Here is a 57,671-nt window from a genome sequence, read left to right as displayed (position 1 = left end):
AACTCAATTTTTAAAAGAAATTCATTACCGAATGAATGATAAAAACTATTTCGGAATTGGTTTTAAAAATGATTCAAGCGGTTATGAAATTCGCAACAAATATTCAAAAATCTGCCTTGGTAAAAAGGATATATCAACCATCAAAAACGGTTCTGATTCGCTTCGGATTTTCGAGGGTTTTTTCGATTTTCTTTCCTTTAAAAATGTAGAAAGCTTTTTAGAAAAAAGACCTACCGATTATATCATTATGAATTCGGTTGCGATGATTTCCAGCATAAAAAGTACACTCGAAAACTATAAAAATATTGAGCTGTATTTTGACAATGACGATGCTGGAAACCGTACCGTTGAAATGATTAGAAATGAAAATAAAAACGCAGAAGATTGCAGGATTTTGTATTCAGATTTCAAAGACTTAAATGATTGGATGATTCACAAAAGTCCATCCAATGAAAGACAAGTTAGATACAGGCGAAGGCGAGTAAAATATACACAGGTAAAGTATGGTGGGTAGTTAGTGCAAAAAGTACCCAAAGTTTACAATAAGCGTGTCCGCTGATTATAAAATTGGGATTTTTGATTTCTTCCTATCGTCAGAAATGTTTTGAAATACACTAAAATAAACACAATGGAAAAAGACTTTTTACAAGAATTCATACACCAAGCCACTAAAGAAAATGAAGCAAAGATTGCTCAGGAAAAGAGAAAAAAATATTTTCAGGAATTAGGTCGGAAAGGTGGCTTGAAGACCAAGGAAAATAAAAAACTAGATAAAGTGATTTCAATAAGAATGACCAATTCTGAATATGAAATTCTGATTCAAAAACAGGAAAAACACCCGTTAAAACTATCAACTTATATTCGGAATATTCTGTTTGAAAAAGAACTCAAAATCAATGAATTCCAAACCGATGAAATCTTACTTCAATATGGAACTCACTTCAAAAAAATAACCAATCTTTTGCGAAATCGGGAATGGAATGTTTTTGAAAATAAGAAAGAAATTTTAATGAGAATTGAAAATCTAATCGAATTAATTCATCAATATTTATATTCAAAAACTCGGAAAGATGAATAATTCTGCCACCACAAGAACCATTACAAAAATCGCTTTGGAATATAATGGAAATGATAAAGGAACAGCAGAAATGGTGTCTTCAAATTATCTTTTGAGTTACACTGCGGAAGGTCAATTTCAGGAAATGAAAATCGTAGCCGACCGAAATCCTAAAGTGAAAAAATGGGCTTTAACAGGCTACATTTCTCAACCGGACGAAATCGGCATAAATTTAAAGGATGAAGAATTTACAGAAATTGCAATCAAAGCTTTAGATAAAATTGGCGTAACAGCAAACAACCAATTTCGATTGGATATTCATAATAGCACCAAACAAAAACACATTCATTTTATCGTGAACAGGATTGATATTTCGGGGAAATGTACAGTAAAATCACACGACATCGGAAGAAGATTTGGAGAAGCCGTTCGAGAAGTCTGTAAAGAAAAAGGCTTATTAACCGATGTTGAAATAGGAATTCGAAAAAAGGAAGAAATGCTGAAAAACCTTACAGAAGCCCTGAAAGCCGTAGATAATTTTGATTCTCTTATTTTAAAAATGAAAGAAAGAGGTTTTGAAGTTCAATTGTCTTCAAATGTCAGGGAGGGTATTTCGGGGATGCGAATTGTGATGGAAAAGGACAAAAATCATCAAACAGAAAGGATTTATAAAGCAGGTTACAAATTATCTGAAATCTCCAATCAATTAAAAACTTCTGAAATAAAATCTCTGTTTGAAGTAAAAAATGCAGTTCGTGAAGCCAAAAGAACCTCCGCAAATTTGAAAGGATTTCGGGATTATATTGAACAGAAAGGATATTCTGTAAAGATTCAATATGATGGAGAATTTAAAGCCAATCAAAAAAATGAAATTCAAGATGTTTGGATTAATAAAGTTGATAGAACACCATTAAATCAACAAAAAAACGGCTTCTTTTTCCAGAAAAATGTTGGTTTTTCTCTTTCGGCAATCGATTCTGATTTTGAAGATCTAGTAAAATTAATGATAGGAAATGAAGTAACGAAAAATATTAACAACAACGCTATTCCTTCAAAATCTGCAAAAAATGAAAGCGTAATAGAAATAGCAGGTGAACTATTAGAAGGCTTATTAAAGCCAAGCTATGTGGCTCAAAACGATGATGAAATCTGGAAAAAGAAAAGAAAATCAAGATAAATAGTAACAATTTAAAAATCAAAGAAAATGGAAAATCAAAAACAAAACGATGAATCTAAAATTAGCGGAATGGAACTTTTAGAAAATGTAATAAAATCAAATGAAAGAAATATTACTTCAAATGAGAAGAATATGAAATCTAATGCTGAAATTAAAGGCGTTGTTGAATATTTATATACAATCATTGATAGAGTACAATTTTACATCAAAAACGAAAACAAAATTTATGACGAAATAAAAGAATTTTCTAAGACAGAACAATTAAAAAGAGAGGAGTTTGCAATGATGATTCCAACTAAATTTGAGACCTTTTTTTCACAAGAAACGCTAGGTCATTTAGAGGATTTTAAAAGACAATTAAAAACAACAGTAAAGTTCATTAAGGCAGGAATTGCGATATTTATTTTGGCCACTTTAATTCTGATTATTTCCATCAACTTTGCAACCAAATGGTACAAAGAAAGTATCAAAGCCAAAAGTGAACTGCGCCAAGATATTTTAAATGAAATTGCTGATGAAGGAAAAAAAATCTACGATGAAGATGAGATAAAAATACTGCAAGAAAATACCAAAGTAATGCAAATTTGGATTAAAAATAATCCTAAAAAAGCAGAGGATTTTTTGAGGTTTAAGGATGGGTTTGAAGCAAAAAAGAACGAATAATAATCAGTTCTATTTTTCAACGAATTAAATAACATGCCCTTTTCATAGACCGCTCTATTGAAATGTGGAAAAATCAGCCACACCAAAACATCTGATTTTCCCACATTCCAACAGAGGACAACAACAAAAACAACCAGATTTTGAAGAATAAAGCAGAACTGGAAGCAAAAACAAAGCAGATTACAGAACTGTAAAATAAAACTGATAATCTGAAAAAAGAAGTGAAGACTTCCCACACTAAATAAGCCACTTAACATAATAAAAAACATCTCTTTGAGATGAATTAATTGTATTGTAATCAGCAACTTTGTATCAACAAATTTTAGCAAAAGTAAATCATCACAGAATTAGCTAGAATAAAAAAAAGGCCGGATCTTTTGGTGTGAAACAAAATCAAATACGACCTAATAATAAAAACAGAGTTTTTTATGTGGTACAAAGTTAAAGAATTAAAAGGATCAGGCCTAAACATTAGTCAGATTCATGTTGAAACGGGTTTAGATCGTGCTACAGTGCGTAAGTACCTTTCGCTTTCAGAAAAAGGTTTCATGACTGGATCTCACGGCCTAGAAATCAACCCGAGAAACTTTCCGTTTATTACAATTACGTAAAAGAGAGTCTAGAACATCAACCTTATCTATCTGCCACCCAGATCGAAGATCGTCTTATGGAGCGTTATCCGGATCTTCCCGCAGTCCATAGCAAGACCATCTATAATTTTGTCAAGCACCTGTTTCTTTATAAAAAGGAAAAGATTTTTAGTTCATTAAAAGTTAAAATATACTTTTTACTAATTTATTTATTATAACAAATGTCTCTTTTATAGAATTAGGGTCTTTAATTACATTTATTATACCACTTGGTAATGCCCCTATTATTTCCAAAATAATTGCTGATATAGGTAACAAAAGGTACCACCACACAGAAAATTTATATCTTGTATTCACTTTATCCATCATTGCCTGGCAGATAATCAATATTTTCTCCTTATAGTGGTACAGAATTAATAAATCCAAAATAATATAAAAAGAAAACCTGAATGCAAAGATCCTTGACATAGGAGAAGGCATAATAGTAAGATCAATAACAAGAATATTTATAGCTATAGGTAAGAATATAAAAGCTCCTAAAATTAAAGTTCTATTATATATAATCAATAAACCACAGACCATTTGAGAAATGCCTATAAAGCCCTTGAATGGCTGTTGATCAAATAAATACCAAGACAGTCTAAAGAGGCTCGTTTCTTTAAGGGGTTTTGACATTTCTATTGCACTTAGACCGAATTGATTATTTATTAATTTACTATATCCGTAACTAATAAATATAAAACCTATTAAAAATCGTGCGCTAAGAATAAAATAATCCCAAAATACATGTTTTTTTGAAATCATCAATTTATGCTTTTTTTATCTGTTTCTTGTTATTCTTTCTTGCTATAATGCTACTGTAGTATCTTTTTACAAAATCGTATAATATCAACTCATGCAGTCTATTCTCGGCAGGAATCAATCTATTGATCATCATGTGAATAAGATCAATTACAATATCCTGAGATAGTTGTTTTTTTAATTGTATCTCCTTAATTGATGATGTAGTCAATGTTAAATCTCTATACCTTTTTTTGCAAATATTATACAAACTCTCATAACTATATTCTTCAATAATATCTACACCAGATACTATGGCTTCTATTTTGGCTTTATTTGTTCGGTATTTTTCATTAAATTGTTTAGAATTATACATATTAAACCCAAACTCATCTTTAAAAGAATCGCTCATGGCACTGATTATAGTTAGCTTATTTTCCTCCTCCGAGCAAAATAAATCTAAAGTGCTGTCTATGAGCTTTAAACAAATAACCCATTTTACATCCTCGTCATTATTATATTTAGTATGTACAGTTTTTAAAATTTTTATAATATATTCACTATCTATATGGAAAAAATTCTCAATGTGATCAATTAAATGAATATTATATCTTTCAATTTCCTGATTATATGTATCAATTTGAATTTTCCATATAATGTTGTTATTTAGCAAATTAGAGAATGTTTTATTAAATAATACCATTATTTCTCCCAAAAATTTTTGATCAGCAATGTGTAATCTAACTCTTAAATGATAGTGAGGATCTGAATATCTTATAAAAAAGAATTGCTTGATATATTCTCTTCGTTTTAAATCTGTAATTAAAGGATAAATTTTGTTCAATAATAGTTTGTCTGCTGTTTTAAAACCCGTATAAATTTTAAAATAAAGCCATTCTGATCCAGGTGCATATTTTCTATTCTTCATCATTTTTAAACAAAGGTATAATTATTTGATTTCGGTAGGAATTTCCAAAACTATCTTTTATAATAGCTGTTTTTTCATTAAATAAAAATTCGACTAATTTAAGTTTGTTTTTCTTCTTTAATAGAGATAAAAATACATTAACACTATTTATATTGTTAAAGTCAATAAACATTTCATTATCATCTTCTGAAATCAAAACATATTGTGGTATTTTTCTATTTCCAATCCATGTTGAAATGTTTTCCATTTTTGAAATATCATCTAACTCATTTTCAAATATGTTTGTAAGCTCATTTTTTGCAGCTTCCCAACTTGCTAATCGCAAGATTGTATTTTTATATCTTATTCTCGGTATATAATTCAGATTAAAGTTAAGGTTTAACATTAATCCATTAAAAAGAAGGTTTTGATACTGTATATCACATAAAAATCTATATACAGGAAAAGGAGAATCTCTAAAATTATGAGCTGTAGTAAGAATTGGAAAAATTTCTTTTTTTAATTTCTTAGATTTTAGAATGATTTTATTTCTTTTAATTGATACCATAATATCAGATAAAGGAATAACAAATTTTTGATCTAAATTAGACCTAGACAGGCATGTGATCTCATATTCAGTAAGCTTTGGTCTTATCGAAATGTTTCCAACTCTCGGGGATTCCGATAAATGTGATAATTCTACAAGTTCAAAATTGCTTTTACTTTGTTCTATTTTGATTAATTTTTTTACAAACTCTTCAATGTTTTTATCAAGCCTTGAAAATCGGCTCATTAATTTTGCACCTGATCCATTGCCTACAAATTTTACATAAATTGATGCGTTCTTTTGTTGGTCATTTATCACTTCAAATATAGAGTAAATGACGGAAGGCATATTTGTTGTAATCATGTCAAAGAATGGGAAGTCCTTTTCGGAAATTACGACTTCATCATTTTTATTTTCCTTTGACTCAATAATTTTTTCCAATAAAATATCTTGTACCTGATCCCATTTTTTTTGCCCTTTTTTAATACTGTTATTAACAAGGCGGAAATTCTTTATTAATGAATTGCTATATTCCTTTCCTACATTCTTACTAACAGGATAACCAATTCCAATTTCTGGATCAAGTGCTTGTAGTAAAGATATTTCTTCACTTTCATACTTTTCCTGATAAGTAGATTTAAAGCTTTCCAAATCTTCATTTTCATTCTTTATTAATCCTATTTTTGATAAAAAAGATATAGCATTTATTAGCTCATCCGTATATTCTTTATTTATATATGAGGATTGTAGCTGCTTTGTAGAATCGATTTGAATGAGATATTTACTGTCAAAAGGAATATCGATATTTTTAACAATCTCATTTATTTGTAAAAGATCCTCAATTTCTATAACAGTATTTCGTTTATTCAAGTGATCTAATTTATTTTTTAAATTTTGTAGCTTAATAAAAATATCATGATCTATATTTCTTTTTTCAAAAGTTTTAATAATTTTTTCCAAATAATCTTCCCCAATTAATGCAGGTTCAAGCTCACTAATTAAGACTTGAGAATCAATTATATTATGAATATATTCATATAAATCTTCATCCTCATCATATCCTTCTGACACAAGAAGATCAATAATTTCCTTGAAGTTTACACCATTTTTAGCTACTGATAAAATCTTTTTTAAAGATGAGGTTTTATCAGTAGCAGATATTTCATATTTAATAGAATCTTTAAAATATTTTTTTTCTACAAAACGATATTTACCATCAAATGAATAAATACTGTCATTAGGATAAAAAAGTGTTTTTCTTTTTATTTCAGGAATTTCTTTAAGATGTGTAAAAGCATCAAATAAATATTTCATATCCATTCTAATTTTTGAGATAGAATTTTCACTGAAAATAAGATCATTATGGTCATTAATTTCACCTAAAGAAACCCCCGAAAATAAACCAAAAGGAGTAGGTCTGGACTTTATTCTGCTCCAGTATTTATATAAGGAAATGTTTATTTTATCTATTGATTTTACATCTTTGATCTTTCCGCCTTTAAGCTTTTTAAATTCATCTAAAAGTACAGGAGAGGCTATATATAAAGGAGAATGAAATTCATTACAATTATAAATATCATCAAGCTCCCACCCATTGTTGTATGTGAAAGAAAAAAAAGGGTATCTTATTATAAAATTATCCGATACAGAATATTTTTTTTTCATGTTTAAATAGTTAAAAATTTTGACCAATCAAGCTGGTTCGTTATAAATGATAACAAAACTAATCCCACTCCAGAAGTACCGTCAAGAATACTTGGATTAGCCATATAATTTCCTGTGATGGTATCGTAACAAACTTTTGAAAAATGCTCAGGATCTTCTTTGTAATATTCTAGCGTTCTATCAAGCCAAAATTGAGCAGTTTTTGCATAATGCTCGTTATTGGTTTTTAAATACTCGTTGTAAAAAATTAATGCCACTCCAGAACTGCCATGACATATTCCTGCATCTACAATTGTAGTTTCTTTGCTATTCTTTCTTGTTGTTGAAAATTCTAATATTTCTCTGGATTTTTCTTCCCATGCAGTTTGATTAAAAATTTCTGAAGATTTTCTGAGCATTATTGCAATACCAAGATCACCATAGCACCAAGATAGTCTACTTCCGTGTATTTTATCTTTTTGCTGTTCAATAGATGTAAAAGGATAAAAGGAATTATATGTTTTTAGATCAATTTCTTGTGCTAAAATAAAACTTATTGCCCCTTTGACAAGTTGCTCAATATCATAATCAAATTTAATATTTAGCTTAGATAGCTCTAATAAAAAAAGTACTATGCTTGTCATGCCATGAGATAAAGATATATTCACAATATTATTATGATTTTTCCACTTTATAATACCATTTTCTTTTATTGCAGAATCGTATAGGAATTTTAGTAAAATATTTAAGATTTTTTTCGATTTGATATCTCCTTTTTTAAATTTTTGTAAAAAATAAATTCCTATTCCAATTGCTCCGTGTAGGAAGTCGTAATTACCGTCTTCAATACAAACATTGAATTGTTCAATAAGCCATTCATCAATCTGATCATCTACAAAATCAAAATTTTTATAATCCTTATCTCTTTTTGATTCAATATAATCAATCCCTAAACAAATGCCTGGTAATCCATTACAATATGTGTGATGAACATTCCCGTTTTCAATAGATTCAAATATGTAATCAATATTTTTAGAAACATATTTTTTATAGTGAATGTTTATTTGTGAGTATTCATATAAAAATAATGTCTCTCCCATTGCTCCTGATAGTAAGCCCAGATTTGGATTGTTATTTTTACTTACTATTCCTTCGGCTATGAATGATAATAAATTTTCTATTTCTTTCTGCTTATTATTCGAAATAATTAATGACATGCTCTAAAAAATTTATTCAATTAAAAAGAGGCTGATAAAAGCAGCCTCCTAATAATTTTTTGTTTAGTAATAACTTGTTATTTTAAATAACTTATTTTATCCATAATAAGTACAAGTAAGCCCATCTAATGATTTAGATGTAGGAGCACAATTAATTGCAGAATCGCAATCATCAGTACAAGTAGCTTCTGTACAATTCCAATGAGTTTTTGTAAGTGGACCACATCCATCTGTACATCCGCCAGTCATAATTAACTTACCCCCATTAATAAGTTTTTGAGAATTTTTGTCTAATTTTGTTACTGTTTCTTTTGAAAACTTTAAAACTTTCTTCTTTTTCATAAATTATAAAATTTTGTCTTATATATAACAAAAATATAACTTTTTCTTTATTGACCAAATATATTTTGTTATTTTGTAAAGATAATGACTAAAAGGTATGTTAAATAAGATCAATTGCTATTTAGTTTTTTATTGTAAAATTCTAATCCCAACTTTTTGCATTTCCATTGCAGTAAGTTTTATATTTGGATTTTCCTTTAAAAACATTGCTCTTTCTTACTCCCTATTTTCAATATTAATTCACTATATTATTTATGAATTGATCTATCCCAATGAATATTATTTTTATTATAATTTAGGATTTAACAAAATATTTCTTTGGACAATTACTTTAGGAATTAACAGTCTACTGGCTATTCTATTTTTGACTTAATATTCATTCTTATGAAAATAGATAGTATAATAAAAACTTTCGGTAACAAAACCATATTGCATGATATTTTTCTATCATGTAGCAAGGGTGAAATTATAGGGTTGTTAGGTTCTAATGGTATGGGAAAATCTACATTATTAAAAATCATTTTTGGCTCAGTTTCTGCTGATCAAAAATATATTAAGGTTAATGAAAAACTTATCAAAAATACCTTTGACAATAATGGTGTTATAAAATATCTTCCTCAATTTAATTTTCTTCCTTCTCATATTAAAATCAAATCTATTATTCACAGCTTTTGTAATAAAGAAAATTTAGCTTTCTTGATAAATCACCCCTTGTTAAAGCCATTTCTAAATAGTAAACCAAATCAATTATCTGGTGGACAAAAAAGAATTATAGAAATATTACTGATTATATATTCTAGTGCAGAATATATATTGCTTGATGAGCCATTTAAAAATATTGATCCCATCCATATAAATGAGCTTAAAGACTGTATCGTAAAAGAATCCAAAAATAAAGGGATAATAATAACCGATCATAATTATACAGAAATTTTAGATATTGCTACACGCACGGTTTTATTATATAATGGCTCAATTAAAGAAGTGAAAAATCAGGAAGATTTGAAGTTTTTTAAATATTTAAAAAAATAGATAGTCGAAAGAACAACAAATGTATATTATTGTGTGGGCAAAAAGACAACGGTAAACCCCGTCTACAAAAATACCCCACCAAAATATCTCAGAAAAATCAAATCTCCTTATAGAAGACTTTGTGACAATTTTATACCAAAATTTATTATGAGTGTAAAGGCAGAAGGTACTGAGGTTAAGTGGAGTGGTGTCAGATGAACTTTTTTGTATGCCCCCTGTCAACTGTCAAACATTTTCTAGTACAGTTGTTTTGTTATTATTAGTTTTTGCTGATGTAGTTTTATTTTCCACCTACACTTTTTTACCAGTGACAGACTTCAAACTGTATGTTTTATTATTAGCTTTTATAACAGTTTTTGTTTGTTGCGGTTTGTGCTTAAAAATATTTTAAAAACTTTAATTTTAAAGTTAAAATCTCTGTCAATTAGCATGAATATTGAGTTTGTTAATGTGTCAAAGAACTGTTTCATGTTCTTTTTTTTCTATATAAATTTTTACAGTACAACATAAAAATGCCTAAAGTGCTACGAACACGATAGGCAATATCAATAAATTTTAAAACCATCTTAAAACTTATCAACATGGCAAATTTAACAAATTGTCTTGATACTGCTTGTATCTATGTAGGAACTTATCACAAGTACAATAACGGAAGCCTCTATGGTAAATGGCTCAATCTATCGGATTATTCAGATTATGATGAACTATTAGAAGCAATGCATAACCTTCATAATGATGAAGATGATCCAGAGTTGATGTTTCAAGATTATGAGCATTGCGAATTATTTGAAAAGCTTGGATTAATTAGTGAATGTTATCTATCTAAAGAGATATTCGAAATAATGGATCAAATAAGCTCTTCTGGCTATGATTTAGAAGTTTTTGAGGCTTATGTTGATTGTGTTGGGAAAATGGATTTTCAAAGTGTTTATGGCGATGTTATTTAACCGATTATATAAATGAACAGTTAGAAAAATCGAATGAAAATCCCGTAATCAGGAAAATACTCAAAGTACTGAAATGACTGAACAGGTTGCAGAGAACAACAACAATCAGAAGACAGTTGTAGAAAATACAGAAAATAATAATCATATGATGCTATTTTTTCTTCATGTAACTGAATCAATTTGTCGATAGGATTATTGTTGAAAGTTGACTATAATTTATCAATCCTTGAGTATCATGAAAAGTATTAGAAATAATATTAATCGCCTGTTCTTTATCAAAATTCTGAAAAGCTTCTACAGGAATTCTTAATCTTAATACTCATAAATTCTTTGTAGCAAGGGATTTTCAATCACTTCCTTTTGTTCCAGTAAAGAAATTTTCTTCAGATTCCAATCCTCTCCTAGATCAAAAGCTAAAGCTTCCTGCTTTATCCCCAACATTTCTCTAAAACGTTTTATGTTTCTTCCCTGATTTATTTTCTGTTCCATATAATAGTCAAAAAAAAGGAACCCACGCCGTTGTATATACTACTAGAGTATTTAGTGAGTGCTGATGACCTCACCCTACGGGTGTACAAGCACCCTCGTAATTTTTTTTCAGCTATCCAATGATCAATTCGATACCAGCTTTTTCTGCCTTGTATTTTATTTTGGTCTGCAATTCATAATAACTCCAGTTACGAAGCACAAATTCCTGTTCTTTTGCAATTCCTATCTTGTCTTCCTGATTTTTAAGAATAAGTGTACCTGCCTGTTGCTGGATGCAGAAATCGATAAGCTTCCTACTGTACACATGAAGCCGATGGCTTACATACCGGCTCTCCAAATTTTCTGTTTTATAAAGTGCCTTTTGTTTGCGTTTGGCTCCTTTTCCGGAACGGGCATAGGCGATGCCGGTTTGAATCCTTTTTTGACTTGCCTGGATCGCAAGCCTTCGGTATAAAAACTCCTCCTTCGAGCCAATATTGATTCGCACATTGTTGGCTTTTACTACTATAGGATGTTCCAGAGACAGGGAAGCTTCGGCGATTATTTCGGGTTTTAAAAGGTGCTCTTCCTTTTCAAATTCAAATACTGCAAGCCAATAGATTTTCCCGGCTTTTAGTTGTATTTGCGATGTGCAAAGTTTTATCTCTTCTCTTAAGAGGCGTTCCATTATTAGCCGCTTATCAGAGAAGTCTTTACCTAAATACGTTTTAACAGGAATAGCAAACATGTTGAAGCAAAACGCTTTTTTTTGAGAATCATACTTCATTTTGCTGATGCATTTGACCGGAAGTGGAATTGGGATGTCTTTTTTAAAGTTTCGTAGTGATTTTGATCCCTGCCAGTAGTCGGCTTTATTTTTAGAAAAGGTTGATTGAATCGTATTGTTCAAGCTTCCCAGAATATCGGTGGGGATCTCTCCTTTGAAACGGTCAAATACCATTCGAGCAGTTGTGTTTGTTTTCGAACGTGTGAACATTCCCATTTCATCTTTGCTTGCATCGGCCAGCTTGTATTGGATTTCTTCTGTGAGGTAAAAGAAATCCTTGATCATTTCCTGGACATACAGATGGGAAGCAATTAAATTAGCCGCCCGGAAACAGCGATTCTGATACCGGTAGAGTTTTTCCCACATCTCGTTTTTTTCATTTGCAGGGAGATCGATCAGCAGCTGAATTTTTCGGGTAAGTGTAATGGTGGATTTTTCCATTTCAAAGAGGTATTTCAGAAGTGTTTTGATTTTGTAGATATTGATAGGCATACAGAAATTCCCGATGTACTTCCTTTTCAGGTAATTTGAGTTCTCGGGCAATTACCGAAAAAGAAGATTTCTGTTCAAACCTTCTTTTCATAATCTCGAGTTGTTGACTGCTGAGTTTTTCTGCCAGCTCTTCCTTATCTGAAGTTCTCTCCTTTAGCTTTTCAAAAGAACTTCTATTAAGAATTTTCCGAAGATCATCTATGGCTCTGCTCACCTCATTGCTTATTCCTGTCACGCTGCTTCCCATTGCCTCTGCGATTGCTTTGTACTGAAAGCCATATTCAAGGCAAAGTTCAATCAGGTGTTTTCTTTTGGGGTTCAGTACGCTTAAAACCTTTTTAACTTCGTCAAAATCTTTTTGATCGGATTCCTGGCTAAGTAGATGCTCTTTATCATGCAGAGGATCGTAACCTGCAAGATAATCCTGATAATTCTCAAAACGTTCAAGGGAAGCAATTAATCGAGTGAATTTATTTTTTGGAGCATTGAAATACGATATACAATCCCTCTTCAAAACAAACCGTAAAAAGCCAAGAATATGATTGGGAGTTTCAATGGAATCACGGTGTAGCCAAAGTTTGAGGAAGGTATCCTGAACAAGCGTTTCCACTACAAAATCATCCTCAAGCATTTGCTTTCCGAGCCAGAAAAGAAGTCTTTTGTAGCGTAAATGAATATGTTCTAAAGATGTCGGATTGCCTTTTTTCAGCAGTTCATAAAGCTGATGATCGTTCAATATTCGGGGCAAAGAGTCTGTTCTTTTCATAAGCAGTGTATTAGCTAAATTATTGCTGAAAGAAATTGCTGAGGTTGATGATCATAAGGTGCTCCTGAGCAGCTTGCAATTAGCTCAGGAAGACACGCATTACAATGTACCTACGGCAAAAGAGTTCATCATATCCGTCAGTTTCTGGTGATGTGGTGGTGAAATTTTTCAGCAAGTTGACTATAGAAATCTGGGTAGCGAACCACTGACAGGTGTATATTACAAAACGGAAAATGTGAAAAACCGGACTGGCAGAATATCTTATAATTTTATATCTTTGTTTTAAATCATTAACACATGGCAGCTACAGTACAGAAACATATCGGGAGAAATATTGCAAGAATCAGGGAAATGCGCGGCATGAAACAGGAAACTCTGGCCGACCTTCTAGGTGTCAGCCAGCAGAAAGTATCCCTGCTGGAAAATGCCGAAGAACTCGAAGACCACAAACTGGAGTCCATCGCCAAAGCTCTGGAAATTCCATTGGAAGCATTGAAGAACTTTTCGGAGGATGCTCTCTTTAATATCATCGCTAATACTTATAACAATACCAGTAACGATAATTCAACGTTGATCGCCAGTTCATTGAATTATCAGCCTACGTTCAATCCACTGGACAAACTGTTGGAATCCTATGAGGAGAACAGAAAGCTGTATGAGCGATTGTTGGAAACGGAGCGGGAGAAGAGTAGGGTGATTGAGGAGCTGGTGAGGAAGGTGATGAGGGATTGATTTTTTTATAATAGGAGGCTACCCTCTTGGACAGCCTCTATTTTTTAAGAAATAAGTATTTCTAAAAAATGATGTTTATTTGATAAAGTAATGAGCATTTTAATCGTTAGCCAAAATGGCGCCTAAATTAGTACCCGAAATTAAAAACCCCTGTAAATCAATAATTTACAGGGGTTTGTGTGGAGTTGGAGGAATTAGAACCGGAGTACGGTGGCGATTTTTCCAAAATGCAGATTGAATTATTCGCCAATTTTACTACATTTTCCAATTGCGAATACATTGTAATCGCAATTTAGTTATAGTTAGTATAAAATTTTTTAAGGCTTATCAGTGTGTTATCAATGAAGCACAAAAATCACATAGCGAAATATTATGTTGATATTTTTATATTTACACATAATTAAAATCCGCTAACATCTTGTATTTAATTGATTAGTATTAAGATATGTCTAATAAGGTGTACTTACGTCGTACAAAAGTTTAGAAATTATCAATGTTAAATTTAATAAAAAATTAAAAATCCTTTATTCATGCTGCTTTACGAAGACGAAAATTGAGAGGGGATCTTTTTGAAAAAGATGTTACAGCACCTTAATCTTGTACCACTTTTGTACACCTTGCGCTACGTAAACTACCATCAATAAAGACTTCTATAGATACTGTATCGGTAAATAAATACGCAAACTAAAACAAAGAAATCATGTATAAAACCTTAATAATTAAGTGTTTATTATGTGGTGTGTTTTGACATGTTTGGATTTAATATTCTTTTTTATGTTTATTTTTGTTCCCTATTTGTTCCTCAAATAAGATAAATTGGCCTGTCCAAAATTCAAGGGGAATTTATTGCGCTTAACGACACCTATTTACACTTAATTACACTTAACGACATCAAATGACATCTAACGACACTTATAGTCGCCAGATTCAAGAAAATGTGATTTGTAATTAACTTTAAATATAAGATCAATGAGTTCTAATATGATTATTAAAAGAATTTGTCAACACTGTGGAGAGGAGTTTGTTGCAAAAACTACCGTTACAAAATATTGTAGTCATCCTTGTAATAGGTTGGCTTACAAGCAAAAATTAAAGAGTGACCAAATTCAATTCAACAATTTAATGGTTCAAAAAGTAAAAGGTGAACCTAAAGTTGATGTTGACAAAAAAAATTATTTGACTGTCAAAGAAGCTGCGGAATTATTGGAGAGTTCACCAAGAACAGTCTATTCAATGATTGATACAGGTAGGTTATATGCTGTAAATCTTTCAGAAAGAAAGATCAGAATACATAGGAAAGAAATAGAAAATATTTTCAGAGATCCTGTTTTTATGGTTCCTCCAAAAAATAACGATCTTACAAAAACAAAGAAATTTAAATTAGAAGATTATTATAATATGGGTGATATCAGTTCTATTTACAGAATTTCTATTACAACACTATATAACTTATTGAAAAAAAATAATATACATAAAATCAGTAAAGGGAAATTTGTATATGTTTCAAAAAAAGAAGTGGATAGATTATTAGAAAGTTTTAATATATTAAAATATTAAGATGGGTAAAGTTACATTGAGGAAAAAAACGATCAGTAAAGGTAGACAGACGTTGTATCTAGATATTTACCCACCTATTATAGCTATTGATACTGGTAAGTTGAAAAGAAGATTTTATTTGAAAATTTATATTTATTCTAAGGCTAAGAATGAACTTGAAAAAGAACACAATAGAGAAACCTTGGCATTAGCGGAGCATATTAGGGCAAAAAGACAGTTGGATATTCAAAACAGAAAATATGAATTTTTATCTGACTCAATCTATGAAAGTAATTTTGTGGATTTTTATGATGAAATGGTTAAAAAAAAAGATGGCACGAACTATCATAATTGGCGAATGTCTTTAGTATATTTTAAAGAGTTTGCTGGGGTAATATTTCCTTTTTCATCTTTAAATGAACGATTTTGTGAAAAATTTTCTGAGTATCTTTTATCCTCTCCTGCAGTGGGTCGAGCTAAAAGAAAAATCAAACATAATACAGCGGTAAGTTATTTTGCTAAATTTAAAGCAACGTTGAAAAGAGCTTATAAATTAGGATATCTTACTAAGGATCTGGGTCACATAGTTGATGGTATAACACCGAAAGATACCCGTAGAGAATTTTTATCTATGGATGAACTGCAAAATTTGGCAGATAGCCCATGTAAATCACTTTTAGTAAAGCGTGCCGGCTTATTTTCAGCGCTAACGGGTTTTAGATTTTGTGATGTCAAAAAACTAAGATGGAATGAAATACGTGGTAAGAAAGGAGATTATTATATATTTTATGATCAGAAAAAAACAGAAACAGTAGAATATTATCCTGCTTCAGATCAGGCTATAGAGTTATTAGGAGAATTTGGGAATGAAGAGGATTTAGTGTTTGAAGGTCTTAAGTATACGGACGTTGATAATCTTCTTTCTGATTGGTTATTAAATGCCAGTATTAAAAGGCATTTTACCTTTCATTGCTTTCGACATACTTTTGCTACCTTACAAATTGCTTCAGGAACATCAATTTACACCGTTTCGAAAATGCTTGGTCATAAAAGTGTAAAAACAACAGAGATCTATGCTAAGATCGTAGATAATCTTAAGAAAGATGCTTCTGGTAGAATTCTCTTACGAACTACTCGATTAATAATTTGAGTGATTTGAAACCGATTTAGCTTTAAAAATAACTTATAAAACTCTGTCGTTGTCGTGCTTTGCCGTTTTATAGATCGAATCAGGAAGATTTTATATAGATTGCTTAAAGTTCCATGAAGTGCCTATTTATACCATCACTGGCCATTTTTTTAGGGTCTGTCAAAGAACTACTTACTATTATAAAAAAGATATGAATAAGTACACCTTTGAACAAATTCCTTTTGTACTGGAAAGGATAGAAGATCAGCTAGAGTCTCTTAGAATTTTTTTTTTGGAAAGTGAACATCAATTAAAGGATAGCAAAGATTTTTTGAATATCCGAGAGGCATCACAATTAATTAATTTAACAGTTTCTACCATATACAGTAAAGTGAGTAGACGGGAAATTCCCGTTTGTAAAAAAGGAAAACAACTATATTTTTCAAAAAAGGAATTACTTGACTGGATAATGGATGGTCGTCGGAAAACTAGGACGGACTATGATCAATTATTGAAGGGTCAATAATATCACAGGACAATTATTTTCGCTGTCTTAATCTCTTAAAAGTTTCTTTCCTAAAATCAGTTAAATGATAAATTAAATAACGTTTAGTCAAACATTGTTTGTATTCGATATATAGACAATGAAGATTTTACTTCTGTATAGTAGATTTACTAATCTTTAAAAATTGTAGTAATAATTACACAGGTGTTGCCATATAAAACTACATGTGTTTTATTTTCTGTATTAATGCTATAATTTAAATTTGCAAATACTAAAGATCGTTTTGAGACAATATGTATTCTATAATAATGGAGATACTTTAACCTTTCCTGCTGGCTGAAAACGTTTTTATTTCATAGGATGGCTAGGGGACCGTGCTAATAAATGGAGCTATTGAGTGGTATTGAGAATGGGACTTATTACTGGTGTCTATTTTCTTCCTTTTTAAAGATATAGCTTCTGTAAAGTGTTTTCTCATTTGTCTTTACGGATTTTCAATACGTTGTATTTTTGAATAAATGATGTCGGGAGAATGGATTAATGAAATGACATAATAAATAAAATTACGTTAAATAAGTATAAACCAAATATGAAAAAAGCAAATGAATACGAAAACTATGTTGGTAAAACTAGAGAACAAATGATAGTAGAAATGAATGATTATTCAAATTACTACTTATCAAATATGTGGAGATGGCATATCAACACAAATTGGTTAGGAAAAAAGACAATCTTGTATATTTTTTTTAAAAATGATGTTGTTTTTAAAATTAGAGTAAAAAAGACATATGGAAAAGTGATGCATACGAAAATGTATTTTATCTAGCTATCTTGAAGCTGTTCTGATATCTAAAATCCATAATATGAAGCACAGCAGTGCATAAGAATTGAAAATAATTATTTTTAAGATATAGATTTTAAAGTGAATAATAATGTGATTTGAACATTAAGTGGTGTTGATGATGTGATCAACCTGGGGCTGGCCTTGATGGTCAGCCTCTTTAATTTATCTTATCTTATCTATAACAAATTTAGCTTATTTTCGATCATTTGTTGTTTATTTTAAATAGAAAGTAGTTTAAAAACTACTATAAGTTAGTGATATTATGACCGTTAGATTGGTGGTGTATTGTGAAATGTCTATTTAGATTTGTGATATCAATGCATGCTTCTGCACAGTATAATAGATTATTTTATGTCACAAGAAATAGTGTAGAAAAGAAGAATAGTAAGGTATTAATAGTTGGTATTGTAATTCGTCATCAGTACAATATTATATTGTACAGAAATATCGTCATTGTCAAATATGATTTCCTCATATATCATTTACCATTTTATAAAACTTCCGAAAACCATGAGAAATTATCTACTTAAAATAAGTGATCAAATTTTGTCTGAAAAAAAAGCAGGAATTGAAATAGACAAAATTGAACAAAAAAGTCACCAGCAAGTACAAGAGTACCGGGAAATAATTGTTTTTAAAAACCTTTTTTTCGTTCTGTGTTTATTTTTATTCAGTTTATCCTTTGCACAAAACATAGAGCAGACAAAAGTTTCTAAAAGTATTCTTTTACCAAAAAAGACATTAGCATTAGAGAACATCATATATAAAACTGAGATTAATGGGAAATCTATTGCGTTGGATCTTTACAGGCCCCATAATAGTTTAAGTGAGAAATTACCGGTAGTTGTTTACATTCACGGTGGAGGCTGGGTTGAAGGAGATAAAGCGATACAAGCAAATTCTTACATTGAAAATGCAATTTTGAAGCTTGTTGAGAAAAAATATGCTGTTATCAGCATTGATTATAGACTTGTGAGTGAAACGGTACATTTTCCAAAACCGATCGAAGACTGTAAGGATGTAATTCGCTGGGTAAGAAAAAATGCCGTTAAATATCATTTTGATATTAATAATATTGGCCTTTTTGGAACCTCAGCAGGAGCACACCTTGCACTTTTGTCAGCTTATACCAATGACAATGATTTTGTAGGGAGCCTTGAGCTTGCACGATATTCGGCAAAAGTTAATTATGTAGTTGATCAATTTGGCCCAACAGATATCAATAAATTATTACTGACACGAATTGGGGAATTTCCAATAGGGATAATGGATGTATTTTCAAAACAAACAGTTAATTTAAGAGAAAAGCTTATTAATGGGATTTCAGGATTTAATATCAATAAAGATAAAAGAAAAATTGTATCATATTTTAAAACAATATCTCCTATCAATTATATAGATAATGCTGTTCCTACCTTAATTCAACAGGGAAACAGTGATAAAATTGTTCCTTTTAAACAATCCAAGAAACTTCATAGAAAACTCAATAAACTTAAGATTCAAAATTATTTTACAATAGTTGAAAACGGAGTTCATGGATTCAAAACTACAGATCAGAATCGTCTTGATGAAATAGTAGAAGAACTGGTTAACTTTATCGTTTCTCAAAAGAAATAATAACTTTTCTTAAATTACGTGCGAACTATTTCCACAACGGGATTAAAGAAATCACATTGTAATTATTAATCATTCTATTTTTTTTATTTAACTGATTATAATGATAAAATAATAACGAAGGGTGTGGTATAGAATTCTATATCATGGTTAAGAAACCAACTTTATTTCGGAAAATAAGTTTTTGTTCTGGAAATAGTATTTTGAAATATAAATTGGTCAATATTGTGAAGATTAAAACCTCTCACAGTTATTTGATTAATAATACTATTATAATAATTAAATGCCTCATTTTCCTTAAATTAATATCTCAAGTGAAATGCATATGAGTGAAAATTTGCTTTTACATACGAGATATAATATCGAGTTGAATTTAGTTTTATTACTACAATCTAATCTATATAAAACTACGGGTGTTTTATTTTTTGGTTAAGTTTAACTATTTACATTTATAATATTAATTAAATACATAAAACCATGAAAACATTTTTAATTTCTTTTGCAATAGTAGCTTCTAACATAGTATTGTGTCAAACTGGAAATGTGGGTATTAACACTCAAACGCCAACAAAAAACCTTGATGTCAATGGGGATGCAAGAATACGAACAATTCCGGCTTCTACTTCTACTAATGACACCTTTCTTGTAGCAGACGTTGATGGAAATATTTTTTCTAGGACAAGTAATATATTAAGAGTAGCTTCTCTTTCACAAAATGGTACAACAAATATGTCTGGATATTCTCCTACGCAGTTACTAGATTTTTATTTTGTAGATAGAGTACATACAGTAACCCTTCCTCCTCCAGCAGCAGTATTCAGAGGTAGATTGATACGATTTTATTTATATGGGGGGACAGGTAGTAATTTTGTTGTAAATGGTGTTGCTGCCGCTAATAGTGGAACGACTGTGCCTTTAAACTGGGTTTACAGTGGTTCTACTCTTACAATTTCTGGAAACAATAACAATAGATTCAAATTTATAGATCTGATTTGCGATGGAGCATCTTGGTATGTTGATAATAGATAAAAAATGTAATTGACCTATTTATATTTATAGTTGATCAATATAATCATCAGCAGAAGATTTTTAGCATATTTTCAACTTCACAGAATACATTTTACTGTGATTATTTCATTTTTTTTATGAAGTTTCAGTATATGCTTCTAGTAAGCTTTCGCAACCTGTAAATATTTAAGTGAGACTAAGAATTTCTTACGTAATGCAGCAAATGTGCGTGCTGCATTCTCATTTATTGAATCATTCTGAAAAGTGTGAATGCTTATATAAATAAGGTATTCATGGGCGCATTAATCCTATGCACAATTATGGACTTTTTTGCCCAAGCGACGCTCAATATTTTCAAGGGCAGATCATAACAACAATTGCCGGGCAGGGTCTTATTTTTGGAAGCTCATTCAAACTTATATGTTGTACTATAAAGAACATTAAACAACACAATGATTATGATTTTCACCTGAATTAATAAGATCAGAGTGGGAGGACCGGTTTTTGAAAAAATCTTCATAGAAAATAACTAATTAGATAAGCGGTTATTAAACAATTGGGAAGCTTATCACATAATTGAAGAATCTTAATAAAGTTATTATTAGGGAGATCAATGGATCTTTGCTGTATTATTGATAGAAGTCAGAATGATTGATTGTTCTTTAGAATTTCCGATTCGCCTAAAAGTACTTACTTCCATAATCATTTCCAATATTGTCAGAAACAACTTCAAATTTGCATAGAGAAATAGTAGTTCTTATTCTAAAATTTCCTATTTTATAAACAAATCATGTGTTCTTTGACCAGTATGGCCCAACAGATATCAACAAACTTTTACTAACAGGAATTGGGAAATTTCCAATAGGGGTAATGGGTGTATTTTCAAAACAAATGGTTAATTTGAGAGAAAAACTTATTAATGGGTTTTCAGGATCTAATATCAATAAAGATAAAAAAAAATTGTATTATATTTCAAAACAATATCACCTCTCAATTATATAGACAATGCTGTTCCAACCTTAATTTAACAGGGGAGCCGTGATAAAATTGTTCCTCTTAAACAATCAAAAAATCTTCATAAAAATCTTGATAAACTCAATATTCAAAATTACTTTATAGTGGTTGAAAACGGTGTTCATGGATTCATAACGACTGATTAGAATCGTCTTGATGAAATAGTAGAAGAACTCTGGTTAGCTTTATCGTTTCTCAAAAGAAATAATAACTTTTCTTAAATTACGTGCGAACTATTTCTATAACGGGATTAAAGAAATCACATTGTAATTATTAATCATTCTATTTTTTTATTTAACTGATTATAATAATAAAAGTAAATAATAAACCGTGGTATAAAATTCTATATCACGGTTTAGCGATTTATTAATGGAATGCTTGTAATTAAATAGAGTGGCAACATTAGCGAATCAAATACCACCTAGTATTTCAAAGAAATAACTATAAACAAGAGTGTTTGTGTTTGTTACTCGTAATTCCCCAGTTGTTTGATCAAGAAGTATTGTCGTTGTCCCAAGATTAGCATTTGTCCAGCTTATACTTGTATTTGTACTTGTAAATGCTCTTGGCTTTCCATCATAACCCTTCACAACAACATCAATAAAAGTTATAGGATTACTAAAGTCAGTGCCTATTATGGTGAAATCACCGTAACTATATGCTGCTTTAGTACCATTGTTATTATTATCGCTTTTGCTCACATAGTTAACAAATCGAACTCTTGCAAGAGTATTTGAGTTAGGAAAAGTGGCAATGAGAGTATTCCCTCCTGGTCGAAATCCACCAGAAACTCTGGTATAACCATCTGGAGCATATCGCACTGTACCATCTGTATTGTTAACATAAAGAGGTTTGCTAGTACCACTCACTAAATTTTTAGGAGTATTGTCTGTTTGAGTCTGACTAATTCTTACAGATCCTTCAATATCCAGTTTTTTTAAGGGTGTTAAGGTACCTATACCTACATTTCCGGCTGAATTTAGTACCATACCGGGTGCCTTAGTTGGAGTAGAGCCTGCATGAAACTGAAGGATACCATTACTACTTCCTAATCCGTAAAAATTAGTTCCCGCTACGTTATTATAAACTGCCAATTTTTTCCCAAGTGCATCATTGGGATCAATTCCAACGTTAGGACCAAGGTCTAATACATTAGTTGGTGTAGTTGTTCCAATACCAACTTTTCCGGAAGAATTTAACACCATTCCTGGGGCTTCTGTAGGAGTAGAAGCAGCATGAAACTGTAAAATGTCTTTGCTAGTTCCCAATCCATAAAAATCATTTCCAGATGCATCATTATATACTGCCAGTTTTTTTCCAAGTAAATGAGTAGGATTACTTCCAATAGTTGATCCTAAGTCTAATACCGTGTTTGGAGTATTAGTACCAATACCTAAATTTCCTGCAGTATTTAGTACCATACCCGGTGCCTTAGTTGAAGTAGAGCCTGCGTGAAACTGAAGAATACCGTTACTACTTCCTAGTCCGTAAAAATTAGTTCCCGTTGCGTCATTGTAAACAGCAAATTTCTTTCCTGATACATCATTCGGATCATTTCCAATGGTGGTTCCTAAATCTAATATACTACTTGGTGTAGTTGTTCCAATTCCCACTTTTCCGGCAGCACTTAATACCATTCCAGGAGCTTCTGCAGGAGTGGAGGCCGCATGAAACTGTAAAATGTCTTTGCTGGTTCCCAGTCCATAAAAATCATTTCCAGATGCATCATTATATACTGCCAGTTTTTTTCCAAGTAAATGAGTAGGGTTACTTCCGATAGTTGATCCTAAGTCTAATATGGTGCTTGGGGCAGTAGTACCAATACCTACATATCCTATAGAACTTAGTACCATTTCAGGTGCTTTTGCTGGAGTTGAAGCCGCATGAAACTGAAGTATTCCCGTACTACTGCCTAATCCATAAAAACTAGTTCCAGATTCATTATTATAAACGGTTAATTTTTTTCCAAGGACATCAGTGGGGCTAGTACCGTGACTTGGACCCAAGTCTAATATACTGTTTGGTGTAGATGTTCCTATACCAATGTTTCCATTAGGATCAATACGCATTTGTTCCCCATTTGAAGTTCTGAAGATTAAATCACTAAATAACGTGGTGCCGTCTCCGCGATAATAAGAATTTATTGATGAACCACCGGGAATATTTACAGCTCCTGCTACCATCGGACTAAAATAAATGGAACCTATAAAGTCATTATTAGCAAGATTCAATGGGTCTGTTGCTGTACCATTGGCAGAAGTCAGGATGATTGAAGGTTCTTTAGAAGTTCCAAAGCCTCTAAAAAAGTATTTATTTCCATAATCATTTCCAATATTATCAGATACAACTTCAAACTTGCCTACAGGAATAATTGTTCCTATTCCAAAATTTCCTGTTTTAAAAATGACATCATCTGTTTTTTGAGTAACCTTACGAATGGTTATTCCAGATTTGTCTTTAGCTTTATCAATCGATTGTGTTTTACTAGAATTTGATGTAGTAATTCTACTCTGTGAATAACATGTTGAGCAAATTAAGATAAGCCAACATAAGACTGTTTTTTTCATTTTTTTGAATATTTCATGGTTGTTTTTATTATAAAAGAATACGAGATGACTGATTTTTTCAATCTTTTTTCTTCTCAGACAAAGATTAATAAACTACTATAAAAGTATAAACAAAATGAATGTATTTTGGAATACTGATATGTAGTATTATTTTTATTCTAATGTAGTTTGTTGTTTACATTAAAGAATGGCTTAAACAATAACTTGAGGTATGGATTTAGTGATTTTTTAGATTTGTGAATAAAATAAAAACACAGAAATTTGGTGGCAGTTTTCAAGCAGGTGTAAATAATTTTAAATATATATGTAGTTATTGTTTTATATATAAATAGTTATAAAACTACAATAAGTTTGTGTTGATAAGGGAATATATACTTTAAATTTGTAATAGTTAAAAACATAAGCATTGATACAGTGTGTGTTGACAACAGTAATTGATATTAAATAATAAACTAATACCAAAAATGATAATGAAAACTCAAATTTTACATGTTATGAAAAAAAAATCTATTTTAATCATTATTCTCGGGTCATTAATGGCGTGTAATTCGCCGTCAAAGTCGCAAGAAGAAACGAATTCGTCAAAAGGTTCAAGTTCTTCTTTTAGTAAAGATAAGCTTGTCGGAAAATGGCTACAACCTATTCCTGGTATGGAAGCTGAGAAACAGGGCTTTGAGCTACATAAAGACGGGTCGGCAAGTTCTTTGAATATTCATACCTTATTGTATGATAAATGGGAAAAGTCTGGTGATACCTTATTGTTATGGTATCATACTGAAGGTGTGAAAGTACTCTCAAATAGTGTCGATACGCTTCTTATTAAAAAGCTTGATGATACAAACTTAATAGTTTCTCAAGGCAGAAGTAATGGGGAAAATGATGAAACCTATACTAAAGATAAATAGTTTTCATTTAAATAATTTTCATGTGATTAGTTAGCCAAGGATTATTTCTTGGCTTTTTCTATAAGAATGTAGTTTGGGATGTTGAGTAATCTATTATTTCTTTAATCATTTTTCTTTCTTGTCTTTACTACAATGGCGGATTAGTTAAAAAACTACAATTTATTAGTGGTAATATGACTGCGGATATGAGGGATATTGTTACTTAACTTTTTAAATTTGTTGTATTAAGGTCTGGATAGAAATAAATATATTATTATTGCGATTATTCATATCAGATTTAAGCAATTATCCAGAAGATCTAATTATATTGTTATATTAAGTTTAATTATCCGGCATTGCTATAATGTCTTTGCTGGATTTTTATTCTTACTTAATAAAAGGGCGCATTTACTGTTAGAAAGTTAGAACAAATGTGAAGTGAAAGTGCCTATGATATAAAGAATTGAATCAATAATTTATGGATCAGTGGTTACATCCTATTAAACAAAGATATTTTTTACGACAACATTGAAATAGAAAACATCTAATTATAATTTTTCATTATACTTTGTGTTTTAGGTTCTTTGAACCTTGTGCGGCAAAGATATTTGTCGCACTTTAACACAAATTTAAGTATTATTATGATAAGTAAAAAGATAAGAATTGTAGATAAGAGTATTGATAGCTAATAAAGGATATTATTATAATTATTGTTAGTTCCTTTAGAAAAATAACAGAAATACGAGTGCATGAAACGTGTTTGCAATTAAGATTAATTGATAAATAAACTATTTGGAGACAGTATATATTGTTGGTTTTTCTTATTAATTGCAACACAACGCACTCGTTAATAAACATAAGAATTGCTTTTTTAATTTGAATATTTTAAATATTATGTGTTGTTTGTTTAAACCATTAATGAATAGTACAGATTTAAAAATAAGACTAATTTTTCATCCTTAGTTTTTGGTTATTTGAACCTTGTGCGGCAATGGTGTTTTGCCGCACTTTTAAGAATTGTATTCCATAGTGATGGTGAGAGAATAGTTCGCAAATTTTGTAATTATAATGACACCAGAAACATTCATAAGTGTTTTAGTATAGTATAGAGGAAATAATTGTAAAAACAAAGATCACACTTTTAAAATATATTACTTTTCCTTTGTGAAAATCATAACAACGATACGGGACGTTAATAGCTGTGTCTGCAACTGAAATCTATACAAAGCTAATTTTTATTTCAGTAGCGGCACGGCGACCCGTCAAAGGACTCTATCAGATTTTCGATATATCAAAATGTTATATCTCATAGGTGACATAGATTGATAGAATCAAATTTGTTTAGTGAAAAAAACTACAGCGCATTAGCGATAATACGACTTGTCGCCAATTGTATTTTTAATAGTAGAATTTTACATTTGTATTACAAAATTTCATTATCAAAATTATTGTACAGAATAAGGTAATATTAATAAAACTGAAGGGAAAGTAGGGATGTAAAAAATTACATTACATTATAAAGAATACTATATTTTATGTGTCTTTTCTTGTAATAATTCTCTCATGCATCATAATGATCACATTAATAAAATAACAAATAATTTAAAATATTTATTACGATGAGAAAAATGTACTTATTACCAATAGTTTTCATAGGGCTTTGTCCTATGGACAGGTGGGTATCAATAATGTTACTCCCAAATCCACTATGGATATACAAAGTAAAACAATAGACGGAAGTACTTCGGAAGGACTTATTATTCCGCGTGTAACTGGAAATGCTCTACACACAGCAGAGACTGCTGGGGTATATGGTGCAGATCAGGATGCTACACTGGCCTTTGTGACTGCTCCGCCAGATCCTGCTAACCGTACCGGTCAGGTGGAGGGAATGGACAGCCGAGGGTTTTATTACTTTGATTCTGGTACTAACCGTTGGGTAAAGATAAGCTCAGGTGGTACCGTTACAGCTGGTGTTACCCAGCTGAGTTGTTCTGGTGCTAGCAATATCGGGGTACTTGAATCTGGAGAGGCTGCTGCAGGGATTAATACCATAATCCCCTATACTGGAGGTAATGGTGGTGTTTATTCCGGCATTAGTGTCCCTTCTAGTGGGGTAACTGGACTTACTGCTACGCTTTCCTCCGGTACGCTAAACAACGGTAACGGTAATCTGGACTTTGCGATTACTGGTACTCCTTCGGCTGCTGGTACTGCGGTCTTCACTATTACTTTAGCAGGAGAGACTTGCGGATTTACTCGTACAGTGGCTGCGAGTAGTTCTTTTCCAGACATACTTCCTGTAGTTATTAATGGTCAGACCCGTCAAATGAGAACTTATAACCTGGGTGCCGATACCTCGCTAGATCCTAATGTTCCTGTCCAGGCGATCATGGGGAACTATTATCAATGGGGGAGATCTACCCCTGCAGCTACTGCTTATGTCTCCAGTGGTAATATTTCTGGATGGAATACAAGTGCAGCTGCAGATAAAGCTTGGAACAGTGGTACGGAAGCGGTTCCGGTAAAAACGGCTAATGATCCCTGTCCTGCTGGTTTTAGAGTCCCTACCAGAAATGAATGGACTGCGTTTAATGCTTCAAGTACTTCGAGCAATATAGGAACGTGGGCTGTAAATATTTCAGGCGGTAGTAGCAATTTTGGTGCTGCAAAGGTATTTGTGAATAATGGAAGTACCTTAACATTCCCTACCGCAGGATTCCGTGAGAAGGATTTCGGAGGATTAAACTATCGTGCCTATAACAGTTACTATTGGAGCAACACGGAGAAAGATGCAGATGCTTACAGCATGTACATTCTTTTTGGTAGCATTAATACTGCGACCTCTATGATCCGCAAATATGGTTTTTCAGTGCGTTGTATTAATCAATAAATTTTTAGTAATTAATTGACTTAAAGATTACATTGAATAGAATAACAGTTATATACCATTTAAAGTGAAGATCTGTGCGGCAAAATCTTTTTGCCGCACTTTTAAATCAGTTTGTAGTGATTAGGAAAGGTTATAAGAGGTCGTAAGAAAAAAAATAATATTTCTGTAGTCATGTGATTTTAAATTAACTCCAATATTTAAAGACTATTATGAGTAATAAAATACAAATAATCTTGATATTCCTGTTTTTAGCAGTGGCAGTAAGAAGTTATGGACAATCAGTGAATATGTATTTTCCAAAGTTCGCTGGAAAAACCTATGACTTTATCCTTTTTTAAGGACACGATACCGAGGTTCAAAAAGGAAGTATTCCTTCCGATGGAAGGTTGTATTGGAAGTTCCAAAAGAACTTTCTCCTTATAAGGGGATGTCCCGATGGCTGATTATGTGTACTGATTTGTCAATTGGTAAACGGTAACAATAAGAATGAATTAAACGTCTTTACAACTGATAATAATTGAAAAATAACTATTATGAAGACAGTATAGAAAATGGGGTTTTCTTGTTTTTAATTTCAATAAGTTGCACATGTTAATAAGAACAACAAAGGATTTTTGATTTGAGTATATGTAATAATAATTCTTTTTTTATTCTTAATAATGGAAAATGGATAGATTTAAAAAATAATTTGTTGTCCTTAGTTTGGTTATTTCCGTCCTTTATGCGACAATGGTGTTTTTCCGCACTTTTTAAATTATATTTTATTTTACGGGTGATAGTAAAATAAAATATATATGTCATGACACCAGAAACATTAAGTATAATTTTAGATATAATACAGTATAAAAGTCATTGTTTCAAAAATAATAATCACTTTAAAATGTAATTACTTTTTTGTTTTATGAAAATTGTAACAACGATATGGGATATTAAAAGTTATGTGCAGCAGAGACATTCGTAAGGTAAATTTCTAAATTTGGTAGCATGATGATCCGTAAAAGGTGCATCACAATTTCATTAAGTTATCTATGAAATATTGTAGTTCATAAAAGTTTATATATACATTTATTTTAGAGGTATCACTTTGATTATCACAGGTTTATAGTATGAGAAAGAATGGAAGATAGATCGTTTCTGAGCTAATTTTTAATATTGAAGTAAAAAAACACAAGCAACTCTGATTAGTTAAAAAACTACAGTTAATTAGCGATAAAATGACTTTGGTTTAAGCAAGTAAGAAAAAATTGATATTTACATTTGTATAGTAAAGGCGAGACTTGTGGATTTACCCGTACTGTGCAACCCGGTGGTTCATTTCCTGATGTGGTTCCTGTAGTTATTAATGGACAAACCCGTCAAATGATGACGCATAATCTGGGCGCTGATACGTCACAGGATCCTAACGTTCCTAATCAAGCAATTATGGGAAATTATTACCAATGGGGAAAACTGAATCCCGTGGCTACGGCCTATACCAATGCCAATGCTATTTCAGGATGGAGCACTGCTTCTGCTGCAGATGGAGCCTGGAACAGTGGTACTGTAGCAGTGCCTGTAAAGACGGCTAATGATCCTTGTCCTTCTGGTTTTAGGGTTCCGACCCAGAATGAATGGGCAGGCTTTAATACGGCAAGTACATCAACTATTATAGGTACATGGAATGATAGTTCTACCAATTTTAATGCTGCCAGAAAATTTGTTAATAGTAATGGGAGCACTTTAACCATCCCTGCCGCAGGGAGCCGCCTCTACTCTACGGGAGCGTTGGTCAGTCGCGCCAACAACGGCTACTGTTGGAGCAGTACGGAGAACTCTACACGGGCTTACAACCTCGAATTCGGTAATATTAGCGTCCTTCCGGCAGACTATAGCGTCCGCACGTACGGATTCCCAGTGCGCTGTATTAATCAATAAATTTAGTAATTAATTTTACGTAAATGAGACATTAAATAAAATAACTGCTATACATATTACTTAAAGTGATGTAGGCTCTGTGCGGCAAAAAGCTTTTGCCGCACTTTTAAATCAGTTTTGAAAATTACTGGTGGTTGTAAGAGTTCAGTGAATAGAAAATAGTAGCGCTGATACTTTAAGAATTAATTCCAATATTTAAAGATTATTTATGATTTATACAAAACAAATCTTTTTGATATTCCTGTTTTTATCAGTGGTAATCAGAAGCCATAGCCAATCGGTGAGTATGTATTTTCCTAAGTTTGCTGGAAAAACCTATGACTTTATCCTTTTTCAAGGGCACGATACTAAGGTTCAGAAAGGAACCATACCCTCAGATGGAAAATTTGTATTAGAAATTCCAAAAGAAATTTCCCCTTATAAAGGAATGTCCCGATGGCTCATTACAGGTACACAGGAAGGTGGTGGGCTAGATATGATTATTCCCGGTCATGACTTTTCCATAGAATGTATATCAGCTGTTCCGGATAATAAGAATATTATCTACAAGAATAATAATGAGAATGACCTTTTAGACTCACTCTACAGAGATCAGAAATCTATTATTGACAAATATATGGCGATGAAAATGGTAACAAATTCATACACAAAAGAGGATAAAAATTTTGCGCTCTATCAGGGTGAACTTAACAAGCAGAAAGATCAGTATGCTCAGTTTCAGAAGCAATTACAAAAAAAGCAAGATTATCCTTCCAGCTATATCCCATTAGTAAATATCACAAATGGCATGGGCTCTGCCCTTAAGGATACAGAAGACGAAAACAAAAAAGAACTCATAAGGACAATAACAGAAGATATCCGCTGGGATGCTCTTTATACTTCCGGGAATTGGGATGGAGTGATCGGTATGTTTACGGAACTTGAGGATAAGGCCGATGGTGGGATTAGTTTTGCTAAAGATTTTAAAAATATTGGGGCAAGAATTTCAGATAAGATGCTTTATACTTCTTTTGCAGAACGTGTTACCTATTACCTGACCAAAGCTGGCCGTGATGATGTTATGACGCAGCTGGCTCCCATTATCCGCAGCTCAGGAAAAATAACTTCCTATGATGGTGTTCTCTCTGTATATCAAAAAGCAATTATTGGAAGTAAAGCACCAGATCTGATCATAACCCCAAATAAGAATTCACCAGCATCATCCGGGAAAGTGGACCTCAGTGATGGAAATCAAAAAACTCTCCTGGTATTCTATCAATCAGGATGCGGACATTGTGATATGATAATGAAAGATATTATTGCTAAACAGGATGAGTTGATTAAAAATAATATTAGGTTAATAGCAGTATCTGCTGATACAGACAAAAAGATATTCGAAGAAACGTCCACGAAACTGCAATGGAAAGGTATAATATCTTGTGATCTGCAAGGAATGAAAGTATCTAATTTTATGAATTATGGAGTACAGGCCACTCCTACTTTATTTACTATTGATGAGAAAGGAAATATTTTAACCCGCGGAAGTGCTACGTCTCCAATCCTGAATGACCTTTTAGGTCCTTCGAAAGAACTCTGGAGAAAGATCCGTAAGCCTCCCAGACCCTATGTACCTGAAAAATAAACATACTTATGAAAGATAGAATAATAACACGACAGACCATCAATCAACCTGACTATAAAAAGATATATACAGATCTTATTACCTTGAAATATCCTGATTTGATTGACCGATGTAAGTCTTTTTTAGAGAAAGAGAGTTTATTGGCTTATGATGTCATGCAGCTTAGCGAAATAGTAACTGGGAAGGTAGATAAAGAGACTGCTCTTTTTAATGGAAAACATAAGTCTTATGATGTTTGGACAATTTCAAAGATCCTTCATTTTCAGAAAGAAAGTCATTGCACCAATGTACAATTGGCTATTCGTTTTGGCACGAGCAGAAATACAATAGCAAAATGGAAAAAAATGTTCAATAAATAAAGTGCCATTGCTAATGCACTAACATTTGAGATTTAATACTATCAATAAAATGATGTTTTATGTTTAAAGAAATACATGTAGGTGAGTTAATAAAGAAAAGAGTTGAGGAGCTTAATATTGATGAATCAAGGATTTGTGCCTTTTTTTCATTATCCTCTGAAGAAATTGACGATATGTATAAAAAAAAAGATATGGATTCAATGTACATGCTGATGTGGAGTAAACTTCTAGAGTATGATTTTTTCCGTTTGTATTCGCAACATCTTATTTTGTACGCACCCGCAAGAGGTTCATTGGATGGTGTTGGTAAAAGTCATGTATTACCCACATTCAGAAAGAACCTGTATACAAAAGAAATTATAGATTTTATTGTGGAGCTCGTACATACAAGACAAAAAAGCGAAGCGGATATCACCAGGGAATATAATATTCCCAAAACTACAATTAATAAATGGTGTAAAAAATATGGTAAAAATGAAATTAATAACACTCCTAACAAGTAAATAATTAATATTAGAAAATTGATATAAAATATTCTTTATAAGGCAGTAATAATGACTAAATGAAGATGTAAATATTTAAACTAAACAAAAAATGATTAAAAAAAAATGGAGAACGATATTTCTAGTCCTCTTTGCTTTTGTATGCATTGGTTGCTGTGAAGAAAAAAACATACACAATATACTTAAGAGTACTGATGTACGGGAGGTTCAAAATTATCTTGATAATGCCCGGGAAGATGACCCAAAAGTTATTGTGTTAAAAAAAAGGATTATAGAGTTGAAAAATAAGGAATGGGTTAAAGGGGCGGCGGATGCAAAACCTATGCAATCAAGACCTGTGACAATGGAGCAGACTCTCGTTTCAGAAATTGATCGTGAAGAATTTAATAAACTCTTACAGGAAGATGATGAAACACACAGAAAAAAAACAACTGACCTCCTTAACGAAATATTTAATGATACTAAGCATTCGCCTAATAGTGTGTTGTTGGTGAAAAATCAAAGCGGGTGCAATATGATTTTACATATTATGAATAAGCAAAATTATAATTTGGCTGTTCCTGCAAAAGGAGAAAATTTTATTGTTCTTCAAAAAGGTAAATACACCATTACAGGAACTATTTGCGGTTCTCAATATGAGCAGATAAAAGACCTTAACAGAGGCATCTGCTTAACCCTTAATCAACTGTAGTAATACTTGGAATGATGTTGAAAGGTTGCTAGGTATGTATCAAATACTGAAAACAAATGGAGATAAAAAAGAAATTGTAGAGTGAGCTGCTAGTTACAAAAGTAGTTTATGAATGTTTAAAAATGAATTTTAATTAATGATAAAATTAAATAGGAAGAAGTTTGATTTATGTTTACGCTATACTGGAATTCTGGCGGTTTTGATATTATGTGTTCTTTCATGTGATCAGTATTCTGATGATGTTTTACAAGGAGGCGTAGAACATCTGGTATTGGTTAAACTTCGTAAAGGTGTTACTAAAGAAAAAAGACAAGAGATAATCAATAGGTTTATGGCTTTAAATCATTCTTTGAAAAACGCTAAACATTATTTAAAAGTAGAATATGGTTTTCAAAACAGCAAGGAAGGTCTGGATGCCGGATTTGAGATTGGCTTTAGGGTCCACTTTAGGTCTATAGAAGATAGGGACTATTTTGAAGGAAAACCTTTTCAGACTGAACCTGGGAATTTCGATCAAATGTATGATGATTTAAAAAGCTTCATCACTCCTTATCTTGAACCGGATAATGGGATGCTGATTTTTGATTATACCAGCAACGGAAAAGGAGAGCATCTTCCTTCTATTGGAAATAAATTAGACCACTGGGTGTTATTTAAATTCAGAAATAACATAACATTTAGTGAGAAGCAAATGGTGATTGACCGTTTTTTGGCTTTGAAGAATTCATTGAAAAAAGGTACTGCTTATATTCCTTTTATAGAGTATGGGTATGAGAATGGTAAGACAAAGAAAAATCAAGGTTTTGATGTAGCCTTTCGGGTAGGCTTTTCATCATTAGCTGATCGTGATTATTATGTAGGAAAACCTTTCCAAACTGAACCTGGAACCTTTGATCCGATTCACGATGATTTTAAAAATTTTGTTGGTCCTTACCTTGATCCCTCGGGAGGAGTACTGGTTTTTGATTATGAAGTGATAAAGCAGTAACAAGTTCTTAGAGAGAATCAAGAAGGATTATAGACTTTTTTAAGACCGGAGAATACAAAAGTTCATGACATTTAATAAGTATTTAAATGATTACACATAAGGATAAAATAATTTAAAAATTGAAAGAATGAGTAATATGAAGATTTCCGTGATTATACCCGTTTATAATGCTGAAAAATACGTTTTAAAAGCCGTACGTTCTGCTTTATTATTTGAAGAGGTGTACGAAGTTATTCTTATTGAAGACAAATCCCCCGATAATGCTTTACAGATTTGCCAGGAGATTGTTAAGAAATATGACAAGGTAAAACTTTATCAACATCCTGATAAGAAAAATCATGGAGCAGGAGCAAGCCGGAATCTCGGAATAGAAAAATCAACCGGAGATTTTGTTGCCTTCCTGGATGCTGATGATTATTTTCTTCCCAATAGATTTGATGCTGAAAGGGAACTTTTCATTGATAAGAAGGTAGAGGCAGTTTATGGTGGTCTGGGTGTGCATTATTATTCTTTAGAAGCAAAACAACAATATTATCATCTATTTGGAGATCGACTCACAACCGTTTATAAATGGCATGATCCAAAAGATGTTTTTCCGGGGCTTATTCGTATGTTGGGATCTTTTGGATTGTTCAGTATTGATTGTTTAACAATTCGTAAGGAGCCTCTCATAAAAAAAATGGATATCTTTTTTAAGCCTTTAAAACTCCACGAAGATAGTGAATTTTTCTTCCGCTTGTCATACTACCTAGATCTTTATCCAGGAATCATTGACGAAGCTATTGCAATGAGAGGTGTACATGAGAATAACAGAATAACGGAGGTCGATAGCGGCAAAGTAAACCCTGCGGTGTCAAGGGCAATACTTTGGAAAGAAGTTAACCGCTGGTCACAAACTGAAGATGGTATGAGTGAGGATGCTAAAACCCATATCAGAAGAATGCATTATAGTTATGAAATTGCGAGAGCCCCAAAGCTCAAAAAATGGAAAATGATCATTAAGCATCTTTTTACAGATTATAAAAATATATGTTCTGGCCTTTATAATATCAATTTCAGGAGAGCTTTGCTTTAAAATTTCTGATTGTATTTACATCTACATAGCTGTATTTGTAATCATAAAGTTAACATGAGATTTCTTGTGAGCACGTGAGCTTAAGGAAGAGATAATTTTTCAGAAAATAAGATTAAAAGAATTTTAAAAGTTATCAAATATGAAAATATCTGTTATTATTCCTGTTCGTAATGCTGAAAAAAGCATTTCAAATGCTGTAGAGTCTGCTGTACAATTAGAAGAGGTTCATGAAGTGATACTCATTGAAGAGGAGTCTTACGATAATTCATTAAAAATATGTCAGGAACTTACAGATAAATATGAGAAAGTTAAACTTTTTCACTATTTTGATGAGAAGAATCAGGGTGCCGGATCAAGTATGAATCTAGGAATCGAAAAAGCATCAGGAGATTTTATAGCTTTTCTCAATGCAGGTGATCACTACCTTTCAAATCGTTTTGATGCGGAAAAAAAACTGTTCCATAACCCTGAAGTAGATGGTGTTTATGGAGCTTTAGGCGTTCATTATTATTCAGAAAAAGCACGGGGATTATATTATTCCATTTATGAGGATCACCTTACTACTATCCACCAAAAATGCCCTCCTGAATTAGTTTTTCCTGGATTAATGAAACTTGGAAGTCTTTTTGGTGACTTTAGTATTAATGCAGTAACTGTACGAAAAGATCGCTTATTAAAAAAAATGTCGGTTTTTTTTAAACCTATTCAATTTCATGGAGACACTGAATTTTTACTTCGTCTTTCTTACTATTTAAACTTATATTCCGGTATATTAAACAAACCGGTAGCAATGAGGGGAATCTCTGAAAATAGCAGGATTTACGGGATTGCTCCTGAAAAAATAGGTCTAATTTCAAAACTAATATTATGGAAAGAACTTCATGATTGGACAGATCATGAAGATTCAATTTCTACGGAAATAAAAATGCATACAAGAAGAATGTACAATAGTTTTAGAATTGCTAACGCTTCGTTTTTCAAAAAATGGGCTATGGTTATTAAATATATAATGGTTGATTATCCATGCATCCATTCAGATGTTTATAATGTTAATTTTATAGATTCACTTTGATTTACTTGTTTTAAAGTTCAGAAAAATATTACAAATATTTTGTTTACAATAAATACCATACCGTGATGATGCACGAACAGTCACAAGTAGTGTAGTAACTATCTATTTTATAGTTAAGTAGATTTAACATAATTGTCAGCATAGTGTCTATTAAATATTTTTAATGGTGATCTACTTCAACTAAATATTTTTAAAATAATAATAATGATATCGAAAAATGATTTTTCAGAAATGCCAAAAATTTCTATTCTTATTGCGCAATATAATAATGGTGAATTTTTTAAAGAATGTTATACTTCATTAAGAGGACAAACTTACAGAAACTGGGAAGCAATCATTGTTGACGATGCATCTACTGATAATTCACTGCAAATAATTAGGGATGCTATTAAATATGATGAAAGGTTTGTTTTGTATGAAAATATTAAGAATGAAGGTTGTGGATTTACAAAACGAAAATGTGTAGAGTATGCAACTGGAGAAATTCTTGCTTTTCTAGATCCTGATGATACACTTTATCCAACAGCTCTAGAAGCATCATTTATGGAGTATGTTCGGAACAAAGATATTGTAGCTACCTATTCTAAAATGATGTTATGTGATGAGAAACTAGTCGAAGAGGAAGTATTTGGTCCAACAAAAAAAATATTTAACAATAAATATTTTTTTAATTGTCCTGTGCAAATTGCTCATTTTTTCACATTTAAAATGGATGCTTACAAAAAGACATCTGGAATTAATAGTGCTTTGAAAAGTGCTGTAGACCAAGATCTATATCTGAAAATCTTAGAATTAGGAAAGGTTAAATTTATTAATGCTATTTTATATAAATATAGACGTCATTCCGGAGGGATATCCCAACAAAGTGCAAAGCAAAATGCGAAAGAATCATTTTCAATGGTTATTTATGAAGCTATGAAGCGAAGAGGTATTAAAAGTATAAATTTTAAAAAGGTTCCTGATGTATATGGAAAAGCTGAAGAGATTAACTCTCTTCTTAATTATCAAATAGGGATTTTTTACAGAGCAAAAGTGAAATTCAAATTACTATGTATTGAGTTGAAAAATATTTTCTAGAGATTATATGTTTTTACGGACATATGTTCATGTTATAAATTGTCTAATCCCCTTATCCTGATAATTCTTGAATAAGCCGGTCTTGCTAGGCCGGCTTTATCAGTAAATGTGTTAAGAATAATATTTATTGTGAAGGTGAACAAGTTCAGCAATAGAATTAACTTGTAATTTCTTGAAAATTCTAAGCTTATGGGTGCTCACTGTTGACATGTGAATATTAAGGCTATTGGAGATTTCCAGAATGCCATTTCCTTCAACAAGGCTTTGATATATTTCTATCTCTCTTTCAGAAAGTAGATCTAAGGGTCTTATTATTTTGTTTCCGGAATCTTCATTATTGTTCAGGAATTCATGCAGTAATGCCTGAGGGTAATAGTATCCTGCTGTAAAAATCGAATGTACGGCCTCTGCAATTTTTGCCTCTTCACATGATTTATTAAGATAACCCTGAGCACCTGCCGAAAGATAAGAAACCGCCTGGCTTTCCTTATGACTGGTGAAAACTAATATTTTGATCTCACTGCGTATTTTTTTTATATCCTTGATCATATGTTCGAATGTACTTCCGGGCATTTCTATGTCTAAAATTAGTAACTCGTATTCTTTTTCGGTGATTTTTTCAAGAACTTCAGGATATGTTTCAGCATAATCGATCTGAAATGTCGGATCATATTCTTCTAAAATGATAGAAGTAGCCATTCTAACTACATAATGGTCATCTGCTATTAATATGTTTTTTTCCATAATTGTTTATATTTATTTGGGGATTTTTATTTCTACGATTGTTCCATTAGGAACGTTATTTTTAAAATTTATTTGTGAATTAATTTTGTCAATGAGCAACAAAACGAATTTAAGCCCATAGCCTGAACCCTTTTGGAGCTGCACTTCTTCAATAGGAATCTTATAAATATTATTATAATGATCTATAAGGTCTTTAGGCATTCCGGTGCCACTATCGGAAATTCTTACATAAAGGAATTTGTCATCACTAAATGAATCAAGTGTGATCTTTCCATTGCGGGTGTTTTTTACTGCGTTATCTATGATGTTATGTACGATTGCTGACAGGACAGCCTTGTTGGCAAGCGTGTAAAGTAAATCTTTTTGGTCATATTCAATTATAGTGTTATTATCAAGTGCTATATTTCCAAAAAAGATCATCTTTTCGTCCAAGACCTCATTTAGAAGATAGGGTTCTGTTTCTTCTACGGTGGTACCGAAAAGATATGCGTAATTACCCAACTCCAGAGTAAAATGATAAAGCAGTTCCGATGATTTGTGTATACTGTGGAAGTATTTTTTTTGGATTTCTAAATTGTCCGTTTCATCAAGCTTCTTAGAAAGATGTGAAAGGTGTTTTATAGGAGTTGAAATATCATGTGAAATGGCTTCAATGAGTTTTTCACGAATAATGGTGCTGTTATTGATCTCTTCTTTTTGAGCATTTATTTCTATATTAGCTTTTACTATAAGATCATCTTTGGATTTAAGTGCTTTGGTAGTGAATCTAATAATTAAGAATATGGTCAAAAGTGAAAGGAGGATAATGGCTACCTTAAAATATTGACTCTGATAAAAAAGAAAATGTACTTTAATGGTGATTGTTTTATAGGTGTAATTGTTATCAGGTTGCAAATAGCGAAATTTAATATGATGATATCCGGGCTCAAGTTTTTTTAATACATATTTTCTTTGTAAGCCTAAATCTTCCCAATTTTTATCGTTATCCAATGAAGCATCAATGTCAATATTATTCAGGTTTCTGAAATAAGGGAAATCCAAAAAGATCTCAAGGCTGGTGAAATGATTATTGGGTACGTGTAAGGTGTCATTTATAACAGGTATTTCCCGATTGTCTAATTTAGATCGTTCAATGAAAAAATTGGAGGGTTTGGGGTAAAAAGATTTTATTTTATCAGGTCTGAAAAATACAAGCCCCTCAAGTGAAGGAAGTACCATTTGCCCATTGGATAACATATTTCCGGCGGGGTTTCCTGAGCCGTTAAATTCATTAATAAGTAGTCCGTCATCAATAGTGTATCTGTAATAAGAAATAGGTACACTGCTATCAAGAGAGAATTGTAAAAGTTTTTCTTTTCTTACTTTAAAAAGGCCATTGTTTGTTGATATCCAGAAATTTTTTTGACGATCTTCCAATATAGTATGAGAATCAAGTAAGTAATTATTTTCATCTAAAGGCATTCTGATCAGTTTATTATTTCTGAGCATATAAAATCCAAAACCTTTTGTGATAATCCATGTATTTTGATCTGAAGTTTGTATAATTTTTTTAATAGGGAAGTTGGCTAGTTTTATAATTTCTTTTTTTGATATATTACCAATGTAGAGTCCCTTCTGGCTGCCAATAAGGAGTTGTTGTTCGCTGTACTTTTTTACATCGTATACCGGATATTTAAAAGAAAATAATGAAGTTGCTTTTTTTGTTGTTTCATTATACTGTGAAACATGATACCTGTGATTTATAAAAATTTCAAGAAAAATGATTCCATCTTTGCTGAATACTTCGTCAATTTGTTCCTTTATGGGTATTTCGACATAGGTGTGATTATGTGGAGCTTTAAGACGTTTATAAAGTATATGGTTTTTTGTAAAGTATATATCTTTATGAGTGCCTTCGCCCATAGAATACTTATTGTAGTCGAAATAAAGATCTTCATCAGCGTCTTTCTTTGTCGAATTGATTTCAGATATGCTATCAAAGATATCTCCTTGTGGAGTTATTACACTATGGTCATCAAAAGGAAGTGTTGCATAAAAAACATTATCTGCAAATGGTAGTTTTTTCTTTGCAGTGCTAAACTGAGGGATAGTTAATACATAAAGTCCTTTTGTAAGACTTCCTAAGAATAAATTACGATTTTCCTTATCATAAACAATAGCATTAATGTATAGGGATCTGAGTAGTTTATTGAAATTAGGGATATGGTTAATCTTTTCCAGATGAAGTTTGTTATCGGAATATTTACTAATATAAAGTGTATCTCTATAGCTTACGTAAACATGGCCAGTGGACTGACTCCAGTACAAATTGCTTTGTGGATCATTATACAAAGAATGTCCTTCTATAGTAGAAAGTTGGCCGTTGGTAATTTTAAGGGTTTGATGTCCACGGGGATTAGCAATAAAAATGTTGTTTTCGTGAATGAAAACATTCCTCATCTCATGCATGTTGAATTTAATATTTATTTTTTTGCTAAGACCACTTGCGGAATTATAATAGGTAATAAGATTATTATCAAAAAAATACACATCCTTATTCAAATTGATAAATAAATGAGCATCATTTAACATTTTAAGTGGAATAGCATTTTTATCAAAAGGATAGTATTGATTGTCGTTATAGAGAATGAAAGAGTGGTGGTATTTTGAAATACCTTTTGCCTTTATTAGTTTTCGTTTCGTAATAAGAGAAAGTGTAGTTCCATCGTCGGCGATGAAAATGGAGTCCTTTTCAATATTTCCAAAAAAATTTCGATATCTCTTTTTATTAAATGCTTGATCCGTCGTTAAAAATTGTTGTCCATCAAAACGGGTGATTCCATTTTCTGTAGAAATCCATATAAAACCATATTTATCTTTTATAATATCTTTCACGCTATTCTGAGGAAGACCATTATCAATATTATAATTTTGCCATATGAATTCAGATTGAGCATAAAGCTTATACATAGCAAAAAGTAAAATAAATAAAATTCTTTTTTTCATCCTTTATATATTTGATCTTTATAGGTGTGTGATAGAGTGAATTATTTTTTTAAATTAAGAAAATAATTCACTGTTATTGATTCTTTTGTAATTAATGCTAATTTAACATTTTTTTTAAATAATTGTTAATTTAGTATCATTAATTATTTATTCTTAATAAGAATTAATGATATTTACGTAAATTATAATTATAATAGAATTGTTGTTTAATAAATAATTTTTTTATTTTATAAATATTTATATGAAATTATTAGCTTTTAGTTAAAATAACTTTGATTGTTAATCAAAGAGGGCTTGTTTATCTATAATACTAAAAGGTAGATAAGAATTATGATTAATTATGAGATGGGAAAACCCCTGGCCCATTGGGTAGGTTATTGTAAATTTTTTTTTCATCTTGTCTTAATTAGGCAAATGTGATGCCTGAAGTCATTTTATTTTGTAGTATTAGGTTTAACGATGTGTAGTTTTTAAGTTACATTCTGTTGTTTAATTTTTGATCGAGAAGGATTATATATTATATGTTCTTTGTGAAAAGAGTGATATTGGTAATCATGAGGCAGTTTTGATGGAAGTTTTGTTCATATTTATGCAGATCGTATTTTTAATAACCTGTCGATGTAATTTTACTTATTTATAGTTAAAAATCTACATTAAGATACGGCTCTGGTATTTTTTTTAGATGTAATTTAAGGATTGAAATAAGGTGGGAAATAAATGAAACTTATAGGGCTTGTTGGCTATATGTAAGGTAATTTGATCACTTTCTGAATATTTGATTACACACAAAAATTAAATTGAAAGATTATGGCTATTAAAGATATATTGTCAAAAGAAAATGGTAAAATTATTACATTTTATAAAAATGGGTCCTGGTGGATAGCTTATGAACAAAGTGCATACTGTTTGTGGCAAATAGGAGAATTCGTACCGTTAATAAAACAGATGAAATACCTTAGAAGAAATATTCTGAGTATCCACTTCCATAATATGATTTTAGATGATATCATTAATAAACTATCTGTTTATGGAAAAGTTAACCAGGAGAAGGATCGCATTCAGGTAATTCTCAGTAAAAAAGTCAGTCAACGGGGGTTTGTGAATTGGAAAGAGAGTGTTTGTTATAGAGGGTTAAAAGAAAATATTTTAGCTTTTTCGCTTGAAACGAAAACATCTGTCGAAGCGTATCAGTTTTTGCGGAAAGTCCAGATAAGCCTTAACAATCAACTATGAGGAAATTTTCTTGAGAGAATTTCTTAATAGGTATATTGTTTCTGGTAGAATTGGTTTCACCTTTGGTTAACCTTATTTTTTATTTATGGTAGTGAAAATAGAGATTTATGCTTCGTCTTTACATTATGAACAACTGGAGAACGACCGATTTATACGAGCTGCTATTTGATAATGGTACTGGCTGATTATTTTCAGTTGTTGCTTCTAAATCAGAAATTGTTACATCCGCATTTTTAATAGATAATACAGTAATCGGCACGACATCTCAGTTAAGATAGATATTTTACGATCATTTATATCAATAACATATATCACTTATGATTATGTGCAAATTAATGATGTAACCGCGAATCTCAAACTTCATATTTTGTAACAAACCATTCTGATGATGAGGTTTAGAAAACCAAGTTTAATGATTTCCTGGTTCCACATTATAAAATTTGGGTTTAAAATATAACTGCAACACAAACTTAATTATTTAACGACTTCTTGTTAAATTTCGTATTATAACATGTTTTTAATGTGCTGATTTTTAGATTCAAATGTACAGCTATTGATTTTCATCGATAACAAATTCATGCTTTTATCATTTCAGCATTTGGAATTTCTGTTTATAGTTTTGCGAGGATTATTTTTTAATCAAGACTATGTAACACAGTCACCATATATTCAATGAGATATAATTAAATTAGTAATCAAGAACTTATAGCATAACCATTATAATGATAAAAAACAGTAAAATAATAATTACTCATCATAGCCAAAATTAATACTTAGATTTTTAATTCCTAAGTTCAGTGACAGGGAATAAAATACTAAGCTTCCATACATTTTATTTAATAATAATCTTTAACAAAAATAAATGAAAAAGTTATATTTATTACAAATTACCTTCATGGGTACTTGGTCCTTCGCACAAGTAGGAGTAAACAGTGTAACCCCTAAAAGAACCTTAGATGTAACCAGTAATACATCTTATTCAAGCACTTCAGATGGTTTTCTTATTCCACGATTAACAGGAAATATACTTCATAATGCGGAAACGGCTGGCATATATGGGGCTGATCAAAATGCAATGCTGGTTTTTGTAACGGCAGCGCCGGATCCTGGCAACCGTACTGGACAGGTGGAAGGAATGGAAACTGCAGGTTTCTATTATTTTGATGCCGTGACTAATCGCTGGGTAAAATTGATGAGTGGTGGTACGAGTACTGCTCAAATCGGTCAGCTCCTGTGTTCTTCTGCAACAAACACGGGTATTTTAGAAACTATGAAGTCTGCTTCAGGAGTAAATGTTACTATTCCATATAATGCAGGTAATGGTAATACCTTTCTGGACTTGTTATTCCTTCTAGTGGGGTAACATGACTTACAGTTATTCTTCCTTCCGGGACACTTAATAAAGGTAATGGTATTCTTACTTTTGCTATAATGGGAACTTCCTCTTCTTCCGGTACGGCTCAGTTTGATCTTTCGCTTGGCGGAAAGGATTGTAAGTTTACTGTTCCGGTACAGCCTGAGCCAAGCTTTCTGGAGATGTTATTGTTACTATCAATGGAAAATCCCACCACATGATGACCCATAACCTTGGTGCTGACTATACCAGAGATCCAGACGTTCCTAATCAGGCTATTATGGGGGGATTATTATCAATGGGGTAAAATTACTCCTGTAGCTACAGCCTATACCTCTGCTGGTTCTGTTTCCAGATGGATCACAAGTAATTCCGCTAATAAATCATGGAACAGCGGAACAGATGATGCTCCCGTTAAAACTGAAAATGATCCATGTCCATTAAGTTATAGAGTGCCTACGAAAACTGAATGGCTAGGATCTATTTCAGAAAGTACAAGCTCTAATATTTTGTCTCCATGGGCCACTGGTACAGGGGATGGTACTACTAAATTCGATGTTGCCAAAATATTCGTGAATAATGGAAATACTTTAACATTTCCTTCTGCTGGACGTCGTCTTTATAATGATGGTTCTCTTACTAACCGTGCTCGCTGGGGAGCTTATTGGAGCAGTACGGAGAATGGATCCCGAGATGCTTACGATTTTCTTATTACTGAAACCGCAGCAGATGCTAGTGTTCGCCATAATGGATTTTCAGTACATTGTATTTCAAATTGATTATATTAATTACTTAAAAGGATTTATTGCACCTACTTCCGAAAATAGACTCAAATTAAAATAATTCAAGCCTCATTTTTCAACTTACACATTCGTAATAAAACTACTATTCATTAGTAGTAATGCTACAGTATATCTGACTATTATCCAATAGTATATAATTAAATTTATAAAATATTAGATTCTCGATAAACAACTGTTTAAAATAAATTTTTAAAATATAAACCTATGAAAAAGTTATTTTATTTACCTATTGCCCTAATGGGTACAATCGTCTCAGCGCAAGTAGGAGTAAACAATATAGACCCTAAAACAACTTTAGATGTAAAAGCTAAGGGGGGAGCGGGAGACACTGATGGTTTACAAGCACCGCGATTGACAAGAGGCGAACTTACTATTAAAGGAAATACTTTATATGGAGTGGATCAAAAAGGAGCTTTGATTTATATTACTGATATAACTAGTGGTGATATTTCTGGTCCTAGAGTAAAAATAGATTCTGTTGGATATTATTATTTTGATGGCTCCGTGTGGCAAAAAATAGCATCTGGCGGGACTGAACCAGGAATAGTAATAGGATATTCTGCTCTATTAACAGGTAGTCAAGTACCATGGCCAGGAAATAATACTTCAACATCTATTGATATCAGCTTAGGCACTGGAGCATTAACAGCCTGGAGAACCGACAATTATACGCTCACTGTACCTGTTGGACAATCTGGAACCTATATTGCTACTTATTCTTTAGGTTTGAATGTTAATGGTGCTATTTCGGCATCTTATTTACTTAGAGGTAATTTGTTGGTTAATGGAACAACAGCTATCTCTTCTTGTGGTACAGTAGCTGGAGGAAGTGGCTTTTCTTATTCTGCTGATAATTATTTTAATGTAACATCTAGTGAACCTCTTATCCTTAATGAAGGAGATGTTATAACTGTAAAGGGACTAACATACGGAACATCAGGAACCCCGCTTGGATTCAAATTAAAAAGCCTTATTTTACAAAAAGTTGAATAATTACCAAAATAAAAGATACTTAAGTAACTAATTTTAATTTTTTCAACTATTAGGGGTTCCAAAATTCAACATAGTATGGTAGATAAAGAACTGCCATATTTAAAAGGAAAATAATTGGAGTTGCTAACTTTGTTAGGACACAATTCTTATACTCTTTAACTTTAAGAGTATGAAAAAGATCAGAAAAAATTACAGTCTAGAAATCGAAGATTCGACAGAGTCAATTTAAGATCCAAGCAGTATCTTTAAGTGAACAACGGGGCAATATATCTTCGGTAGCTCAAGAATTGTGGATCTGCAAAGAAAGTTTAGTCAATTGGAGAAAGCTTCACAAAGAAGGTAAGCTTACAAAGGAAAAACAAATTTCCTCCGATCCTATTAAGAGAAGAGCTACTGAGACTTCGCAAAGAACTAGAAGAAACAAGCTTGAACGTGATATCTTAAAAAAGGCGGTAGGTATCTTCTTAGGGAGAGACGGGTAAGATATAAATTTATCAAAGAACACGCTGTTGTGTTTCCTGTCGGGAAGATGTGCGAAGTATTAAAGGTAAGCAGGAGCAGTTTTTATCATTGGAAGAAAAGAAAACCGAGTAAGCAATCAGAAAGAAGAGCCATTTTATCTGCGGAGATCTTCAGTATCTATCATTGGAGCCGTGGCAGATATGGGAGCCCTGGGATTGTCAGGGAACTGGAATCAAAAGGGATAAGAGCTTCTCGCCCTTTTGTAGCAAAGCTGATGAGAGAAAGAGGTTTGAGAAGTATTGTAAAGAAATTTAAGAAAACCACCAACTCTTCTCATCGATACCCTGTTGTAGAGAATTATCTGAATCAGAATTTTCAGGTTAAAAGCAGTAAAGAGGTCTGGGTGTCTGATATTACCTATATCCGAACAGGTCAGGGCTGGTTGTATCTCACAATGGTCATTGATTTGTTTGACAGAAAGGTTATCGGATGGTCATTAAGTGAGACGATGAAGGCTCAGGACACCAGTATTGCTGCCTTGAAAATGGCACGGCTTCACCGTCCTTTACAGGATCATGATAGTTTAATTTTCCATTCGGACAGAGGGATACAATATGCCTGCACAGAATTTACGTCAATAGTCGGAAAAAACATTATCCGAAGTATGAGCGGAAAAGGAAATTGTTATGATAATGCTGTAGCGGAGAGTTTTTTCAAGACCCTGAAAACCGAACTTGTCTATCAAAATAAATATGAAACTAGAGGCCATGCCAAAAACTCTGTGTTTGAATATATAGAAACATTTTACAACACCCAGAGAAGGCATTCAGCTTTAGGAAATTTAACCATAAGTAGAGTATCAAAATTTAATGTCTAATCAATCTAAAAATGTAGCATAAAGAGTATATAAATTTTGTCTCAAAAATAATTGCAAGTTCAGAAGAGTTTGTAATTGAAAAACTATAACTTAGTAGTGATAATACTATGCTCTGTGAGGAGTGATTTAGAAATTTAGTTATTAAATTTGTATCAAACACTTTAGAATATTTCTTACAAAAGATGAAAAGGGATATGTTCCCAACCAACAGAGTTTTAATTGATTAAAGCTCTGTTTTTATTTTACATATACATATTGTAATACATCTTCATAACACTGTGTAAGATTACTGGATTAAATAAAGAAATTTTTGAATTGGCTTTTCTTTCTTCGTTAAGAAAGGCTTAAACACTTAATGTTATTCATACATTGAAAGTTACTGTCTATAATTAATCCAATAGCAGAATTGTACGAGAATTTCATTATTTCTTATTGAATTTGTAAAGAATTCTTGATAATGCTACATGTTGAGTCTTATAAATTGAAACTTTTGTTTTGGTTACATTCAATTTATTTTTTTTAATTGATAAATACAAATGATTTCCTTACAGAGCTTTTTCTTTTAGGAAGATTTGTAATTTAATTAGAATTTCTATTCAATTTAGTCAGTGTGTTAATAGTTCTGGTGTTAAACACAAATTCGTATTTCAAAACTAATAAGCTAATAAAATAATTCATTTCAAATTTTAAAACATAATAATATGAAGTCATCAATTTTAATAATTCTAATAATATAACCTATTTCATGAGTGATAATATATCTAGTAATGGTGAAGATAACGGTCTTAATGAAGGGACTACCAACATACTTATCAAGGATTATAGCCATCCGGCAACTGGGGCGTATTACTATTTCACAAATAGAGAAGGTATCGATGGAGGCGGTAAAAAAGCGATCATCGAAAGCATAAAAAAAGATGATTATTCTGATTATATTTATTTAAAAAGTTGGAATTCAAATGCTTTCACTGATGGAAAATTACATTCTTTTGATACACATAGACCTACTCAATTAATAATAAGAAATATTAATTATCCAACTTTACATAATATCATAATAAAGACTGAAGGTTGCGGATATACGACTTTTCCCCTAGAAGCAGGAGAAAGTTTTATTGTTGAATATACCGCAGATGGTTTTGCTTATAAAGGATGTAAATTAAAGCAAATAGATCTCAATAATGGATGGGCTAGTGATGATTTGAATTTTAGCCAGTCTTCCTTTCAAGGAGAGGTAACTTATCAGGCTTCATACGCTTATATAACTACTTTAATTGATACTAATACCGGATACCTGTATGGAACAGTAGATGCGGATGGTCTTGATGGTAAGGACGCTAATGCTCAGTTAGACGCCTACATTAGCCAGGAGAAAATGTATATAGACATCAGGAAATAATGATGTCTTAAAGCTTTATAGCAGCTATTACCACCTGATACAGCTCCTGATTTTGTGAGTGTAGAATGCATTGTAATAAAAAATACAAAATGTTTTAACTCAAAAAACATTGATCTCTTGACAGATTTAGAAAACATGATGTAGGTGTTTTTGTAGTGAATAATCTATAAAAAAATCGTTATACTACTATAGGTTTTGGTGTGGTGAACACAAATTTTGTATGTAATTTTGCAAAGAACATTTAAAGATGATTTTTAAATTATCAAACGAATGATGAGAGAAAAACATTCAATTTCCCCGTCTGGGACTTTAATGAAATTGAAGTCCTGGATTTTTTTTAAATAATTTAAATTTCATGATTAGGTAAATTATATTGAAAATATAATTACAGAGTGTATAAGTTTTTTGATGATAAGTAGGTAATGGCTCATATTATTTGGTGATTTGTTTAATATGAGTCCCTACTTAATGTTAAAAATAAACTGAAGGTTTTTTGAGAGGAGTGAAATCCTCAATTATATAAAATACGCCGGCTCTAAATGTAGCTGGCGTATTGATTTAATAAAAGATTTCAATGGTAAGGACCGTGTTAATCTTCTGGGAATAAAAAATTAAAAGTTTAAATAAGTCTAACAAAAAAATACAAAATGATATGAAAAATAAATCATGCATTTTACTATTAATCATCTCGGCAATTATGATGGCGCAAAAGGTGGCATTCGCACCGGAAATAGGAGTCAGTCTTTCTAACATACATACCAATGAAACCAAAGGGACTTCTAATAAATCAGGGTTGATGCTAGGAGTTGTTGCAAATGTCCAGATTAAGAAAAATTTTTATCTGGTGCCTGGTTTATTCTTTATACAGAAAGGAGCGCAAAAAACGGTATTGTCAGAAACAGCGGAGATTAATATTACCCGCACTATAAACTATTTAGAATTACCTGTAGATGCTTTATATCGCTTTTCTTTAAGAAAAGGTGATGGAATATTTTTATCAACAGGAATGTACGTAGCAACACCAATTAGCGGACAAAGCAATAAAAACATACTAATTTATGGTGGTGATATTCAAAAAGAAACAAAAAAGATGGAATTTGGGAATAATGCAAATCAAGTTAAACGTTTTGATTATGGGTTATGTTTTGGAATAGGTTACGAGAATCCTCTTGGCATATATATCAAGGGACGTTATGAATTAGGTTTGCAAAACGTTGTCAATGTAAAATATCTTTATAACAGGAGTGTAATGGTAACATTAGGATATATTATAAAACATAAACCTTAATTTCAAATCATACAAAATGGGTTGTTGTAATACCCAGTTTTCCAATAGATCGCAATTGATGCCTTGAGTTCATTTTATAACAATAAATTTATCATAAAGGTAACTTCCGTGAATGTTTGCATCTGAATAGCGAGATCATCCTATCGTAAATACAGCCTCAGTTTTTGTGATAATGTCTAATCATAATTATCATACATTTTAATTAATTTAACCATGAATATTAAAAACGAATTTATTTTCTTTATACAGCAACTCCAAAATGAATTATGTTCTGTACTTGGAGAAATAGATACTAACCTCACTTTTAAGGATGACTTTTGGACATACCCTCAGGGAGGAAATAGCCGAACCTATGTTATTTCCAAAGGTAATGTATTTGAAAAAGGTGCTGTTAATACATTCGAAGTTCAAGGTGATTTACCCGAGATAAAAGCCCATCAGTTTGGGGAGGGAACACGCAGGTATATGGCATGTGGTATTTCGCTAGTGATACATTCCTTTAATCCCTTTGTTCCTACCATACATGCCAATTTCAGATATTTTGAATTATATGATCATAACGGGTATTTAAAAGACAGTTGGTTTGATGGAGGAGTCGATCTGACTCCTTTTTATCTTGAAGAAAAGGATGGTAGTCATTTTCACAGGACTTTTAAAAATGCATGTGACCCATTTGGCGTGGAGCTTTATCCTGTATTTAAGAAAAAATGTGATGAAAACTTTATAGATAAGCAAAGAAATGAAGCGCGAGGAATTGGCGGTATTTTTTACGAATTTCTTCGACCTAATAAAGTTAAAAGTGCAGAAGAAATTCTCGCCTTGTCAAAAGCCATTGGTAATGCCCTGATTCCGGCTTATCTTCCTTTGGTACTAAAGAATAAAGATATTCCATATACTGAACACCATCATCGGAACTGGCAGGCCTATAGAAGAGGGCGTTATGTAGAATTTAGTCTCATGCATGATCGTGGAACATTACTAGGATTTGAAACCAGTGGACACACAGAGCCTATTTTTATAAGACTTCCGCCAGTAGCAAGATGGGAATATGATTTCTATCCTCTATATGGAAGTCCTGAAGCGCAATTAGTGGAATGGCTAAAACCACGGGATTGGATCAATATATAGTGAATTTTTGATCTGCAATCTGTTTCAACAAAAGCTTGTATGAGATTTTTTTTTGATATCTCATACAAGCTTTTGTTTCTTTTTGAAAATGAACAGCATATCAATGTTATCTTGTTGCGTGTAAACTCTTTCGCTTACTTGCATGCTGTATTTGATCGTTAAAAATTATTGTTTATTCTATTCAAGTAGTTAAAAAACTATAGTTTATGGATGATAATATGACTGGTATTCAGATAGATATAGTATATGTGTTTTTTAATTTTGTCAGGTAATCTTTGACAGAACATTCATTTTATAACTATTTTTTGTTGGAGCAGTAAACAGATAATCATTGGATTAATGTACAATTATCCGGTAGGAATTTCTGCCGGATATGTTTATTATTTTGAATACGATCTTATTTCTCATATAATACACAATTTCCAGATGATAGAATATTAAATAGTAATTGAAATGGGTATAATAATGTATTTGCGGTGTGAAAGGCAGGTTTTCTATCAGTGTGAGCATCAATGGATATTATCATATACTTGATGTGAAAAAGGTTTGTTTAAGCCCAGAAGTATATTTCATGAGGCTTAATAAAGATTGGAGAAGAATTTTTAATCTAAATACTATAGCATGGAAAATATAATTAATATTAAAAACCTGAGCTTTGGGTTTACAAAGCATACTCCCATTTTAAAAAACCTTAATTTCTCTGTTCCTAAAGGAAGTATATTTGGATTTTTAGGTGCAAATGGTGCCGGCAAGTCTACAACAATGAAACTGCTAGTAGGTAGTATTCCTGATGAAAGTAATTCTATTACAATAGATAATCAAAAAATAGCTGAATTCTATCCGGAAGGGTTTAACAGAGTTGGAAGCCTGATTGATGCACCTTCTTTCTATGATCATTTGTCAGGGTGGGATAACCTTCTCATTCTTTCCAAATTAAGAAAATTACCCGAAATGGAATGTGAGCGGGTATTGCATCTTGTTGATTTATGGGAGAATAGAAATATGAAGACGAAAAAATATTCGCTCGGAATGAAACAAAGGTTGGGAATTGCAATGGCATTATTAGGAAACTCAGAATTGTTGATTTTAGATGAACCCGTCAATGGATTAGATCCCAGCGGAATGATTGAAATGAGAGAGCTTCTTATGGACTTAAATAAAAAGCATAAGACGACCATATTTATTTCCAGTCACCTGCTTCAGGAAATTGAAAAAATGATTACCCATCTTGCAGTGATCTCAAAGGGCGAAATAAAATTTTCTGGAAGTATTAGGGAGCTGAGAGAACAACAAATACAGCATGTCAGAGTGGGAGTATTTGGCGCTTCTCAATTTATGAATCAGATTCCAGATGAGTATTGTGCTATGTTGATTGATAAGGATACACTGGATCTTACTATCGGATCCAAAAATGAGCTGGCTATACTTATTCGGAAGTTAGTCATGAAGAATGCTGAAATTTTTGAGATCAGAAATAACCTCGGATTAGAGGAGTGGTTTATGGAGCTAACAAAAAATAAACACTGAAATGGAAAAATTGATTATTGCCATCAACGTTGAGTGGCTTAAAATAAAAGGGCTGGCTTTAGTTTACTTAGCATTATTTTTAGGAATTTTAATACCGGTAATTGTTTTTATTTCATCTTTTTTTGATGATGATATTGTTACAGGGGAAGAATTGAAATACTCGGTAATAGAATCTGGTATCGTCCAGGATATTGGAACCTTTGCATTCTATATCTTGTTATTGCATCTTGTTATTGTTACAAGCAGAATTACACAAATAGATCATAAAAATAACGGATGGCAGCATATGGAAACCCAGCCGGTAAGGAAGTTGACTTTATATCTTTCAAAATATACGATTGTATTAGCTCTGAGTTTTTTATGTATTATTTGCTATTTTATCAGCAGTATTACTTTGTCTTGTGTGAATTTTTATATTCATCATAATCCAGCCATGCTACTGAAAATTGATATTGTTTGGGTCATAAAGAATTTCTTGCGTTTATCTATAACAGGTCTGGGAGTTGCCGCTTTTCAATTTTGTGTTTCGATTATTTTAAGAGGATTTGTCTGGCCATTTCTTTTTGGATTTATGGGCCTTATTATAAACACCTATTCATGGGGAACCGGGGAAAGCATAGCTTATATACCTTATAATTCATTGTATCTTTTTCGGAAATCCTCTGATATTAATGAACTCAATAGCTTTATATCATTTTCAGAGTATGTAAGTATATTTTGGATGTTTTTGTTTTTACTGATAGGATACCAATGGTATAGTAAAAAAGGATTCAAACGTGCTTTTTTTAGGAATCTTAAAGCAGCAGTCCTTTCTTGCCTCTTTTTTGTAACAAGTATTGTGCTTTTTTATATACTCCAACGACCGGGAAGTTTTAAGAATAACGAAAATGGAGTTAAGATTAAAGGATTACTGGAATCCGATCATGCCATCGATTCAATAAAAATTTTTTCTAAAGATTTTCATAACCTAATAGGCTCAACCGCTGTTCATCATAATCAATTTATTTGGGAATCGAAAAAAAGACTGCCGTTTGATTATTATACTTTGGAATTTGACAATAAAAAATTAGATCTTTTAATGGGTTATGGAGACCGGTTTGAATTAAATATCAAATACAATGACGTTTCTATAAAGTATTATCTGAGGTCCAATAGGGCGGCAGACCAGCAGTATAAGAATCAAATAGAGGTTAATAATAGATTTAGAAACGCTCTGGAATCGAAAGATTATCAAGATAGCCCTGAAAAATTCTACAGGTTGGCCCAAAGTGAATGGAAAGGAGGCCTGCATAAAATTGATCGCTTTACCGATGCAGAAAATTACGGACTTTCCGATGTGTATAAAGTTTATAGAAAACAGTTGTTGGCAATATACTTTTTAAACCAATTCGATGATTATAGAAAAATAACGTTATTAAATGATCCTGCATTTACTCCTCCCAAAGAGTTTGTAGATGAGTTGAATAACTATATCAGAAAACCGACTTTATTATTAAGTAAGGATGATCAATACCTTGATTTTAAGCTTAATCAGTTACTCAGTAATAAGGAAAGGATTTCTTCTAATCCGGACAGTATTCTTTTTGTAAGGCTGAATGCAATGCCGGATGGAATAGAAAAAGACCGATTGATTAGTAAGCAATTGATTAAAAGTATAAGCTTAGAAAACGATAGTATAGTAAGAAAAAAACTTTTTGCTACCGAATGCAGACAAATTATAAATAAGGATTATAAAAAGTTGACCGAATCAAAATTTAATGCAATTAATATTTCAAAAAAAGGTGCTCTATTTCCTGATTTATTTCTTGTAGATGAGAAAGGAGGTAATAAAAAACTGTCGGAGTTTCAAGGAAAATATATAGTCATTGATTTTTGGGCCAGCTGGTGTGGGCCTTGTAAAAAAATTCGCCCCATATTTGACGCTAGAAGTGTACAATACAGAGAATATAACAATATTCAGTTTATATCCATCAGTTTTGATACGAATAAAAGTAAATGGTTGAATTTTTTAAAAACAAGACCCTCCCGGGTTCCACAATATTGGCTTGCTGATAGTAGAATACTGATGGATAAATATAAAATTGACGGCATTCCCAGGTTTATTATTATAGATCCGCAAGGCAAAATTTTTAACTTTTTTGTTCCTTTTCCTGATGAAGATAACTTCGTAGAGATTTTAGATAGGTTAAAGAAATAGTAGCAGTGTCGGAATTAAATGATTCTAAATGGTTTCTTTTCTCTTGATTTTGTAGGAAATTTTTAAATATTTTTTATTAGTTTCATCTTTGTTGGTAGTTGAAAAACTATAGGTGATTAATGATAATACGACTAGTATTCAATGAGATATGGTAAATATCTTTTTATTTTTGTAAAGTAATTTTTAAACAATTATTATTTTATAAATATACTTTTTTGGTTAAATAGTAAAAAGTTTGGCATTTTGAGAATTTTAGTTTTCAAGTATCCGGTAGTAAGATAATATGATAATATCTGCCGGGTACTGTTTGTTTTTTTTTTGAAAGCCTTTTCTTATTACTAAATGTGTAATAATGCAATTATGGAAAGATAGATTGCTAGTTAATAATTAAAAATTTATAGAAATGATTAAAGTAATTTTATTTGTTGTTTGTACATCGGGTATCTTTTTATCTGCACAAGGTGTAAAGTTTGAAAACAATAAATTCTCGGAAATTTTAGCAAAAGCAAAAAAAGAAAATAAACTTATATTCTTAGATACATATACTTCCTGGTGTGCCCCTTGTAAACTTATGGGGAAAAAGGTCTTCCCACTCCAATCTGTAAGTGAATATTATAATTCTAATTTCATTGATGCGCAGTTTGATATGGAGAAAGGTGAAGGTTTAGCAATTGCTAAAAAATATAAAGTAAGCTCATATCCTACTTATCTTTTTATTAACGGAGATGGGGAAGAAGTGCACAGAGGAAAAGGTTTTATGGAAGAAAATGAATTTATTCAATTGGGGAAAAATGCGCAAGATCCCAGTAAACAAATATCGGTGCTTAAAAAGAATTTTGATAATGGTGAAAAAAATCCTGAATCTCTAAAAAAATTAGCACGCCTTACAAGTGATGATGCTGAATTTAACTACAAGGTTGTTAAACGCTATTTCGAGCTAAAACCCGATATAAGTAATGAAGATGTTATGCTTTTATTTACGTCAGTAAATGGGTATGAGGATCCTCGTTATGAATTAATTCAGGCAAAAAAAGCTGAGATCGTTAAATTAATTTCACAGGAAAATTTTGATGAGTATAATCAGTTGATTATTCTTAAAGGAATTAGAAAAAAAGCATATGATAAATCGACAAAACAGCTAAATGATAACATTTTTTTACAAGAAGGAGAAAAATTTTTTGGAAAAGAAAAGACACAAGAACTGTTTTTAGATGAAAAAGCCAATGCAGCTTTAGAAAATAAGGATTATACGACCTACGAAAAAATGATGCTTGAAAAGTATCAAAGTGATTATACCAAAGAAGATCCCATGGAATTAGCTATGATAGCAGGGAATTTTGCTGATCATATTGAAACAAAATCATCTTTGGAAACAGCAGCTCGTTGGGCTTCTGAAGCCGAGAATAAAAATTCAAATCCTATGATTGAATATACTCTGGCTAAATTATATTATAAAATGGGTGATAAAAGTAAAGCCAAAGGATACTCTGAGAAATCACTCGAAGGAGCTTGTAAATTACAAGTTAGGGATCCTGACTTTGAAGCGGAGCTTAAAAAATTTATTGACCACTTGAATAGCTAATAAACTAAAACTAATAACCATAAAACCAAATTAAATAATCATGAAAAAGACAAATATTTTTCTTTTTTCATTGGCTATAACGGCCTCTTGTTCTAAGGGATCCGATAAAATAGTAATAAAAAATAGTGATTCGGTTAATCAGAATGTGCAGACAACAACTGATACTATTAAAAGAAGTATAATTCAGCAGATACCGGAACGGGAAGTTACTGATTCTGTTATTACTCATGAAATAGATCTGCTTAAACTACCCATGGAAGTTGATGAGGAATTATATAATGAAAATCAAAAATTAGTCCTTCAGCTAATGAATGTTAAAAAATCTAAAATATCAGGACGTATTATTCCTGAATCAGGGCAAATGAATATTCGTTTTAATAACATAGCATTAAATGGTAAAAGTATTGATGGTCCCTTTGGGTTAGATTTCGATTATGATCTGGAAGAAAATGGTAGGTATAATATTATTATTGGAAAAAGCCTTATGGCCTCCGGTAGTCAGATAGGAAAATTTAAAATTGTCCTGAAGTAATCACCAATGAAAATTGTTTCATATGTTTTTTTTCGGGGGATTTATTGATAATGTATGTGTAAAGGATGTTACATAAGTGTAAATCACCAAAAACAAGTTGATCTATGAAAAATATGAAAATTTTATTAGTGATGTTCCATTTGAAAAAGTCATCATTTTGGATAAAGGTGGAAATGAAAGTATTTTAGAAGCCTATAAACAGGACTAACCATTTCATTTCTTAGTAATGAAGCACAGGATTCCCATCAATGTTTTGCGATATATCCTGGAGCATTTAATGTGATACATTTGTCAATTACTACTTAATCCTATACTGAGTCAACATATTGCTTAGAGTATAGGAATTAAATTATGATACGATTAAAAAATAAAGTATGAAAAAGCTATTTATATTATTTATTATTCTTTCCTCATTTTTGAATGCTCAAGAATTAGAATTAATAAATGGAGATTATACGTATACTAAAATAAGTAATGTTGACAAACCAAAAAGCGAAATTTATGCTATGCTAAAGAAACAGTTTAGTAATAGTACTCAATACACAATCAATAAAGATGATCCGCAATCGGGTATACTTTCTGTGACTAAAAGTTTAGCTTTAGAGCATTATAGTGAGTCTGAAACTACTATCCCTTCATATGAAATTAATATTGAAATTAAAGACAAACAGATCATTTACAAAGTAAATAATATTGTTTTTAAAGATATTTTCAAAGGGATGACCAATACAAAAAATGATTATCAAAATTTATTGAAAAGGATAGTAACTTCAGAATCTAAAATAAAAGAACTCGGTCATAAATTGAAATCTGAAAAAAAGAAAAGAAAAAAATCAGATATCAATAATGAGCTTGACAAAGAAAATGAAAAATTATCTACATTAAATACAATTAAGAATAATTTAATTAATGATTTCTCAACAGTCATACAATGATAACCAGCCAGCCTGCGTGAGAGGAAATAAGATGAATAAAGACATTTTTTTCTGTCTATTTTGCTTATTATATTTCTCGTTCTTTTGTCGTACTTCATGGCTTCGTAGACTTAAAGATAATTATTTTAGTTTAGCTTTTAATATTTCATAAGGCGTTTTTCCTTTAAAAGATCCATGTGGCCTATTGAAA

At 31.6% G+C, this 57,671-nt stretch carries 50 protein-coding genes and 1 pseudogene (1 of these 51 running past the window's edge); 40 read left to right on the top strand and 11 right to left on the bottom strand.

Annotation, left to right across the window (positions count from 1 at the left end; all coding sequences use genetic code 11):
• The 5 genes from J7E44_RS07575 to J7E44_RS07555 all read left to right on the top strand — a co-directional run.
• Nucleotides 1-514 carry the 3' portion of a DUF8464 domain-containing protein gene (locus J7E44_RS07575; protein ID WP_214827369.1) on the top strand. The gene continues 398 nt to the left of window position 1, outside the view, so only the last 514 of its 912 coding nucleotides appear in the window; the start codon falls outside the window, past its left edge; the stop codon is at nt 512-514.
• Nucleotides 515-628: 114 nt separating this feature from the next.
• Nucleotides 629-1,078 (top strand): plasmid mobilization protein, encoded by a 450-nt coding sequence (locus J7E44_RS07570; RefSeq protein ID WP_214827366.1) that lies wholly within the window; start codon nt 629-631, stop codon nt 1,076-1,078.
• Nucleotides 1,071-2,234 carry a relaxase/mobilization nuclease domain-containing protein gene (locus J7E44_RS07565; RefSeq protein ID WP_214827362.1) on the top strand — a complete coding sequence of 388 codons (1,164 nt, stop codon included), beginning with the start codon at nt 1,071-1,073 and terminating at the stop codon, nt 2,232-2,234. The genes J7E44_RS07570 and J7E44_RS07565 overlap by 8 nt, the downstream gene beginning before the upstream one ends.
• A 27-nt stretch (nt 2,235-2,261) precedes the next feature.
• The gene (locus J7E44_RS07560; protein ID WP_214827359.1) at nt 2,262-2,897 is read left to right on the top strand and encodes a hypothetical protein; all 636 of its coding nucleotides are present in this window, start codon (nt 2,262-2,264) and stop codon (nt 2,895-2,897) included.
• Nucleotides 2,898-3,325: 428 nt separating this feature from the next.
• Nucleotides 3,326-3,508: a hypothetical protein gene (locus tag J7E44_RS07555; protein ID WP_214827356.1), complete on the top strand. Its 183-nt coding sequence runs from the start codon at nt 3,326-3,328 to the stop codon at nt 3,506-3,508.
• 162 nt (nt 3,509-3,670) lie between these two features.
• Here the strand turns inward: J7E44_RS07555 and J7E44_RS07550 are convergent, their stop codons facing one another.
• The 5 genes from J7E44_RS07550 to J7E44_RS07530 form a co-directional block, all read right to left on the bottom strand.
• Nucleotides 3,671-4,291 (bottom strand): hypothetical protein, encoded by a 621-nt coding sequence (locus tag J7E44_RS07550; RefSeq protein WP_214827353.1) that lies wholly within the window; start codon nt 4,289-4,291, stop codon nt 3,671-3,673.
• Between the two features lie 4 nt (nt 4,292-4,295).
• Nucleotides 4,296-5,198 (bottom strand): thiopeptide-type bacteriocin biosynthesis protein, encoded by a 903-nt coding sequence (locus J7E44_RS07545; protein WP_214827350.1) that lies wholly within the window; start codon nt 5,196-5,198, stop codon nt 4,296-4,298.
• Nucleotides 5,185-7,386 carry a lantibiotic dehydratase family protein gene (locus tag J7E44_RS07540; protein ID WP_214827347.1) on the bottom strand — a complete coding sequence of 734 codons (2,202 nt, stop codon included), beginning with the start codon at nt 7,384-7,386 and terminating at the stop codon, nt 5,185-5,187. The genes J7E44_RS07545 and J7E44_RS07540 overlap by 14 nt, the downstream gene beginning before the upstream one ends.
• Nucleotides 7,387-7,388: 2 nt before the next feature.
• The gene (locus J7E44_RS07535) at nt 7,389-8,582 is read right to left on the bottom strand and encodes a lanthionine synthetase C family protein (protein WP_214827345.1); all 1,194 of its coding nucleotides are present in this window, start codon (nt 8,580-8,582) and stop codon (nt 7,389-7,391) included.
• A 96-nt stretch (nt 8,583-8,678) separates the two neighbouring features.
• Complete coding sequence (locus J7E44_RS07530; protein WP_214827343.1) at nt 8,679-8,924, bottom strand: class I lanthipeptide; 246 nt, start codon at nt 8,922-8,924, stop codon at nt 8,679-8,681.
• Between the two features lie 384 nt (nt 8,925-9,308).
• Here J7E44_RS07530 and J7E44_RS07525 point away from each other — a divergent pair, with 384 nt between their 5' ends.
• The gene (locus J7E44_RS07525; protein ID WP_214827341.1) at nt 9,309-9,956 is read left to right on the top strand and encodes an ATP-binding cassette domain-containing protein; all 648 of its coding nucleotides are present in this window, start codon (nt 9,309-9,311) and stop codon (nt 9,954-9,956) included.
• Nucleotides 9,957-10,537: 581 nt separating this feature from the next.
• Complete coding sequence (locus J7E44_RS07520; RefSeq protein WP_214827338.1) at nt 10,538-10,903, top strand: antirestriction protein ArdA; 366 nt, start codon at nt 10,538-10,540, stop codon at nt 10,901-10,903.
• 140 nt (nt 10,904-11,043) lie between these two features.
• Here the strand turns inward: J7E44_RS07520 and J7E44_RS07515 are convergent.
• The 3 genes and pseudogenes from J7E44_RS07515 to J7E44_RS07505 form a co-directional block, all read right to left on the bottom strand.
• Nucleotides 11,044-11,392, bottom strand: a pseudogene (locus J7E44_RS07515) (XRE family transcriptional regulator); the annotation flags it as partial.
• A 112-nt stretch (nt 11,393-11,504) separates the two neighbouring features.
• Complete coding sequence (locus J7E44_RS07510; protein ID WP_214827335.1) at nt 11,505-12,599, bottom strand: hypothetical protein; 1,095 nt, start codon at nt 12,597-12,599, stop codon at nt 11,505-11,507.
• Between the two features lies 1 nt (nt 12,600).
• Complete coding sequence (locus J7E44_RS07505; RefSeq protein WP_214827333.1) at nt 12,601-13,416, bottom strand: RNA polymerase sigma factor; 816 nt, start codon at nt 13,414-13,416, stop codon at nt 12,601-12,603.
• Nucleotides 13,417-13,713: 297 nt separating this feature from the next.
• On the opposite strand from J7E44_RS07505, the gene J7E44_RS07500 reads away from it, so the two are divergent.
• The 7 genes from J7E44_RS07500 to J7E44_RS07470 all read left to right on the top strand — a co-directional run bounded on the left by J7E44_RS07500 (nt 13,714) and on the right by J7E44_RS07470 (nt 20,805).
• Entirely contained in the window at nt 13,714-14,148 is a 435-nt protein-coding gene (locus J7E44_RS07500; RefSeq protein ID WP_214827331.1) for a helix-turn-helix domain-containing protein, read from the top strand.
• 981 nt (nt 14,149-15,129) lie between these two features.
• Nucleotides 15,130-15,705 carry a helix-turn-helix domain-containing protein gene (locus J7E44_RS07495; protein ID WP_251040524.1) on the top strand — a complete coding sequence of 192 codons (576 nt, stop codon included), beginning with the start codon at nt 15,130-15,132 and terminating at the stop codon, nt 15,703-15,705.
• Nucleotide 15,706: 1 nt separating this feature from the next.
• A complete protein-coding gene (locus tag J7E44_RS07490) occupies nt 15,707-16,834 on the top strand; it encodes a site-specific integrase (RefSeq protein WP_214827327.1) in 1,128 nt (375 codons plus the stop codon).
• Nucleotides 16,835-17,024: 190 nt separating this feature from the next.
• Nucleotides 17,025-17,339: a helix-turn-helix domain-containing protein gene (locus tag J7E44_RS07485; RefSeq protein ID WP_214827326.1), complete on the top strand. Its 315-nt coding sequence runs from the start codon at nt 17,025-17,027 to the stop codon at nt 17,337-17,339.
• A gap of 568 nt (nt 17,340-17,907) precedes the next feature.
• Nucleotides 17,908-18,144: a hypothetical protein gene (locus J7E44_RS07480; protein WP_214827325.1), complete on the top strand. Its 237-nt coding sequence runs from the start codon at nt 17,908-17,910 to the stop codon at nt 18,142-18,144.
• Between the two features lie 528 nt (nt 18,145-18,672).
• Nucleotides 18,673-19,779, top strand: coding sequence for an alpha/beta hydrolase (locus J7E44_RS07475; protein WP_214827323.1), 1,107 nt, complete (start codon nt 18,673-18,675; stop codon nt 19,777-19,779).
• A 540-nt stretch (nt 19,780-20,319) separates the two neighbouring features.
• Nucleotides 20,320-20,805: a hypothetical protein gene (locus J7E44_RS07470; protein ID WP_214827321.1), complete on the top strand. Its 486-nt coding sequence runs from the start codon at nt 20,320-20,322 to the stop codon at nt 20,803-20,805.
• Between the two features lie 1,403 nt (nt 20,806-22,208).
• Here J7E44_RS07470 and J7E44_RS07465 read toward each other — a convergent pair.
• A complete protein-coding gene (locus tag J7E44_RS07465) occupies nt 22,209-24,365 on the bottom strand; it encodes a hypothetical protein (RefSeq protein WP_214827320.1) in 2,157 nt (718 codons plus the stop codon).
• A gap of 536 nt (nt 24,366-24,901) precedes the next feature.
• Here J7E44_RS07465 and J7E44_RS07460 point away from each other — a divergent pair.
• From J7E44_RS07460 to J7E44_RS07410, 11 genes are all read left to right on the top strand, one after another.
• The gene (locus tag J7E44_RS07460; protein ID WP_214827318.1) at nt 24,902-25,270 is read left to right on the top strand and encodes a lipocalin-like domain-containing protein; all 369 of its coding nucleotides are present in this window, start codon (nt 24,902-24,904) and stop codon (nt 25,268-25,270) included.
• A gap of 1,654 nt (nt 25,271-26,924) precedes the next feature.
• On the top strand, nt 26,925-28,142 hold the full coding sequence (locus J7E44_RS07455; protein WP_502757493.1) for an FISUMP domain-containing protein: 1,218 nt from the start codon (nt 26,925-26,927) through the stop codon (nt 28,140-28,142).
• Between the two features lie 1,257 nt (nt 28,143-29,399).
• A complete protein-coding gene (locus J7E44_RS07450) occupies nt 29,400-30,056 on the top strand; it encodes an FISUMP domain-containing protein (RefSeq protein WP_214827306.1) in 657 nt (218 codons plus the stop codon).
• Nucleotides 30,057-30,264: 208 nt separating this feature from the next.
• Nucleotides 30,265-31,677 carry a peroxiredoxin family protein gene (locus J7E44_RS07445; protein WP_214827304.1) on the top strand — a complete coding sequence of 471 codons (1,413 nt, stop codon included), beginning with the start codon at nt 30,265-30,267 and terminating at the stop codon, nt 31,675-31,677.
• An 8-nt stretch (nt 31,678-31,685) separates the two neighbouring features.
• A complete protein-coding gene (locus J7E44_RS07440) occupies nt 31,686-32,036 on the top strand; it encodes a helix-turn-helix domain-containing protein (protein ID WP_214827301.1) in 351 nt (116 codons plus the stop codon).
• 59 nt (nt 32,037-32,095) lie between these two features.
• On the top strand, nt 32,096-32,539 hold the full coding sequence (locus J7E44_RS07435; protein WP_214827298.1) for a transposase: 444 nt from the start codon (nt 32,096-32,098) through the stop codon (nt 32,537-32,539).
• A gap of 91 nt (nt 32,540-32,630) precedes the next feature.
• On the top strand, nt 32,631-33,230 hold the full coding sequence (locus J7E44_RS07430) for a DUF6759 domain-containing protein (RefSeq protein ID WP_214827296.1): 600 nt from the start codon (nt 32,631-32,633) through the stop codon (nt 33,228-33,230).
• 136 nt (nt 33,231-33,366) lie between these two features.
• Nucleotides 33,367-34,218: a Dabb family protein gene (locus tag J7E44_RS07425; protein WP_214827294.1), complete on the top strand. Its 852-nt coding sequence runs from the start codon at nt 33,367-33,369 to the stop codon at nt 34,216-34,218.
• 127 nt (nt 34,219-34,345) lie between these two features.
• Entirely contained in the window at nt 34,346-35,293 is a 948-nt protein-coding gene (locus J7E44_RS07420) for a glycosyltransferase family 2 protein (RefSeq protein WP_251040523.1), read from the top strand.
• Between the two features lie 139 nt (nt 35,294-35,432).
• The gene (locus J7E44_RS07415; protein ID WP_214827292.1) at nt 35,433-36,365 is read left to right on the top strand and encodes a glycosyltransferase family 2 protein; all 933 of its coding nucleotides are present in this window, start codon (nt 35,433-35,435) and stop codon (nt 36,363-36,365) included.
• A gap of 204 nt (nt 36,366-36,569) precedes the next feature.
• Nucleotides 36,570-37,442, top strand: a complete 873-nt coding sequence (locus J7E44_RS07410) for a glycosyltransferase family 2 protein (RefSeq protein WP_251040522.1) — start codon at nt 36,570-36,572, stop codon at nt 37,440-37,442.
• A 111-nt stretch (nt 37,443-37,553) separates the two neighbouring features.
• Here J7E44_RS07410 and J7E44_RS07405 read toward each other — a convergent pair whose 3' ends face one another.
• Complete coding sequence (locus tag J7E44_RS07405; RefSeq protein ID WP_214827290.1) at nt 37,554-38,186, bottom strand: response regulator transcription factor; 633 nt, start codon at nt 38,184-38,186, stop codon at nt 37,554-37,556.
• A 12-nt stretch (nt 38,187-38,198) separates the two neighbouring features.
• The gene (locus tag J7E44_RS07400) at nt 38,199-41,171 is read right to left on the bottom strand and encodes a ligand-binding sensor domain-containing protein (protein WP_214827288.1); all 2,973 of its coding nucleotides are present in this window, start codon (nt 41,169-41,171) and stop codon (nt 38,199-38,201) included.
• Between the two features lie 807 nt (nt 41,172-41,978).
• Between J7E44_RS07400 and J7E44_RS07395 the strand changes: the two genes are divergently transcribed.
• The 15 genes from J7E44_RS07395 (at nt 41,979) to J7E44_RS07325 (ending at nt 57,481) form a co-directional block, all read left to right on the top strand.
• Nucleotides 41,979-42,404, top strand: coding sequence for a hypothetical protein (locus J7E44_RS07395; RefSeq protein WP_214827286.1), 426 nt, complete (start codon nt 41,979-41,981; stop codon nt 42,402-42,404).
• 862 nt (nt 42,405-43,266) lie between these two features.
• Nucleotides 43,267-43,767 (top strand): phage tail-like protein, encoded by a 501-nt coding sequence (locus J7E44_RS07390; protein ID WP_214827283.1) that lies wholly within the window; start codon nt 43,267-43,269, stop codon nt 43,765-43,767.
• A 68-nt stretch (nt 43,768-43,835) separates the two neighbouring features.
• Nucleotides 43,836-43,979: a hypothetical protein gene (locus tag J7E44_RS07385; RefSeq protein ID WP_214827279.1), complete on the top strand. Its 144-nt coding sequence runs from the start codon at nt 43,836-43,838 to the stop codon at nt 43,977-43,979.
• 12 nt (nt 43,980-43,991) lie between these two features.
• Complete coding sequence (locus tag J7E44_RS07380) at nt 43,992-44,537, top strand: fibrobacter succinogenes major paralogous domain-containing protein (protein ID WP_214827277.1); 546 nt, start codon at nt 43,992-43,994, stop codon at nt 44,535-44,537.
• A gap of 228 nt (nt 44,538-44,765) precedes the next feature.
• Complete coding sequence (locus J7E44_RS07375) at nt 44,766-45,554, top strand: phage tail-like protein (RefSeq protein WP_214827273.1); 789 nt, start codon at nt 44,766-44,768, stop codon at nt 45,552-45,554.
• Between the two features lie 209 nt (nt 45,555-45,763).
• A complete protein-coding gene (locus J7E44_RS24245; protein WP_214827389.1) occupies nt 45,764-46,036 on the top strand; it encodes a transposase in 273 nt (90 codons plus the stop codon).
• A gap of 11 nt (nt 46,037-46,047) precedes the next feature.
• Nucleotides 46,048-46,893 carry an IS3 family transposase gene (locus tag J7E44_RS07365; RefSeq protein WP_502757492.1) on the top strand — a complete coding sequence of 282 codons (846 nt, stop codon included), beginning with the start codon at nt 46,048-46,050 and terminating at the stop codon, nt 46,891-46,893.
• A 745-nt stretch (nt 46,894-47,638) separates the two neighbouring features.
• Nucleotides 47,639-48,292 carry a hypothetical protein gene (locus J7E44_RS07360; protein WP_214827270.1) on the top strand — a complete coding sequence of 218 codons (654 nt, stop codon included), beginning with the start codon at nt 47,639-47,641 and terminating at the stop codon, nt 48,290-48,292.
• Nucleotides 48,293-48,944: 652 nt separating this feature from the next.
• Nucleotides 48,945-49,580, top strand: a complete 636-nt coding sequence (locus J7E44_RS07355; protein WP_214827259.1) for a porin family protein — start codon at nt 48,945-48,947, stop codon at nt 49,578-49,580.
• Nucleotides 49,581-49,793: 213 nt separating this feature from the next.
• A complete protein-coding gene (gene hemF, locus J7E44_RS07350) occupies nt 49,794-50,708 on the top strand; it encodes an oxygen-dependent coproporphyrinogen oxidase (protein ID WP_251040521.1) in 915 nt (304 codons plus the stop codon).
• Nucleotides 50,709-51,329: 621 nt separating this feature from the next.
• Nucleotides 51,330-52,235 carry an ABC transporter ATP-binding protein gene (locus tag J7E44_RS07345; protein WP_214827256.1) on the top strand — a complete coding sequence of 302 codons (906 nt, stop codon included), beginning with the start codon at nt 51,330-51,332 and terminating at the stop codon, nt 52,233-52,235.
• A 1-nt stretch (nt 52,236) separates the two neighbouring features.
• Nucleotides 52,237-54,432, top strand: coding sequence for a thioredoxin-like domain-containing protein (locus J7E44_RS07340; RefSeq protein WP_214827253.1), 2,196 nt, complete (start codon nt 52,237-52,239; stop codon nt 54,430-54,432).
• Nucleotides 54,433-54,835: 403 nt separating this feature from the next.
• A complete protein-coding gene (locus J7E44_RS07335) occupies nt 54,836-56,014 on the top strand; it encodes a thioredoxin family protein (protein WP_214827250.1) in 1,179 nt (392 codons plus the stop codon).
• 40 nt (nt 56,015-56,054) lie between these two features.
• The gene (locus tag J7E44_RS07330) at nt 56,055-56,546 is read left to right on the top strand and encodes a hypothetical protein (protein ID WP_214827248.1); all 492 of its coding nucleotides are present in this window, start codon (nt 56,055-56,057) and stop codon (nt 56,544-56,546) included.
• A gap of 374 nt (nt 56,547-56,920) precedes the next feature.
• The gene (locus J7E44_RS07325) at nt 56,921-57,481 is read left to right on the top strand and encodes a DUF4468 domain-containing protein (protein ID WP_214827245.1); all 561 of its coding nucleotides are present in this window, start codon (nt 56,921-56,923) and stop codon (nt 57,479-57,481) included.
• Nucleotides 57,482-57,671 lie beyond the last annotated feature (190 nt).

This window comes from Chryseobacterium sp. ISL-6, from assembly GCF_018613715.1.
GTDB lineage: Bacteria > Bacteroidota > Bacteroidia > Flavobacteriales > Weeksellaceae > Chryseobacterium > Chryseobacterium paludis.
This window is presented reverse-complemented; position numbering and strand designations above follow the sequence as displayed.

Excerpts from the sequence above, each read along its gene's own strand:
- J7E44_RS07570 (WP_214827366.1), top strand. The coding sequence starts at position 629 with ATGGAAAAAGACTTTTTACAAGAATTCATACACCAAGCCACTAAAGAA.
- J7E44_RS07565 (WP_214827362.1), top strand. The coding sequence starts at position 1,071 with ATGAATAATTCTGCCACCACAAGAACCATTACAAAAATCGCTTTGGAA.
- J7E44_RS07560 (WP_214827359.1), top strand. The coding sequence starts at position 2,262 with ATGGAAAATCAAAAACAAAACGATGAATCTAAAATTAGCGGAATGGAA.
- J7E44_RS07555 (WP_214827356.1), top strand. The coding sequence starts at position 3,326 with ATGTGGTACAAAGTTAAAGAATTAAAAGGATCAGGCCTAAACATTAGT.
- J7E44_RS07550 (WP_214827353.1), bottom strand. The coding sequence starts at position 4,291 with ATGATTTCAAAAAAACATGTATTTTGGGATTATTTTATTCTTAGCGCA.
- J7E44_RS07545 (WP_214827350.1), bottom strand. The coding sequence starts at position 5,198 with ATGATGAAGAATAGAAAATATGCACCTGGATCAGAATGGCTTTATTTT.
- J7E44_RS07540 (WP_214827347.1), bottom strand. The coding sequence starts at position 7,386 with ATGAAAAAAAAATATTCTGTATCGGATAATTTTATAATAAGATACCCT.
- J7E44_RS07535 (WP_214827345.1), bottom strand. The coding sequence starts at position 8,582 with ATGTCATTAATTATTTCGAATAATAAGCAGAAAGAAATAGAAAATTTA.
- J7E44_RS07530 (WP_214827343.1), bottom strand. The coding sequence starts at position 8,924 with ATGAAAAAGAAGAAAGTTTTAAAGTTTTCAAAAGAAACAGTAACAAAA.
- J7E44_RS07525 (WP_214827341.1), top strand. The coding sequence starts at position 9,309 with ATGAAAATAGATAGTATAATAAAAACTTTCGGTAACAAAACCATATTG.
- J7E44_RS07520 (WP_214827338.1), top strand. The coding sequence starts at position 10,538 with ATGGCAAATTTAACAAATTGTCTTGATACTGCTTGTATCTATGTAGGA.
- J7E44_RS07510 (WP_214827335.1), bottom strand. The coding sequence starts at position 12,599 with ATGGAAAAATCCACCATTACACTTACCCGAAAAATTCAGCTGCTGATC.
- J7E44_RS07505 (WP_214827333.1), bottom strand. The coding sequence starts at position 13,416 with ATGAAAAGAACAGACTCTTTGCCCCGAATATTGAACGATCATCAGCTT.
- J7E44_RS07500 (WP_214827331.1), top strand. The coding sequence starts at position 13,714 with ATGGCAGCTACAGTACAGAAACATATCGGGAGAAATATTGCAAGAATC.
- J7E44_RS07495 (WP_251040524.1), top strand. The coding sequence starts at position 15,130 with ATGATTATTAAAAGAATTTGTCAACACTGTGGAGAGGAGTTTGTTGCA.
- J7E44_RS07490 (WP_214827327.1), top strand. The coding sequence starts at position 15,707 with ATGGGTAAAGTTACATTGAGGAAAAAAACGATCAGTAAAGGTAGACAG.
- J7E44_RS07485 (WP_214827326.1), top strand. The coding sequence starts at position 17,025 with ATGAATAAGTACACCTTTGAACAAATTCCTTTTGTACTGGAAAGGATA.
- J7E44_RS07480 (WP_214827325.1), top strand. The coding sequence starts at position 17,908 with ATGAAAAAAGCAAATGAATACGAAAACTATGTTGGTAAAACTAGAGAA.
- J7E44_RS07475 (WP_214827323.1), top strand. The coding sequence starts at position 18,673 with ATGAGAAATTATCTACTTAAAATAAGTGATCAAATTTTGTCTGAAAAA.
- J7E44_RS07465 (WP_214827320.1), bottom strand. The coding sequence starts at position 24,365 with ATGAAAAAAACAGTCTTATGTTGGCTTATCTTAATTTGCTCAACATGT.
- J7E44_RS07460 (WP_214827318.1), top strand. The coding sequence starts at position 24,902 with ATGGCGTGTAATTCGCCGTCAAAGTCGCAAGAAGAAACGAATTCGTCA.
- J7E44_RS07445 (WP_214827304.1), top strand. The coding sequence starts at position 30,265 with ATGATTTATACAAAACAAATCTTTTTGATATTCCTGTTTTTATCAGTG.
- J7E44_RS07440 (WP_214827301.1), top strand. The coding sequence starts at position 31,686 with ATGAAAGATAGAATAATAACACGACAGACCATCAATCAACCTGACTAT.
- J7E44_RS07435 (WP_214827298.1), top strand. The coding sequence starts at position 32,096 with ATGTTTAAAGAAATACATGTAGGTGAGTTAATAAAGAAAAGAGTTGAG.
- J7E44_RS07430 (WP_214827296.1), top strand. The coding sequence starts at position 32,631 with ATGATTAAAAAAAAATGGAGAACGATATTTCTAGTCCTCTTTGCTTTT.
- J7E44_RS07425 (WP_214827294.1), top strand. The coding sequence starts at position 33,367 with ATGATAAAATTAAATAGGAAGAAGTTTGATTTATGTTTACGCTATACT.
- J7E44_RS07420 (WP_251040523.1), top strand. The coding sequence starts at position 34,346 with ATGAGTAATATGAAGATTTCCGTGATTATACCCGTTTATAATGCTGAA.
- J7E44_RS07415 (WP_214827292.1), top strand. The coding sequence starts at position 35,433 with ATGAAAATATCTGTTATTATTCCTGTTCGTAATGCTGAAAAAAGCATT.
- J7E44_RS07410 (WP_251040522.1), top strand. The coding sequence starts at position 36,570 with ATGATATCGAAAAATGATTTTTCAGAAATGCCAAAAATTTCTATTCTT.
- J7E44_RS07405 (WP_214827290.1), bottom strand. The coding sequence starts at position 38,186 with ATGGAAAAAAACATATTAATAGCAGATGACCATTATGTAGTTAGAATG.
- J7E44_RS07400 (WP_214827288.1), bottom strand. The coding sequence starts at position 41,171 with ATGAAAAAAAGAATTTTATTTATTTTACTTTTTGCTATGTATAAGCTT.
- J7E44_RS07395 (WP_214827286.1), top strand. The coding sequence starts at position 41,979 with ATGGCTATTAAAGATATATTGTCAAAAGAAAATGGTAAAATTATTACA.
- J7E44_RS07390 (WP_214827283.1), top strand. The coding sequence starts at position 43,267 with ATGAAAAAGTTATATTTATTACAAATTACCTTCATGGGTACTTGGTCC.
- J7E44_RS07385 (WP_214827279.1), top strand. The coding sequence starts at position 43,836 with ATGGGAACTTCCTCTTCTTCCGGTACGGCTCAGTTTGATCTTTCGCTT.
- J7E44_RS07375 (WP_214827273.1), top strand. The coding sequence starts at position 44,766 with ATGAAAAAGTTATTTTATTTACCTATTGCCCTAATGGGTACAATCGTC.
- J7E44_RS07360 (WP_214827270.1), top strand. The coding sequence starts at position 47,639 with ATGAGTGATAATATATCTAGTAATGGTGAAGATAACGGTCTTAATGAA.
- J7E44_RS07355 (WP_214827259.1), top strand. The coding sequence starts at position 48,945 with ATGAAAAATAAATCATGCATTTTACTATTAATCATCTCGGCAATTATG.
- hemF (WP_251040521.1), top strand. The coding sequence starts at position 49,794 with ATGAATATTAAAAACGAATTTATTTTCTTTATACAGCAACTCCAAAAT.
- J7E44_RS07345 (WP_214827256.1), top strand. The coding sequence starts at position 51,330 with ATGGAAAATATAATTAATATTAAAAACCTGAGCTTTGGGTTTACAAAG.
- J7E44_RS07340 (WP_214827253.1), top strand. The coding sequence starts at position 52,237 with ATGGAAAAATTGATTATTGCCATCAACGTTGAGTGGCTTAAAATAAAA.
- J7E44_RS07335 (WP_214827250.1), top strand. The coding sequence starts at position 54,836 with ATGATTAAAGTAATTTTATTTGTTGTTTGTACATCGGGTATCTTTTTA.
- J7E44_RS07330 (WP_214827248.1), top strand. The coding sequence starts at position 56,055 with ATGAAAAAGACAAATATTTTTCTTTTTTCATTGGCTATAACGGCCTCT.
- J7E44_RS07325 (WP_214827245.1), top strand. The coding sequence starts at position 56,921 with ATGAAAAAGCTATTTATATTATTTATTATTCTTTCCTCATTTTTGAAT.